We start from the raw sequence: 57,671 nt of genomic DNA, 5'->3' as shown, positions 1-57,671 counted from the left end.
AAGAGGCTGAGCTGGATGAGGCCATCAACCGCCTGGCCAGGCTGGAGGACAGCAACGGCAAGACCCGCCTGTGCCTGATGGATACCCAGCGCAATATTTCGTTCCTGTTGCGCCACCTGCGCAACGAAGGGGAAGTACGGGAGACCCTCCGGGAGATTAACCGCGACATCGAAACCCTGATGTCCCACACCACGTTCCTGTTCGACAAGATCAACTTCCTGATGGACTCCACCCAGGGTTTCATCAACATCGAACAGAACCAGATCATCAAGATTTTCTCGATTGCGGCGGTGGTGTTCCTGCCGCCCACCCTGGTCGCCAGTATCTATGGCATGAACTTCAAGTATATGCCGGAACTGGAGTGGCTACTGGGTTATCCGGGAGCCCTGGGGCTGATGGTGGCGGCCGGGATTGCGCCTTACTGGTACTTCAAGCGTAAAGGCTGGCTCTGATCAGGTTTGGGGGGAAGGCGGCCATCCGGGAGGGCTTTCCAGAACACGCTCCTTCCGGCACGTCCATGTGACGCTCGAGCTCCGCCATCCCTGGCTCCGCACGGTTCTGGAAAGCCCTCCCGGACACCCGCCGCGATCACCGTGCCAACCTCAGGAAGCTTCTCCAAGTCTCACACCAATTAACATGCCTCCAACGGAGCATAAGCCAACACCAGCCACTTGGCCCCGTCATCAAAGTTCACCTGAACCCGGGTATGGTGACCACTCCCTTCGCTGTTCATCACAATGCCCTCCCCAAATTTGGGATGGCGAACCCGCTGACCCAGGGAAAACCCGGCCTGCTCCATGGGCGCGGAATCAAACAGCCCTTCATTGGGTCGAGAGACCATGGCCGGACGGGTCACCGTGTTGCGAAGGCGCACTTCCTGAATGCAGTCCGCCGGGATTTCCCGCACGAACCGGGACAGGGCGTGGAACTTTTCCTGACCATACAGGCGACGTGATTCGGCGTAGGTAAGGATGAGCCGCTTCATGGCACGGGTGATGCCCACATAGGCCAGCCGGCGCTCTTCCTCCATGCGTCCGGGTTCTTCCAGGGACATGCTGTGGGGGAATAGGCCCTCTTCCACACCCGCCAGGAACACCAGCGGGAACTCCAAGCCCTTGGCGGAATGCAGGGTCATAAGCTGGACACTGTCCTCGTGGGTATCCGCCTGGGCCTCACCGGCATCGAGGGCTGCCTGGGCGATGAATTCCGCCAGCGCGTCCTCACCGTCTTCCACCTCGAAGTCCGACAGGGCACTGACCAGCTCTTCCAGGTTCTCCGCCCGGGCCTGGCCCTTCTCGCCTTTTTCGTTGGCGTGGTAGTCCTTCAGTCCGCTGAGCCTGAGGGTTTCTTCCATCAGGCCCTGCAGGGACGACTGGTCTACCTTCTCCGACACGGTCTGGATGATCTCCAGGAATTGCTGCAGGCCGGATCGGGCCTTGCCCTTGACGGCGCCGGCGTCCAGCATGCGTTCCGAGGCCTCCCACAGGGAGATGCCCTGCTCGGTTGCGTAGGCCCGCAGGTCTGCCAGGCTCTTGGCGCCGATGCCGCGGGTGGGCACATTCACCACCCGTTCGAAAGCTGCGTCGTCCCGGCGGTAGTGGACCAGCCGTAGGTAGGCAATGGCGTTGCGGATTTCCTGCCGGTCATAGAATCTCAGGCCACCGTAGACCCGGTAAGGGATGCCCTGACGCATCAGGGATTCTTCCAGCACCCGCGACTGGGCATTGGAGCGATAGAGTATGGCCGCTTCGCTGCGCAGGTTGCCCTCGTCCACCCAGGCGCTGATGGTGTCGGCGATGTAGTTGGCCTCGTCCATTTCGTTGAAGGCGGCATACAGGCTGATGGGCTCGCCCTCGGGGCCGTCGGTCCACAGCTCCTTGCCGAGGCGGCCCTGGTTGTTGGCAATGACCGCGTTGGCCGCCTTCAGGATCAGTTGGGTGGAGCGGTAATTCTGTTCCAGACGCACCAGGCGGGCGTTGGGAAAGTCCCGCTGGAACTGCTGGATATTCTCGATCTTGGCGCCCCGCCAGCCGTAGATGGACTGGTCGTCGTCCCCCACCACGGTGATGGGCACCCGGTTGCTGGCGAGGATCTGCAGCCAGGCGTACTGGATGGTGTTGGTGTCCTGGAACTCGTCCACCAGGATATGCTGGAAGCGACGCTGGTAATGAGCCAGCAATTCCGGTCGGTGCAGCCACAGTTCATGGGAGCGCAGCAGCAGCTCACCAAAGTCCACCAGGCCGCCCTGGTTGCAGAGCTTCTCGTACTGGCGGTAGATCTGCAGCATGGTGTTGGTGAAGTGGTCCCCCGGGTTGTCCTGGATGTGGTCCGCCCGTAGCCCTTCGTCCTTCTGGCTGTTGATGAACCACTGGGCCTGCTTCGGTGGCCAGCGGCTTTCGTCGATCTGGGCTTCCCGCATGACCCGCTTGATCAGCCGCAGCTGGTCGTCGCTGTCCAGTACCTGGAAGTTTTCCGGCAGGCCGGCGTCGGCATAGTGGGCCCGCAGCAGGCGGTGGGCAATGCCATGGAAGGTACCGAACCACATGCCCCGGGCGGGGATGTTCATCATCTGCTCGATGCGGTAGCGCATCTCCTTCGCCGCCTTGTTGGTAAAGGTAACAGCGAGAATGCCGGTAGGCGGCACGCCATCGACTTGCATCAGCCAGGCCATGCGGTGGACCAGCACCCGGGTCTTGCCACTGCCAGCACCGGCGAGCACCAGCAGGTGGTCGTTCTGGGCGGTGACCGCTTCGCGCTGGGCGTCGTTCAGGGGGTCGATGATGGGGGAGACATCCATGGGTTCTGCCGTTCATTGCCTGGTGGAAAATGAGGCAAGAGTATATCACCCATGGGTGGGGGATTGGGTTATGGGTGGAGAGGTTGAAAGAGCGCCTCGTACCCGAGGCGCTCTTTCAACGCCTGATCAGAATCCGCGCGGAACCGACTGGGGCTCGACGAACTCAAACAGACCTTCGATACCGCCTTCGCGGCCGATGCCGGAGGCTTTCATGCCGCCGAAGGGAGCTTCCGGTGTGGGGCCGGTGCCGGTATTCCAGCCGACGTGGCCGAAGCGCAGGCCGCCGGCCACGCGCTGGGCGCGGTCTTCGTCAGCGGTGAAGACGTAGGAGGCCAGGCCGAATTCGGTGTCGTTGCCCATTTCGATGGCTTCGTCTTCGGTGCTGAAGGAGACCATGGGCACCAGTGGGCCGAAGGTTTCCTCGCGGAAGCAGGCCATGTCGCGCTTGACGCCGGAGACGACGGTGGGCGGGAAGAACAGCTTGTCTTTCGGGAGGTCTTCCGGCTTCGCACCGGCTACGAGACTGGCGCCGTTCTGAAGGGCGTCTTCCAGGTGATGTTTGACCTTGTTGAAGCCGGCCTTGTTGATCAGGGGACCGATATCTACGTCGCCGTTAATGCCGTCGCCTACGGTCATCTTGTTGACCCGCTCAGACAGTTTGCTCGCAAACTGTTCCATGACGCTCTCATGGACAAAGACCCGGTTGGAACAGACACAGGTCTGGCCGCCGCCGCGGAATTTGTTGGCGATGAGGTTATCGGCAGCCTTGTCGAGGTCGGCGTCGTCAAAGATGATGTACGGCGCGTTGCCGCCCAGCTCAAGGGCGAGCTTCTTGACGTGCTCCACGGTGTCCTTGATCAGCGTACGACCTACTTCGGTGGAGCCGGTGAAGCTGAGCATGGGTACGTCCGGGTTTTCGCACAGCTCCTTGCCAATAACGCTGGCCTTGCCCATCACCAGGTTGATCATGCCTTCGGGCAGGTCGACGTTTTCTTCAATAACGGTAAACATCGCAATCATGGTCAGCGGGGTTTCACTCGCCGGCTTGATCACCGACGGGCAGCCGGCGGCCATGGCAGCAGAAAGCTTCTTGGCGATCATGCCGATGGGGAAGTTCCACGGAGTGATCAGGCCCACCACACCAATCGGACGGTAGTGGATGGTCCAGGTGCAGTCCCGGGGTTTTTCTTCCAGGGTGTGGGAGTTGAGCTCGCCAATGGTCTTGGAGAAGTAGTCGAAGAACCCCGCAGCATAGTCCACCTCACCCTGGGCCTCGTTCAGGGGCTTGCCGTGTTCCAGGCACAGGATACGACCAATTTCTTCCTTGTTGGCCTTGAGGGCATCGCGGATCGCTTCCAGCCACTGGCGGCGGGTTTCGATGGCGTAGGGTTCGGTCAGGCGCAGGGCAGACTTGCCGGCTTCGATGGCGGCCTTGACGTCTTCGGCCGGCATGGACGGTACGCTGGCGAGTACTTCACCGGTGGCCGGGTTATAGACATCGAAGGTGTTGTCGCCGGTCGCCTTCCATTGGCCACCGATATAGCCTTTGAGGTTTTTCAGCAGGGGTGATTCGATCATTATGGCTCCTCGTTCTGATAGACAGTCATTTTTAGTTGTTGGAAGCTGTCCGGGTATTGACGTGAACGTCCTGGAGTGAGACTACTGATCAAGTCTCCGGACACCCAGAAGTCCGGGCAGGGTTGATAATTTCTTCAACCATATTGGCTGCCTTTGTCACGTCTGTAAAGGCAATCGGCCAGCGCGGGCAACACCGTGAGCGCCGACTATACTGGTCGAAAACGATGACTCATCAGGAGGCCGTAACATGAAAGCGTATTTCCACCCGTCACAGGACCTGCACGCCCCCAAGACGTATTTTACCCGCGGGCAGATGCGCCAGCCCCAGGAGGTGGCTGACCGGACCGGTCAGATGCTGGAAGGCCTGAAGGAACTGGGCGTGGAAGTACTGCAGCCTGCCGACCAGGGCGCCGGGCCGATCTCGGATATCCATGACCTGGGCTATCTTCGCTTCCTGGAATCCGCCCACCGTCGCTGGATGGAACAGGACGACTGGGGCGACGAGGTCATCTCAAACATCTTTGTGCGCGAGCCCAACCACCTGCAGGGTATCCTGGCGGAAGCGGCCCGCTACCAGGCCGACGGCAGCTCGCCCATTGGCCCCAAGACCTGGGAGGCCGCCTACTGGTCAGCCCAGACAGCCCTTGGCGCCGCCGATGCGATCAAGGCCGGCGAGCGGGTGTCCTACGCCGTGTGCCGTCCGCCCGGCCACCATGCCCGTCGTGATGCGGCCGGTGGTTTCTGTTACCTGAACAACGCGGCCATTGCCGCCCAGCACCTGCAGGACCGGTTTGCCCGCATCGCCATCCTCGATACCGATATGCACCACGGCCAGGGCATCCAGGAGATCTTCTACGACCGCAGTGACATGCTTTACGTATCGATCCATGGCGACCCCACCAACTTCTATCCGGTGGTCACCGGGTTCGAGAACGAGCGTGGCGAGGGGGATGGCTACGGCTATAACATCAACTACCCGATGCCCCACGGCTCCAGTGAGCAGTACTTCTTCGATACCCTGGACAAGGCCATCCGCGACATCCGCCTGTACGACCCGGATGTACTGGTGCTCTGTCTGGGCTTCGATATCTACAAGAACGATCCACAGGCCAAGGTCTCGGTCAGTTCTGAAGGGTTCTCAAAGCTGGGCAAGCACCTGAGCCAGTTGCACCTGCCCACCCTGGTAGTGCAGGAAGGGGGCTATGACCTGGAATCCCTCAGCGAGAACGTGCAGCAGTTCTTCAAGGGTATCGGCGGTCTCTGAGCCGGAAGGCCCGGTTTACTCGGTCAGCCAGTAGTAGAGACGCCCGATGTGCTCGTAAACGAGCCGGGTATTCTGCTCCAGGTAGGTCGCCCGCGGCAGCAGGCTGAGCTCGCCGCCGGACCCCGAACTGGCAAAGCCCATCGGCGCCGGGATGACGTCAAACCCCCGCTTCTCGAACTCGGGGATTGCCCGGGTGAGATGGGCAGCGTGGGTTACCAGTAAAATGGTTTCCATGCTGCCCGCATCCAGGATGCGGGCGCTGAACTCAGCGTTTTCCCGCGTATCCCGGCTCTCGTGTTCCAGCCAGCGGGCCTGGATACCGAAAGCTTCTTCCAGCATCCGCGCCATCAGCTGGGCTTCCGATTCTGCATCGTCCATGCCGTTGCGCCCGCCGGTCAGCAGCAACGGCAGGCCCGTACGCCGGTGCCAACGCGCTGCCTCCGCCAGCCGTGCCAGTGGCGCCTCTGCAACCGTGTCCCTTCCTTTCCATTGGGGCGCATCCGTCTCCCGCCCTCCCCCAAGCACAACGATGACCTCGGCCCGGGATGCTTCCTCCATGGTGGGAACCCCATGATCCTCCAGGCCAATGCTGAGCAATGGCATGGTTGACGGGATCGATAGCAGGTAGAGACACAGTGTACTGAACGCGATCAGCGACCACCCGGTGCGGGGCCAGCGCCGGATCATCACCAGCCCTGCCAGCGCCACAAGGATATTGGCGAACGGCGGGAGTACGGCGAATTTGATAAAGGTCAGCATGGCTGGGATCCGTTCAGGCGCGAGAGGTCACAATCAGGGACCCGGGCGTTCAGCCCGGTGCATAGACCTTGATATTGTCATGGCCCTCAGCCTTCAGGTGCCCGGCATGGACCCGGCTCATGGTGCCCTTGTCGCAGTAAAGCAGGTACTGACGGTGGCTGTCGAGCTGTTCAACCTGCTGGTTCAGCTCATAGAACGGGATATTGATCACCTGGTTGTTGGTCAGGGTCAGCGGTGCGCGCTGTTCCTCGTCCGGATGGCGCACGTCGATGATGACATCGTCCACCGCCGGGATGTTCACCAGTTCAACATCGTCCAGGGTGGTTTCCGGAATCATCATACGCCCCATCGCAGTCTCGGTACGGTCGGCGACCGCCTGCTCCAGGACCGCCGGGTCCATCCGGGATTCGTCGTATTCCACCCTGTCCAGTTTCGCCCGGGTGGCGGGCTTCTGGGAGATCACGCCACAGTATTCGGGCATGTTCCGGGCGTAGGAGTCGGTACCGATCTCATGGGCAATGCGGATAATCTGCTGCTTGTCCATGGCGATCAGCGGGCGAAGCACCACCATGTTGCTGGCCCGATCCACCACGTTCAGGTTGGTCAGGGTCTGGCTGGATACCTGGGCTACGGCATCGCCCATTACCAGGCCTTCTACCTTGATTTCCTCAGCCACTTTATCGGCGGCCTTGAGCATCTGCCGCTTGAGCACCACGCCCCAGTGACGGTGGTTCACCGAGCGCATGATCTCTGCCACTACGCCTTCAAAGGGTACGGAGATGAACTTGACGGAGTGGCTTGAGGCGTAACGGTTCCACAGGTAGCTGGCCACCTGCTTAACGCCCACCTCATGGGCCTGGCCGCCAAGGTTGAAAAACAGGAAATGGCTGCGAAGGCCCCGCCGCATCATCAGGTAAGCTGCCACGGAGGAGTCATAACCGCCGGACACCAGCGTCATTACATTCTCAACAGTCCCCATGGGATAGCCGCCCAGGCCTTCGTGCTTGCGGTGGGAGATATGGAAACTGTCATCCCGCACATCAATCCGGACCTCCACATCCGGCGCCTTGAGCTTTACGCCGGCCGCCTCGGTGCTGGCCAGCAGGAAGCCACCGACCTGACGCTCCAGTTCGCTGGAGGTGAAGTCGTGCTGTCCGGAGCGCCGGGCCCTTACCGCAAAGGTTTTCCCCGCCAGGCGTTTCCCGTAGGCGGCCAGGGCTTTCTCCCCCACATCCTCAAGGCTGACCAGCGGGTAGACCGAGATTTCCTGGATGGTGGAGATTCCGGGAATGCGGCTCAGCTCGTCCAGTACCGGACTGAGCAGGCCCTGGCCTTCGGGTACCTCCACGTCAACCCGGTCCCAGGAACCTTCGACCACGATTTCCGGGTCCAGGCGGACCAGCAGCTTGCGGATATTCTGGCGGAGCTGGCGCATCTGCTGGCGACGAACCGGCTTACTCTTGATGGCTACTTCAGCAGCCGGGCGAATCAGTAACATCATGGGGGACAAATCGACTATCGGGTGACTGGCGTAAAGGAAGTAAAGGCGTTAGTTTACCCGGTTCCCGGAGTGCCTCAAAATCCGGCCTTGCCGAAACCCGCCGGAAACGCGCACAACGAATCATCAGGAGCCAGGTAATCCATGCAGAAACAGCCCACGGTGAACGCCCTCATCTCCCCCGAAGGCAGCCTTGAAATACTGTCGAACCACGAAGTCAGCCGCCTCAAGGACCGCAGCGAGGGCGGCCTGTACCAGTTGTTCCGGCAATGTGCCCTGGCCGTACTCAATACCGGCGCGGAAACCGACGACACCAAGGACCTGATGGAGGCCTACTCGGATTTCGACATCCGCCTGGTGCCCCAGCCCCGGGGACTGAAGCTGGAGGTGGTCAACGCCCCGGCCAGCGCCTTCGTGGACGGGGAAATGCTCCGTGCCATCCGCGAGCACCTGTTTGCGGTGTTGCGGGATATTGTCTATTCCAACTCCATCCCCACGTCGGTGGCGGGCTTCCGGAAAGACAACCCCGAGGATCTCACCAACCTGATTTTCCACATCCTGCGTAACGCCAGGGCGCTGCAGGCCGGTCGTTCCCCGGACCTGGTGGTGTGCTGGGGCGGGCATTCCATCAGCCGCGAGGAGTACACCTACAGCAAGGAGGTGGGTCATCAGCTGGGTCTGCGTGGCCTGAGCATCTGTACCGGTTGCGGGCCCGGTGCCATGAAGGGCCCCATGAAAGGCGCCACCATCGGCCACGCCAAGCAGCGGGTCAGGAACGGCCGTTACATCGGTATTACCGAACCGGGCATCATTGGCGCCGAAGCCCCCAACCCCATCGTAAACGAACTGGTGATCATGCCGGATATCGAGAAGCGCCTGGAAGCCTTCGTGCGCGCCGGCCACGGCATCATCGTGTTCCCGGGCGGCGTCGGCACCGCCGAGGAGATCCTCTATCTGCTGGGGCTGCTGTTACATCCGGACAACGCCGACATCCCCTTCCCGGTGGTGTTCACTGGCCTGCAGGAGAATGCCGAGTATTTCGAGATGATCGACAAGTTCATCTGCAACGCCCTGGGCGAAAAGGCAGCGGAGAAATACGAAATCATCATTGATGACCCGGTTCGCGTGGCGCAGACCATGAAGAAGGGCATATCGGAGGTAGAGACTTTCCGGCGGGCCATGCAGGACGCCTACCATTTCAACTGGATGCTGAAGATCGATCCGGTGTTTCAGCTACCCTTTGAACCCACCCATGAAAGCATGCGCGCACTGGAGCTGCACCGTGACCAGCCGGTACACCTGGTTGCGGCCAATCTGCGCAAGGCCTTCAGTGGCATTGTGGCAGGTAACGTGAAACAGGACGGGATAAAGCAGGTGGAAGCGAAGGGGCCGTTCGAGATTGCCGGCGACCCGGTTCTCCTGGATCCCCTGGAAGATATGCTGGCAGCCTTCGTTGCCCAGAACCGGATGAAACTGCCAGGCAGCTCTGCGTATATTCCCAGCTACCGCATCGTCAGTGGTGGTTACTGAGAAACCTTACAGCCACCAGAAAGACACGCAAACAAAACGGCCGGTGTAAAAACCGGCCGTTTTGTTCTGGACTGCGGGGCCAAAGAGGCCGACACAGTCATGCACTACTGCACACGCACTACTGCACCTTACTTGCCACCCGCAGGCAGGCTGGCGTAGTAGGCTGCCAGGTTGGCAATGTCTTCATCGCTCAGGCCAGTTGCCTGACCCTGCATGACAGGCGCCTGGCCACCGGAGCGCTGCTTGTTCTTGTACGCTTTCAGCGCGGATACGAGATAGGCCTCGTTCTGGCCTGCCAGGTTCGGATACCCGGGAATCTGGGCAATACCGTTCTGACCGTGACAGGCGGCACAGACCGCTGCCTTAGCCTTGCCGGCTTCAGCGTCACCCGCAGCGCTTGCCACGCCGGGTACCGCAAAAGTGGCAACTACAGCGCCTGCCATTACCAGTTTTTTCAAGCTCATAGGTCTCTCCATCAGTTATTTGGAACCTTTGGTCCGTTTTATAGCACAGCCTTCCTGACACCGCACATGAGTTAGATCAAGAGCCTGCCCCAGGCAGCGCGCCTCCGACCTTTGTACGCTTTATTTCTGATACAGTTAGCCGCACAGTAAGTACTTGTACCCAACCTAGACGAATTAACGGGAAGCGTCCAAATATTATGAGCATTGAGACCCGCGAACTCCCTTGCCGTGGTGGCAAGCTCGGCCTGATGACCCTGGACTCGCCGGATACCCTGAATGCTCTGTCGTCCGATATGTTCCACCAGATGCAGGCCTGCCTGGATACCTGGGCCGGAGATGAGAGCATCTGCCTGGTAATGATTACCGCCAACGGCGACCGGGGGTTTTCCGCCGGCGGTGATATCCGTGAGCTGTACCATGCCCTGGAAGCGAGTGCGGATGCGACTACCGTTACCAATGTATTCGCCCGGGAGTACCGGGTGGATTACACCCTGCACACTTTTCCCAAGCCGGTGGTCACCCTGGCCCACGGGATTACCATGGGCGGCGGCATGGGGCTGTTACAGGCCAGCCGCTACCGGCTGGTGACCCCGGACGCCGCCCTGGCCATGCCCGAGGTGACAATCGGACTGTTTCCGGATGTAGGCGCCAGCTGGTTCCTGAACCGGTTGCCCGGCAGTATTGGCCTGTTCATGGGGCTTACCGGGGCACGGATGAACGCCACCGATGCTATGCGCATTGGCCTGGCCGACCTGGTGATCCAGCGCAGCCAGCAGGACGAGCTGATCAACCGCATCGTCGATCAGTACTGGACCGGTGATATCGCTACCGACGACAACCGGCTTTTCCGGTTGCTCAACCAGCTGGAGGAGGCTCCGGCTGAGGCCTTGCCAACCAGCGAGCTGGCCACCCACGAGCAGGAAATCGCCCGCCAGTGCCGACGTGATGAACTGTCCCGTGTTGTCGAGCGATTGCTGAACAGCTCCACCAACGACCCCTGGTGGCGGGCATGCATTGATGGCTTGCGAAGTGCGTGCCCGGTGTCACTGTGCCTGCTGGAGCGCCAGCTGGCCCATGGCCTGCAGATGTCGCTGAAGGATATTTTCCGGATGGAGCTGGTCATGGTGACCCGCTGTGGCGAGAACCCCGACCTTCGGGAAGGCATCCGCGCCCGCCTGATCGACCGGGACAACCAGCCCGCCTGGCGTTACCGGTCGTTAGCCGAGGTACCGGAAGACTATGTGGAGGACCACTTCACGCCTCCCTGGCCTGAAACGGAAGATCCCCTCGCCGATCTCTAGGGGGGGCCTCTGGGGGCCAGGTTATCCAGTTGTTCTGCGTTAACCGTTACACTACTGAAAACAGGGAAGAACAGGCTCCTCCACCTATGTTCACACGAACCGCCGTCCATTCAGCCCGGCACGCCCTGGCGATCGCCCTGGTCACCCTGCTTTGGCTGTCGCAGCCGACATCGGCTGCAGCGGCCGTGACCGACCTGTTGCCGGGCACGAAAGAGGAACAGGGAGCAGAATCCCCGGAAGCGCCCTCACAGCGCGGAGAATCAGGGACAACCGAAGAAACAGCCGCTAAAGAAACCGAGGAAGAGCCACCACCCGAGCCTTCAGCAACGCCGGTTCAACCCGTACTGGAAGAAGAGCCGGAACAACCGCTGCAAAGTGAGCTGCCAGCGGCGGAGCATGCCGATATCCGCCAGCAGATCGAAACCTTGCGAGAAGCCCTGGCAGAACGCCAGGCAGCCCTGGAGGCCAGCCAGCGCCGCCTGCTCCAGGCCCGGTCCCTGCTGGAACGACTGGACAACGAATACCGCAGCTTTGAACTGCGGCTGGAAACCGCCGGCCTCAACCTCACCAAGGACTACGCCCGGCTGCTTCGCCAACGCCTGGAGCGACTGCAGAGCCAGACCATCGCCGACGGCCTCACCGAAGGCATCAGCACCCAGCTGTCCGCCGCGCGGGAGGAACAGCTCCGGCTGGAGGAGTTTGAGGCACTCAGCGCTCCCGAAGACACCGACCGCGGCCGCCTGAGAGAGCTACGCACTGAGCTCATCGTCCAGCTGCACGGCGTGGTTACTGACCACATTGCTGTACTTAACGACTACTACAACACAGTGGTCGCGCTGCGTGACCGTTTTTCCGCCTACCAGGAACTGCTACAGCAGCGCCTGTTCTGGCTGCCCAGTGCAGAGCGGGTATCACCAGCCATGGCCGGCGAGCTTTACCAGGGTGTCAACTGGCTGCTGTCAGAGTTGCAGTGGTCAGAACTGAAGAGGGCCGTCAGTTTATCCTTCGATGAGCGGGGTATCCGGATACTGCTCATTCTGACCATCCTGGCGGTATTGTTCATGCGACGACGCCACCTCCGTAACGCCGTCATCAATACTGGCGAAAATGTCGGCAACGTAGGCAAGGACCGCATAGCCCTGACCCTGTCTGCTGCAAGCCTGAGTTTTTTGCTGGCGCTACCCTGGGTCCTGGCGCTGTCGGCCGTGGCACTTATCCTCAAGGAGGGAAACGCGCTGTTCGCCGCACTGTCCTCGGGATTTACCGGCGCCGCCTTCGTGACCCTGCTGCTTCGCATACTTCACTCGGTGGCCAGGCCGGAAGGATTGGGTGAACGTCATTTCCACTGGCAGACCGCTACCCTGGCAGCCATACGTCATCAAATGCCGCTTTTGCTGGCCGTGCTGACGCCCATCGTCATAATCCTGCCCACCATGGAGACGCCGGAAGGGGCAGGTTACAGCAACAGCCTGGGGCGTTTTCTGTTCCTGGTTGCTTCCGGGGCGCTGGCCTGGTTCGCCTACCGGGTCATGTCCGCTGTGTTAATCGCCAACCCATCCAATCGCTTTCTGCGCGGCGCCCGGGTTGTTACCGTGGCCATTCCACTGTTGCTGGCAATGGCGTCCCTGTGGGGTTATCACTATACCGCCGTCCAGTTGGAAGGCCTGTTGTTCCTCAGCGGTTGCTGGCTGGCAGCCGTAATGATGATGTATTACCTGGCGCTGAGAGCCCTGTCCGTCCGGGAGCGTCGGATGACGCTCAAGCGACTGAGGGAGCAGCGTGCCGCTGAGCGCAAACTGGCCGAAGCCCGGGAATCCGCCGAGAATTCCGGTGAAGGGATGCCCGTGGCGCTGGACATGCCGGAGATGGACCTCAAGGATATCAGCCACCAGAGCAAGGCGCTGGTGCGCATTGTCGCCTACGTACTCGCTGCCTCGGTACTCTGGGTATTCTGGTCCGATGTTATTCCTGCGCTGCAGGTCTTCGACAGCATCACCCTCTGGTCGATCTCTGGTGCGGAAGGCGAAGAAGCCCTGCCGATCACCCTGGGCGACCTGATGCTGGCGCTGCTGTTCGGCATTGGTACGGTGCTGGCGGCCCGCAACCTTCCGGGCACCCTGGAGGTCATGCTGCTCAGCCGGCTGAACCTGGAACCCGGCGCCGGCTATGCCATTACCACCCTGGCCACCTACATTATCGTCCTCGCCGGCATCGTAGCGGCCCTGGCGGTGATCGGGTTGCAGTGGTCAAAGCTGCAATGGCTGGTGGCAGCGCTGGGTGTAGGCCTCGGCTTCGGGCTGCAGGAAATCGTTGCCAATTTCGTGTCAGGTATCATTCTGTTATTCGAGCGCCCCATCCGCGTTGGGGACACGGTCACCATCAACGGCATTACCGGCACCGTCGCACGTATTCGCATCCGCGCCACGACGCTGGTGGACTGGGACCGGAAGGAGCAGATCATCCCCAACAAAACCTTCGTCACCCAGGACCTCACCAACTGGACCCTGACGGACCCCATAACCCGAGTGATCATCCGGGTGAGCGTGGCCTATGGCTCCGATGTGGACAAGGTTCGGGACCTGTTGCAGGCAGTGGCTGAAAACAACGAGCGCGTGGTGGACGACCCGGCACCGGCGGTTTTCTGCGTTGGTCTGGGCGAGAGCAGCGTCGACTTCGAAGTGCGCGTGTTCGTCCGTGACCTGCTGGACTTCATGCCCCTGTCCCACGAACTCCACTCCGCCATCACGCGCTCCCTGCGGGAAGCGGAAGTCGAAATCCCGTATCCGCAGCGCGACATCCATATCCGCACCGCACCCATGCCCCGGGGTGAACCGGTCGCAAAGACCGAGGGTTCATCCTGATGGCGCCGTCCACGTTGTGTAACACCGGGCGGCTATACTCCAATGGTTCCCAACCGAGGTAAGCCGATCCGATGTTTGAGATGTTCCTTTCCACCTACGTCAGCTCCACCATCCGCTTTCTGTTCCTGCTGGCGCCCTTCTTTGTGGTGTCCATGTTCCTGGCGCTCACCCGCGGACTGCCAGCGGCAGAGAAGGCATCCATCATCAAGCGGGCCTCCATCTCCGCACTGATTCTGGGCCTGGTCCTGTTCTTCGCCGGCCCGGTGCTGTTCAGTGCCATCGGAATCACACTGAACTCCTTCCGTATCGGCGCGGGAAGCCTGCTGTTTTTGACCGCCATCAGCCTGGTAACCAGCGGCACCCGGAACCACGCTACCGGCCTGCCTGAAGAGGAGCGGGACGATGTGGCCGTCGTGCCACTGGCCATCCCGGTAATGATCGGCCCGGCCACCATCGGCGCCATCCTGGTCTACGGCGCGGAACTGAAAGCCGTGCCGGAAGTGGCCGGCGGCCTGCTTGGCCTGCTCTCGGGTTTGTTGATCCTGGCGGTATTGCTGCACCTGTCGGGGCACCTGGAGAAACTGCTGGGTAAGACGGGACTGAATATCCTCTCCAAGATCAGTGGGCTGATACTGTCTGCTATGGCTGCGGAGATTGTGATGACTGGGGTTGCAGGGTTTGTAGGGTCACTTTGATCAGCCTTGCAGCTGAAACAGGGATGTTTACACGACCATCCCGCGCGACACTAAACAAAAGCGAACATTCGAGTCAGGTCTTTCCTCCTGAGCCCCACAAGCTAATCACACCAATTTCATCCAGTATGATTGAGAGAGCAAATTGCAGACGCTGAATGTTACATGGCAGAGTTAGTCATGATCAGCTAAGCTATTGTTTTACTGAATGATGTATAGCGCGGTTGATGGTTCAATGTCAGCAATCATGACGCAGTCAAATTTCTGCAATGATAAAGCGCGCTGCCTAATTGCTGTTAGATTTCATGGTGTCTAAATGAGAGTAAACGAGACCATCGTCCGTTCAGGATACTTTTGGACGCCGGATGCGCCTGACAATAAGCTCCCAGGGACCCTCACTATCAGTGATGGGGGAGAGATCGAACTTGAGGTCATAGGAAATTTTGATGGGAGCGCTGGCATCCCAAACCCTATGGACGAAATGGACGTCAAGAAGATTATCGGCCAGATAGAAAAATCTGGCTATGTGACCATCGACGATTGCCTCTATCGCCATAAGAACTTTGCCTTTGGAGGAATCGCGAAATCGACTTTGACTGGTCATAGGGCATTGTTTGGAGTACACCTACTTGACCCGGAACCCCAAATTGATACCTATAGGTGTTCATTTGAGGGTCTTGATGAGTGGGTCGCAATATCCGGTATCAAAGCGCAAACTGACTTCGAAGCCAAAACAGCAACAATCACCTTTGAGCCCCCTCCGAAAATCAGTTACGAACTTACTGATGGGTATACCTTTTCGGTTATATTTGGTTGGACGGCGCCATTTTCTGGTGGCTCTACGGAGGCCAAAATAACGCAACGGGCATATTTGGAAATACACTCCACAGAGCTCAGACCACTCGGTGATTTCATATACATCTCGTACCGGTTTGCAAACTTTCTGGCTTTAGCCCTAGATGAATCGACTAGCCTTAAGGATGTGACGATTTCTTCATATGCAATTGTTCAAGATTTCGGCGGCGGTGAAGATAAGAAAACAAAACCAATCCAGATCGAAACGTATTATCAAAGTTTGCCCTTTTCTGAGTCGGTGCCGCAGTTGAAACGGCCAAATATGCTCTTCGCCTATCCGCAGGTGCGGGAAAAACTTGGCTCAATGCTCTCATCTTGGATGAAGATGTATGAAGTAATTGGCCCGGCGTTAAGTCTGTACTTCGCTTCAAAGGCGGGAGAACATAAGTATCTAGATGGGAAGTTTCTTGCGCTCGCACAAGCACTGGAAACGTACCACCGCCGAACCACTGACGATGTTTTGATGGACGATAAAAAGTTTAAACAGCTGGTAAAATCTCTTGTGGAATCATGCCCAGAAGAACAGCAAGACTGGCTGAAAGGTAGGCTTTCCTTTGGCAACGAGTTGAGCTTGGCCAAAAGACTGAAAAAAGTATTTGATCCGTACAAAGCTCAGTTAGGGAACTCTTCAAAGCGCAGCACGCTAATTCGTAAAATAGTCGATACTCGAAATTATTTAACTCATTACAGTAAGGATATCGAAACAAAATCGGCGAAGGGCCGTGAGTTATGGGACATTTGCCTAAAAATGGAAGTGATCTTCCAGCTCTGTCTACTGCGGGACGTCGGACTAACAGAAGCCGAAGTGTCAAGTATCGCCAGCCAGTCATACAGCATTAAGCAGAAGTTGAATGAAACCTAACAATCGGCTGCACAGCGACCTGGACTTCCCCCAGTTTGGTGGCGGCGCCCCAAAGAGGTGGCTTATCCATGGGCAAGGCTCGTTCAAGTCAAAGCCACTTTTCGTCCTAGAAGTAAAGAATAGAAAGGGAAAATAAGTTCATGGGAAGTTACCATAATGATCAGCCGATTAGCGGCGAAGAGGAAAATCCTGACCTCTTGAGTAGAAAGGAGTTTTCTGAGCGTTTGGCAAAAATACTTCTCGTAGCACCCACTGATGACTGTATGACAGTATCTCTTGAAGGCGATTGGGGCTATGGAAAAACATCTGTAATTAATCTCGTTAAAAGAACTTTATCACAACAAGAAAATAGTCCTGTAATAGTGGAGTATAATCCATGGTTGGCGGGGAAAGCAGAGGCCTTAGTGCAAGATTTTTTGGTTCAGTTTTCCGCGCAACTCAATATACCAGATAGGCCAAAAGAAGGATTAAAGGCCTCTAGGGAGTTATTGGCGTACTCAAAGCTATTTAACGCCATGAAGTTCATTCCTGGAGTGGAACCATGGGCTTCAACTGTTCAAGGGGTTTTCAGTGCGGTTGGTGGCGCCACTCAAAAGATTAGTAAATTAAGAGAACTTGATCTGCTTGGGAGAAAGAAAAAGATAAACTCTATTCTAGAAAATCTGGGAGTGTCAATAGTCGTTGTTATTGACGACATTGACCGATTGACTCCGGATGAAGCATTCCAAGTGATTAGGCTGGTAAAGGCCGTAGCCGATTTTCCGGGTACATCCTTTTTATTGTCATTTGACCCGACTTATCTCGCAAAATCGCTTGAAAAGCAGGGTATTGACAAATCAAGTCAGTATATAGATAAAGTAGTTCAGCTAAGAATTCCTTTGCCTCTTATAGCCCATCGTGATCTTCAGAATCTAGCCAATATCGAGCTCCAAAATTTATCGGAAAAATCTTTAACAGATAGCTTTGAGCGTGACCAGGAAAGATTGAGTTATTTATATCATCGTTATGCAAAGCATCTTATAAGAAGCCCTCGGGAGCTAAAAAGGACTTTCAATCATTTACGTTTTGTACTTGCTCAGACCGAGGGTAAGGTTTGCTTCACAGACTTGTACTGCCTATCTATTCTGGCCATAAAGAGCCACGAAATATATCAATCAATAAAAGACTCCCCCGAATTGTATGTCGGCCGAAAATTTGATGACGATATTTCTTTTGAAAAGCGGGAAGATGTTATAGAAATAAATAAAGGAAAAAGAGACGCCATTCTCGCGAAGTGTTCTGAAAAAGATTCTATCTATATAGGAGGGATATTAAAAGAATTGTTTCCTCTTCTTGATGATGCCGCTTATTCAATGTACGGCTCTGATTACGATAAATGTGGACGGGTAGCGTCGGAGAAACGTTTGTATACAGCCCTTCATTATCAGGTTCCACCTGGTTCAGTGTCAGATACGGAGATAGTTTCGTTTCTAAGCGGAACTATTAATCGTGAAGAGTATTTGAAGAAAGCAATTGATGAAGATTTTGTCGAGAGGTTATTCGAGCTTCTGCAACAGAATATAGAAAAGGCAAGCCAGGAGGACGCGCTTCATTCTTTGAAGGCGATGTACTATGTCTTTTTTGACTCGGATTATATTAAAAGACACGAATATGAGTTTCATGGTTTCTTTAAGTTTGATCTTTATCGAAGCATTATGTGGTTGACGTTTTCAATTATTGAGAGTTCTGATCAAAAAGAAAGTTTTCTTTTCGAGCTTCTTGAAGAGCAAAAAGCACTTCCGATTACAGCAGATATAACGCGTCGCTTGTTGTTGCAGATAGGAAGGATAGAAACAGACGAGCCGCGATTTAAGCAAGAGCAGTGGTTACCAAAAGAGAAGAGCGAAGAATATATCGAGCTCTGGTCTGGCTTGGTGATGAGGGAATTGTTGGAAGGAGATCTTGTAGACTCTGTTCATGCTTCACATATTTATTTTATTTTTTATCGCGCGTCTAAAGAGAAAGCCAAGCAAGTTTTCAGCCGGTGGCTATGTGAAGAATCAGGCCTAGAAAAGGTCGCGAAGCTTATAGGCAGGTGTGGCAGTGATTCAACGAACGGTCCGTATGCGGAAATATCTGAAGAATCACTGTCTGAGCTATTGGATTATCAACTTCTTAAAAAGCTCGCTGACAATGAACTGAAAAGCTCGACAGATAATCTTTCGACATACCTGCAAGCTGTTTACAGAAGTATTTCGACAGGTGATAAGTATTACCTTAACGACGCCTCTAAGGGTGAAAAATTCTAATATTATTAGGAATCGAGCAGAAAATATTCGGCTGGTAGGGACTGCACTTCGCCTCAAGCAGTTCCTAGTCCGGTTCTTAATCGATTTGCTCGAATGTTCGCTTTGCGACCAAAGCGGCCGATCTAAGGCGCCTCGATTCGGCCGCTATATTGGCATCGTAGTTGGCTTATTCAGAAAGCATCGAAGCCGTCAGCTTGCGCACCCGGGATTCTCCGTCCCGTTGTCCGTGGCATAACCCTTGAATTCGTAAGTTTGACCAAGTGCGGCTCTGAAGCACACAGGCAATCCAGAGCGAAGCCTGTTCCGACGTTGAAAGGCGCATCGCTACCCCGACTTGCATTGTCAGGCGTCGAAGCACCGCCAAGCTCAGTTCAAACCCCCGATGCCCATGAGCAAAAGCCTCCAGCTCAATACGCTCCTGCTCTGTGAGTGGCGGCGCCGATGGCAAATCAGAGGTGATGGCCAGAACCAGCTCCGGCGACAGTGATGGCCACACCACCGGCAGCATGACTGGCCACTGCTCCGAAAAGCGCTTCGAAAGCCGCTGCTGTGCAGCCACGCCACTGTCCGTCAGCCCCAGAAGCATCTGCACCGCATATTCCCCAGAGCTTGCCTCACGGCTGATGCCAAGGCGCACGGTGTTGAACCCGGCGGAGCGCCAGAACCGCAGCAACTCAGTTGAGGCGCCATAGCTGGTGCCAACCGCATCCAGTTGCAACTCCCTCGCCGCCCTGGCGGCATGCTCGAGAAGCTCCCGGCCCAGGCCACGGCGGCGGCATTGGTCATGGACGGCGATACGGACGACTCTCAACATCCGTAGGGTGGCTGTCTCGGCATCACCACCATGATTTGCAAGCGACTGCGGTAACAGATGGCCCTTGAGCCGTCGCTCGCCCCGCATGACCTTTTGTGCCAGTTCGGTGTCCAACCCACCCTCCACCGTGGCCCAGAGCACACCGACAATATCGGCCCCTTGCCGGGCAACCAGGGTGACCGCTCCCGGATCGTCCATCCATTGGCGCAGGTCGCCGGGCGTGGTGCGATAGTGAGCGTCCACCAGCAGTCCGAAGGCGTTGGAGAGGTCCTGTTCGCTTGCCTCTGCCGGACGCCCTTTTTCGATCACGACCTCATCGTGGTGTACCGGGCCCACGGCGGAGGCATCCAGCAGGAAAAGCCGGTTCACCAGCGGCTCGAGGGGGTCGGACGATGACCAGCGAACCGGCTGCTCCATGGTCAGCCCCTGCCAGTGAGGTGTTTCCCGGTCCAGTACCGCCCGAAAGCGAAGATTGAAGCCCCGACCAGAGCCTTCATAGCCGTGGACGGTTGAAGCAAACACCACTCTCGGCCAGCCCAGCAGGATGTGCCGGAGTAGCGGCGCCGGGATGGCGGCGGCTTCATCCACCATGACCAGTTCTGCTTCCGGCCTACGAGCCAGCAGCTCATCCACCGGGAGCCATTGCAGGGTTTCGCCGGAACTCAATTCGAGCAATGTCTGGCCTGTATAGTCGTGGCCAGCCTCCGCTGCAGCGTGCCTGAACAGTGTGGAGACATTTTCCTTGCGGGGAGACACCACCAGGATCCGGTGGCGGCCGCCCTGCAAGAGTCGCACGGCGGCTATACCCAGGGCTGCGGACTTGCCCCGCCCACGGTCTGCGGTGATCACCAGGGGGCGCCGGCGGCGGCCCTGACCGGTGTGGAGGATGTGTTCGATGGCTCGCTCCTGGTCCGACGTGGCCGCCGGGCGAAATGGCTCGATAGCCACGTCATCAACTGGCAAGAGCGGGGGCGCGCCATCACCATTGGCCTCAAGGCGGATAACGGACGAATCCTCCGCCAATATCCTGGCCATCCGGGCCATGAAGGGATGCTGCCCTTCGGCAGGTAACCCCATCCGGGCATAGTCGGGGTCGGCGAAGGTATCCCACTCGGCAAGTTCCGGCATCAGCCAGAACCACAAACCGCCTGCCTGCAGGGTGCCGCTGAGTGCCGCCAGCGAATCCGGCGGATTCCCCTGCCAGCCATCCCATACCAGCACCGGGTTTTCCGTACCCAGGTGCTGCCTGGCCTGGTTGGCCGAGATGGTGGTCAGCGCGGGGTATGGCAAAGCGTCAGACTCGCCAACCCACAAACCGCCTGCCGGCGACAGCTCTGACAAAACCCTGCTTACCAGGGCGAGGGCCTGCTCGCGGGTGCCTTCCACCAGCACCAGGCGCCGCTCACCCCGGGCCGCCAGCCGCTGCGACAGGTCCTGCCAGCTGCCTTCGTTCACTAGTTCAGATCCACCGAATGCCGCTTCAGGTCCGCCAGGTCACAAATATCCAGCGCCGCCCGGTGGGTGGCCTTCAACCGGACCCGGGGCGCACAACCGGCCTCCAGGGCTTCCCGCCAGCGGGCGGCGCACAGGCACCAGCCATCACCAGGGCGCAGCCCCGGAAAACCGAATTCCGGTCGCGGTGTACTCAGGTCGTTGCCCCGGCTGCGGGAGAATGCCAGGAACTCATCGGTGACCACCGTGCAAACCGTGTGGCTGCCGAAGTCTTCGGGACTGGTATTACAGCAGCCATCCCGGAAAAAACCGGTCACCGGGTCGGTGCCGCAGTTCTCCAGCGGTTCGCCCAGTACGTTGATGGACTCATCCTGCGCCTGTGCCATGGAATCGCTCCTTGTCTGAAGGTTGCGGTCATTATGAAGTACCACTGACACTGTGTCAGGGCCCCGGCACTGTCGAGAACCATTCGGGATTTCCTTTGCGCTCCTTTACAATGGCGCCATGACCAGCCCACTCCCCGATTTCCTCACCAGCGAACAGCGCGAGATCATCACTGCCGGCCACGAGCATGCATTGATCACCGCGGTGGCCGGCAGTGGCAAGACCACCACACTTGCCTGGCGGCTGCGCTGGCTGCTGCAGCAGGGCCACGATCCCCGCCGTATGCTGGTGCTGATGTTCAACCGTAGTGCCCGGGTGGACTTCGAACGCAAGCTGCGGGACGTCACCCGTGACCTGGGCCTGGCGCTGCCGGAGGTGCGCACCTACCACGCCATGGGGCTTCGCCTGTACCGGCGCTTCGTGCAGGAAGGTTACCTGCCGGCCTTCTCCGAGAAAATCCTCACCGAACAGGAAGTCAGCTACCAGGCCTGGCTGCTGACCCGGCAGCTGGCTCCGGAAGAGCTGGCAGACGAGATTCGCCGTAACAAGAAGGACTATGTGGAAACCGCCACCGGTTTCATTGACCTGGTGAAAACCACCCTGACCCCGGTGGACGTAGTGTTCGAGGAACTCGGTTACAGCGATCGCCACCGGTACCTGATCGACCTGTTCCACGCTTTCGAACAGTGGCGCAAGGCCCGCAGCCAGATCACCTACGCTGACATGCTCTATGAACCGGTGATGGCCATTCACCAGAACACGGCCCTGCAACGACTGGTGGGTAACAAGATGGACCTGGTGCTGGTGGACGAATACCAGGACACCAATGAAATCCAGCACCTGCTGCTGCGCTACGTAGCCGGTGACCGGGCGAAGGTGACCGTGGTCGGGGACCCGGACCAGACCATCTACGAGTTCCGGGGTGCCCGGCCGGAATTTATCCTGACCCGGTTCCGGGAGGAATTCGACGACCCCCTGCAGCAAACCCTCAGCTACAGTTTCCGCTACGGCCACCGGGTCGCGCTGCTGGCTAACCACCTGATTACCAATAATCAGGGGCGTAATGACGTGCTTTGCCATTCCCACCCGTCAACCCCGGCCACCCGGGTCCACCTGCACGAGAACGAGCAGGACAGCAGCATTGTCGTGAAGTTGCTGGAGTCACTCCCGGAACCGGAACAGCAGCAGACCGCGATCCTGTTCCGGGTCTGGAGTCAGAGCGTCCCCATCGAGCTGCGCCTGCTGGCCCGGCAGATTCCCTATCGCATCGACGCGGGCAAGGGCGCCCTGTTCAGCCGGGAGGTGGAGGCCATTACCAGCCTGCTGCAGGTGGTCACTGGCCAACTCCCCAATATGACCGCCGAGGACCGGCTCGACGTCGCAAGGCAGCTACTGCGGTTTCCCCATGTTGGCCTGAAGGAGCAGGAGTTGACCAACATGGCCCGGATGCTGGCCGGCTTCGAGTCCGATTGGGGCCAATGCCTGCTCAGCCTGGATGAATCGGCCCTCGGCCCCATGCCGGCCCGCAAGCTCCGCCGCCTCGGTGAAGCACTCACGACGCTGGCAGGCTACACCGGCCCGGTGGCAACCTTGCTGAAACGGTATGCTGAGCAAACCGACCTGTTCGAAGGCATCCGCAGCCTGGCCCTCACCCACGAGACGGCCAACGAACGCATCGATACGGTGCTCGGATTCCGGGATTACCTGGCAACACTGGATGTGCCCCCGGCGGATGCCCTCGCCCACCTGCACAACCTCCGCCGCCAGGCACTGGAAAAACAGGACAGCACCGACAAGGCAGCAGGTGGCGTGCTGCTTTCAACCATCCATCGGACCAAGGGCCTGGAATGGTCACGGGTGATCATCCCCGGCCTGCAGGAAAAGTATCTTCCCTACAGTCCCCGTCAGCAGGAAAACCTGCAGGCATTTATGGAAAGTGAGCGCCGTTTGCTCTACGTAGCCGTCACCCGCACCCGGAGGGAACTGCACCTCATCACCCGCCCCGGAGGGCCCAGACCAGCCATCGACGCCGACCAGGCCCCAAGCCGGTTCGTCGCCGAGCTGTGCGTTCCGCTGAGTGAGCAATTCGGGCGCTGGCTGGATCAAAGGGAGGTTTCGACAGCCGAGGCTACCGGCAACTATCAGGCAGACCAGGTTCTGACCGGTGTCGCTCAGCGCTATGCGGAGCGGGCCGGCGTCACCCTGCTCGGGGCGTCCGCTGACAGCATAGCCACCGATTCACCCGTCTGGACCAGTGAACGGCTCAGCCATGCCATTTTCGGCCCGGGTTCCGTACTGGCGGAGACCGGGACCTCCTTCGATGTGCGCTTTGACGAGGGGCAAACGCGGACGTTCAGCAAGAAGAGCGCGCACCTGTATTTCCGTCCCCTCACCGAGGCGCAAGCCGCAAGGAAAGGTAAATGACCTGTAGCCGAAGGCACCTGTCCACGCCTGGGCTGTCAGTACTGGTGATTACCCTGGTATTGGTTCTGTACTCCGGGCGTAGCTTTCCGGAGTCAACCATTTACCGATGCGACAGTCGCGGAGGTGTCCAGTTTTCCGACCAGCCATGCGGCCCCAACCCGGAGCGGGTGAAAATCCGGGATAACAGGGTTGGTGGCAGCCTCGCTGACAACCTGCCCGACTATAAGGACGAGCCCGACCCGGATCCAACGGAGGAGGAAAAGGCTCGCCCCACCAGGGACGATACCTGTCGCTTTATTAACTCTACCGACCTGCGTACCTACCTGGCGCGCAACCAGGTCGTCGCAGGCATGACCCGCGAACAGGTGGAGCGAGCCTTTGGACGTACATCTGAAGTCTACCCAACCCCCCAGGAGACCTGGGTCTACCAGACCAAGTATTACGGTGCCCTCTACGAACTGACTTACGTTTATTTCAGAAACGGTTGCGTCGAACGGGTGGAATACCGCAAACCCTGACCAATTAGCACTTTTATATCAATTAGTTGAGATCCAAAGTGCATTACCCGGCGTAAGCTAATAAGTAGGCTGAAATGTTCGTATATTCCGAAACTTCGGTAATTTTCCCTTGAATTCGGATGCTTACAAAACTTAACTAGTGATTACAGCGCCAGGATGTCGGCGTAGAAATTGCCACGGAAAGAGGAAAACCAATGAAAAATATCCATCCTTTCGGGGTGGCCTTGCTGGCCGCTGCGATCAGTGCTCCGGCTATGGCCGAAGAAGAGATTCAAACCATTTACCTCAATCCGTTCGTTGGTTACCAGAATTTCGGTGACAAGCGCGACCTGGATGAGGAAATGACTTACGGTTTTGGCCTCGAATACCGATTCCTGCCGCAATGGGCCGTTGAAGCCGTATATTCACGCTCGGAACCAGACCGCAAATACACCAGCGGTGATGTCGACTTTGATGAGGTTCGGGTCGATGGCCTGTATTACTTCGGGAGCCAGAGTGACAAACTCAACCCCTACCTGGCTGCCGGTGTCGGCTATGCTGACTTCGATGGCGGCGGTGTTCGTACTCCGGGTACCGAGCATGACGAAACCCGCGTCAACCTCGGCGGTGGTCTGCGTTACAACGTGACCGACCTGGTGTCCTTGCGCGGTGACGTTCGCGCCTTTCACGGCGTCGACGAAAGCACCTTTGACGCACAGGTCAGCGCCGGACTCAGCCTGGCCTTCAGCCGCAACACCAGTGAGCCTGCGCCGGCACCCGCGCCTGCGCCTGCCCCGGATGCGGACGGCGATGGCGTGCCCGATAACCGCGACCAGTGCCCGAATACTGTCCCAGGCGCCCCGGTCGACAGCACCGGTTGCGAGCTGGACAGCGACGGTGACGGCGTAGTCGATCGCCTGGACGAGTGCCCGGGCACGGCCCGCGGTACTGAAGTTGATGAAACAGGCTGTGAAGTCGTGACCATCGACACCATCACCCTTTACATCACCTTCCCGTTCGACAGCGCTGAAGTTGCGTCCGAATATGACGACGACATCCGCGAAGTCGCTGACGCCATGAAGGCCGATCAGGAAGTGTCTGTTGAAGTTGCAGGCCATACCGACAGCGTTGGTGCAGCCGAATACAACAAGGATCTGTCCCAGCGTCGCGCCGAAGCGGTAGCCGATCGCCTGGTGGAAATGTACGGCATCGACCGTAACCGGGTCACCCCGGTGGGCTATGGTGAAGCCGAGCCGGTCGCCACCAACGAAACCGCCGGTGGCCGTGCCCGCAACCGTCGGGTAGAAGCCCGTCTGCAGGTTCGTCGCTAAGCGACCATAGCCTCGGATGCAAATCGAAAAGGCGCCTTCGGGCGCCTTTTCACGTTTCAGGCCCTGACCGCATCCACCAGCAGGTTCCGGGGCGTTAGCGAGCGATCACAGAACGTCCCTACACGCACCTGGTAGCCTGCGTCCTCCAGGGCCATCGCGTAATCCAGTACCAGCCAGAGTTCCAGCGGACGGCGAAACAGGTGGCGCACCAGTTCGTATCGCCTGACCTGCCGGGAGCGCGCTCGTCCAACCTGCTCCCAGTGACCCCAGTCCACCTGGCCTGGCAATTCGAGGCCCTTCTTGTCCGCCGCCCAGCGCACAAACGCTTCGAATCCCTCCTTTGGCAGGGTTGATGGGTGGGGCGGCAGCGGCAGGTAGGTGTCCTGCCCTCGCAATACCCGCTGCAAGCCATCGAACCCCAGCCGCAACTGGCGCACCAGCTCGGCTTGCCGGCGAACGCCCTGGGGAGCGGTCACGGTTTCCTTTACCGCCAACCGGAGTTCATCCCGGGACAGGCCAAGCCCGGGCTGGCAGGCCCTGGCCCGGTGGGACAGGGGCTGATAGGTCCCCCTGCCCCCCAGGTGGTAACAACAGGGTGAGAAGCTCAAACGGGGTTGGCGAAGACGGATAACGTCCCGGATCAGTTTTCGGTGGAGGTCCCCGCAAGCATGCAAGGCAGTAGCATGCACCTCATCCGGCCACGACAGGTCGGGCGCCATGACGTCCTGGCGCTGCAGCACAACAGGGTCACTGAAACGATGCACCAGATCATTGCCATCTTCCACCAGCGTCGGATTCCACTCAAAACCGATAACCGGCAACCCACTGTGGCGGCTCAGGGTACGGGCCAGGTGCCCCTTGCCGCAGCACCAGTCAACAGCCGGATGGGACATGGGAGACAGGGCGTCACAAAAGGCCCCGGCCTGCAACCGCTTGCGGCCGGGCATATCGGTAGCCTCGCGCTCGGCCAGGGTCGCAGACGCTATGGCTTCATGTCCCGGCTGCAGGTCGGACACCATGGTCAGGGCCGGGTAATCGACCAGCCGGGGCATCCATCGTTGGACTTCGCCGGCCAGCAGCCCGGGGTCATCCTCGAATCGTTTGCAGTCTGCATCATCCATCTGCTCAAGCCATCGAGCCAGCCCCGGGTTGTCGACCACCCAGCCCGGCTGGGGTACCGTAAACGGCGCCGGGTGCCAGAAGGCACGATGCCCGGCCAGCCAGCTATTGAGCCGGTCCCAGTGTCGGTAAACCATCGAGTCTGGGTCGTTCAAACTCCGCTGCAGGGGTAACGTCATATCACTGGCCTTTGTCCTGGGGCCCGAGGTGCCCGAAAACTGTGGTAACTAATGCGCGCATTTTCCCTGATCTTGGTTCAGCCCGAAACTCCCCGTTGCCGGCATCGTTCATACCCTGTTCAACTGCATGGCCCGCAAGATCGACCAACCTTCCTGAAACCAGACCTGACAGCATCGAGCGCTTGTTCTATTTTTAATTGACAGTCTGAACTACGACTGACTAAGGTGGATATACTGAAACAGAATCATGTTTCGCTTTGCGGAACAATTAACCACAAACACAACAAAGACAAGAGGACAACGCGATGTTCAACCTGAAAAGGTCTGTCATGGCCCTTGCACTCGCCTCCGCACCTGCCCTGGCGCTCTCCGCCGAAGGCGTCGACCTTCCCAACACCCTGGGTATGACCGCCTATGGCACCAGCTCGGCGGGTTACGCGCAGATGGTTTCGATCGGTAACCTGCTGCAGAATGAATACGGCGTATCCCTGCGCATCCTGCCCGGAGAGAACGACGTATCCCGCATGACCCCCCTGAAAACAGACAGGGTACCGGTATGTGCCTGTGGCATTGCCGCCTACTACGGTGCCGAGGGTGTGCTGATGTTTGCCGGCGAAAACTGGGGACCTCAGCCGATCCGGGTGATTACCACCTCCATCGCCAGCTTCGGCCTGAGCATTGCCGTAGCCGGGGACATCGATGTGGAAGACCCCTACGACCTCAAGGGCAAACGCATCTCCTGGATTCGCGGCGACGATGCCCTCAACCTGGGTACCGAAGCCATGCTGGCCTTTGGCGACCTGACCTGGGACGACGTGGAGCGGGTTGAGTTCCCGGGCTACGGCCGCGCCTTTGAGGGCATCATTGCCAACCAGAGTGACACCGCCTTTACCGTCTCTGTGGCAGGTGGGCCTCAACAGCTGGCAGCAAGCCCCCGCGGCATTACCTGGCTGACCCTGGACCCGGAAGACAAGGAAGGCTGGCAGCGCCTGAACGACGTAGCGCCCTACTTCCAGCCCCACAAGGTCACCTCCGGTGCCGGCATCAGCAAGGATGATCCCTGGATTGGTTCCAGCTACCCGTATCCCATCGTGGTCGCCAACGCCGATGCGGATGACACGCTGGTCAACAGCCTGGTGAAGGTCTTTACCGAGGACTATGACAAGTACAAGGATGCTGCCCCGGGCAACGCCGGCTATGCCCTGGAGAACCAGAACATGCAGTGGGTGGTTCCGTTCCACGATGCCGTTGTGGAGTACTACAAGGAAATCGGGCACTGGACCGACGAAATGCAGGCGCACCAGGACATGCTGGTCAAGCGTCAGCAGATCCTGCTGGATACCTGGGATGAGTACACCGCCGGCGATACGCCATCGGATGAGGACGCCTTCAAGGCAGGCTGGATGGAAGCCCGGGCCGCCGCCCTGGAAGAAGCCGGCATGAACCCGGTATTCCGTTAAGCCGAACCCCGAACCCGCGGCGGTGATCGCAATCACCGCCGCGTTCATTCGTAATACCGGGTTTACAGCACCATGACTCAATCGCCCACCGATGAGAAAAAACCGGAGAACATTTCCGGTGTTCGTGACCTGCCGGGGCTGTGGCCCTGGCTACCACGCCTGGCCACCCTGGCCCTGACCCTGTTTACCATCGATTACCTGTTCAACCTCCAGCTCATCAACCTGGTCACCCAGGTGGAGAGCCAGTTTTTCTATATGGTGGTGGCGCTGATGCTGCCCCTGGTGTTCGTGCTCTGGCCCATGAACCGGTTTGCCAGCCGCCACAAGGTGCCCTGGTACGATATCCTGCTGTTCCTCGCCGCCGCTGGTATTTGCGGATTCTTTGTCTATAACGCCGAGCAGATCCTTGACCGGGGCTGGGAGTATGCGGCCCCGGACTACGCGGTCACCATGAGCTTCCTATTCTGGGCGGTTGTGGTGGAGGCCATCCGCCGCGCCGGCGGGTTGCCCATTGCGGTGATCGTCGGGCTGGCGAGCATCTATCCCATCTTTGCCGACAAGGTACCCGGGCCAATCCAGGGTTTCCCCTCAACACCGGACCAGACCGCTATCTACCTGGCCATGAGCCGTGAAGGCATCATGGGTATCCCCCTGCAGGCCTTTGCCAACCTGGTGATCGGCTTTCTGCTGTTTGGCGTCGCCCTGCAGAAAACCGGTGGCGGCAAGTTCTTTATCAACCTCGCCTTTGCCCTGCTGGGCCATGTACGGGGCGGCCCGGCCAAGGTGGCGGTCTTCTCCAGCGGGCTGATGGGCTCCATGAGTGGCAGTGTGATCACCAACGTGATGACCACCGGCGTGCTGTCCATCCCCGCCATGCGCCGGGTGGGGTTCGGCAAATCCTACGCCGCCGGTGTGGAGGCCTGCGCGTCCACCGGGGGCGTACTGATGCCACCGGTCATGGGTGCCACGGCCTTTATCATGGCCGCCTTCCTGAACATTCCCTACGGCACCATTGCCCTGGCGGCGGTGGTGCCTTCGGTGCTCTACTTCCTGGGCCTGTTTATCCAGATCGACGCCTACGCGGCACGCCATGACCTGAAAGGGCTGCCGGCCGCGGAACTGCCGTCACTGCGGCAGACACTGAAGGAAGGCTGGTACTTCATCTTCGTGTTCGTGCTGCTGATCTGGATGCTGTTCTTCCTGCGCCGTGAGGCGACAGCGCCCTTCTTCGCCACCGCCCTGCTACTGATCATCAACCAGGTTCTCCCCTACCAGCGTTGGGGTTGGCAGGACGTGAAGGAGTTCTTCGGCGGGGCCGGCAAGCTGTTTGCCGAACTGATTGCCATCCTGGCCGGCGTGGGCCTGCTGGTGGGCGCCTTGTCTGTTACGGGGCTGTCCGGCACCATTGCCAATGACCTGATCTACCTGGCGGGGGGCAACACCCTGGTGCTGTTGATGATGGGCGCGGTGACGAGTTTCATCCTGGGTATCGGTATGACCGTAACCGCGGCGTATATCTTCCTCGCGGTGGCTCTGGCACCGGCCCTGATCAACGGTGGCGGCATGGATCCCCTGGCGGTGCACCTGTTCATCCTGTACTGGGGCATGCTCAGTTTCATTACACCACCGGTGGCCCTGGGGGCCTTCGCGGCGGCAACTGTAGCGGGCTCCAGGGCCATGGAAACCGGCTTTCAGGCCATGCGACTGGGCAGCGTGATCTACTTTATACCGTTCCTGTTCGTGCTGAACCCGGCGCTGATCTTCCAGGGCAGCTGGAATGAGATCCTGGTGGTCATACTGCAGGCGCTGGCCGGCGTTATATTGATAGCCGGTTCCATGCAGGGCTGGATACTTGGGGTAGGTAGCCTGGCCGCCAGCCGCGTGATGCAATGGCCCATTCGTGGAGCGCTGATCATTGGCGGGCTGCTGCTGGCGATCCCGGGGGGTGGCCCTGTGCCACTGACCAACCTGCAGCTGTCCCTGATCAGTGGCCTGTTGATCATACCGGCGCTGGTACTGGCCTGGACGGCCCAGCGCCGGCAACCGGTCACCGCTGGCCGATAGTGAGCCTTCGCCAGGGCATGGACGCCCCGGCCATCAACCCGGCCGAGAGCAACAGGCGCAATCAACCCCAGCCTAGCGATCCTTGCTCAGCAGTTCCCGGTACTGTTCGAGTACCTCCTCATCCTCCTTCGGGTAGTCCGGCGCCAGGGCTTCCAGCTGCTCTGCCAGGATACTGGCCATCAGTGCGCGGGCTACCGGCTTGCGGTCGCCCGGCAGGATAAGCCAGGGCGCCTCCGGCGTATGGGTAGCGGCAATAGCCTCCTCCACCGCAGCAAGGTACTCATCCCGCCGATTCCAGGCCTCGATATCGGAGTGGTCAAACTTCCACCGTTTGCGGGGCTTGTCCAGGCGCTTGACCAGCCTTTGCCGGTGCTCCTCTTCGGAAAGGTGCAGCCAGACTTTCAGCACCGTGGTGCCTTCCTGCACCAGGTGCTGCTCGAAGGCGCGAATGGCACTGTAACGCGCTTGCCAGTTGTAATGGCTTTCATCCCGCACTGGCCAGAGCCGCTCGGCCATGACAGCCTCATGGTGACTGCGGTTAAAGGCCACCAGTTCGCCCAGGGCCGGCAGGTAAGGCACCACCCGCCAGAGAAAGTCATGCTTTGCCTCGGTACCATTGGGGCGGCCGAACGACCAGGCGTGGAACCCCGCCGGATCCATATAAGTGGCCAGGGTGCGCACCAGGCTATCCTTGCCACTGGCATCCAGCCCGTGAAACACCATCAGGCAGGCATCTTCGCCGTTCGCCCAGAGCCGTCGCTGGTGTTCACCGATCAGTTCAAGGCTCGGCTCAAGGGCCGGAACAGACTTGTCGTCGATATCGGAGGGATAGTCATGGAGTGAGGGCTTGCGTGGATCGTACAGCCAGGTTTCATTGAAGCGTGTGGATAGCATTCAGGGCAGAATCTCTAAACAGCGGGGCGCTTGGTTACCCCTGTACACGTGATTACCCGGACCGACATATAAGCCGCACGCGGGTTGATGATAGACTTCTCTTATTTACGATCAGGTTAGCAGTTATGAGTCGCAAGAAACGAGAAATTCCGGTTTTTGATCAGCCATTGATCGAGACCCACTGCCACCTCGATTACCTCAAGGACCGCCCCCTGGAGGAAACCCTTGAGAAGTTGCGCAGTGTCAACATCGAACGGGTCATTACCATTGCGGTATCCCCGGACAACCTGGCCCAGGTGCGTTCACTCAGCCAGCAACAGCCCTGGCTGTACGGCACCCAGGGCATTCACCCCCATGAGGCGGAAGCCTACTCGGACGCCTGCGAAGCGGAAATCCGGGAGCACGCCACCGACGACAAGATCGTGGCCGTGGGCGAGATCGGTCTCGACTATTTCTACGACAACGCCGACCGGGATGTACAGCGCCAGGTGTTTCGGCGCCAGCTGCAGATTGCGTCAGACCTGGACAAGCCGGTGGTTATTCATAGTCGTGAGGCAGACGACGACACCATCGCCATCCTGTCAGAGTTCGAGGGCACGCTGAAACGCCGGGGCGTGATTCACAGCTTCACATCCGGGCCGGGGCTGGCCCGATACGCCCTGGATCAGGGCTGGTGCCTGGGTTTCAACGGTATCACCACCTTCAACAAGGCGGAGAATGTGCGGGACATCGTGCGCATGACGCCCATCGACCAGATTCTGCTGGAAACCGATTCGCCCTTCCTGACACCGGTGCCCTACCGGGGACGGGAAAACGCGCCCTTCTACCTGCCCTTCGTGGCGGAGAAGGTTGCCGAGGTCAAGGAGTTGCCGCTGGAACAGGTACTGGACGCGACCTGGAAGGCCAGCATGCGCACGTTTTTCCCGGTAGAGGCGAGCCACTGATATCCGGGCATACCGCAAGGATCAGGCTGGCGCCCGGGCGCTGGCCGCGTCCAGCCCCAGCCGGCCCAACAGGCGGTCACACTCCTCACTCTCTTCCATGTCATTGCACATCAACCAGGCTGCGCGCATGAGAGCCTTGTCCCGCTCCCCCGTGCCCCGGGGCAACATGTAGCAGGCGCCAATCAGGTTGCGTAGCGGCAACGGCAGTCGCCAGGCCACCTTGAGTACATTTCCCAGGGGACCACTCCATTCATGGAGGGCCCGCTCGATTTCATCATCGTCAAGCGCACCGTCCGCCGCAATGAACTGCTGTGCCGTACTGATCACGGCCAGCTCACCGATCCTGTGCAGCAGCCCGGCGGTGTAGCACAGGGGGGTATCCACGCCCACCTTGCGGGCCATACGGCTGGCCAGCTCCGCCAGCTCAGCACTCTTTGACACCTGATCGTTTGCGAGGTCTTTCAGCACCGGGTCCGACAGGCGATGGGAGATATCCAGGGCCAGCGCCAGGGCGTGGTTGAGGCTCATGCGGATACCCAACAACCGAATCGCCTCCCGCAGACTGCTGCAGGGTTCCCCGGAACGGCGCAGGGCACTGGTATTTGCCACGTCGAGCAACCTCGCTGTAACCGCAGGCTGGCTCTTCCAGGCCTCCGCCAGGTCGCCCACCGACAGCTCCCCTGCCCGTTCCACCATGGCCATCACACTGGCCGGATCCAGCTCGGCCGGCAGATAGGTCTGGGTGTCCCGGGCCCGACGCAACATGAGTTCGAAGCTCATTTCCGGACCATCCGGGTGTCCCGCTGGAATCAGGGTTTTCAGGCGCTCCTGCATGGCGGTCGCGGTAAATGGTTTCGGTACAAACCCCTGGATATGCAGGCGCCCGGCCGCCAGCACCCGCTCCCGGTCAACCTTTTCGGAAACCATCAGCACCGGCACGTCCCGGTCCAGCCGGCGAACGGCCCGCACCAGGTCGAGGCCCCGACCGTCAGGCAGGTCCCAGTCACACACCACCAGCTCCGGGCGCAACGTTTCCAGGTCCGCCCGGGCCTCGGCCAGGGAGCGATAACTGTGGACCCGGGCCCGGGAGAAAAGCCCGGAGACCAGGGTTTCCATCAGTTCCGCCAGGGGAACATCCGCATCCAGGATCATTACGTTCATGGGTCAGGTTACCACTATCGTGTATACGGCCGTTGAGTATCGTCTTTATCAGGAAACTACCATATTAACCACAGGTCGCCTATTCAATCCGTGCGTTCTCCGGCATTCCCGCTCTCAGGCCCGGCAGCCTTCGATCAGCCGGTTCATCCCCGTCACCAGCTGCTCCAGCTCTGCGGCCAGCCTGCGCACATCCTGTGCCTGTCCGACCACATCCTCGTTCTGGCTTGCCACGCCCTGGACGCTCTCGTTGATGTGCACCGACGCAGCCGCCTGCTGCTCGGTGGCGGAGGCAATCTGCAGGCTCAGGTCGGTAACCTGGGTGATCGCCTGGCGGATGGTGTCGATGGCCGCCCCTGTGTCCCTGATGGCAACGGTGGTTTCCCGGGACCGGGTCTGCCCCATCTCCAGTGCGGCCAGGGCGGCCTCAGCCCCTGTGGACAGGGTGTCGATGGTGGCACCAATCTCCCGCGTGAATTCCTGGGTGCGGCGGGAAAGGTTGCGTACTTCATCGGCGACCACGGCAAAGCCCCGCCCCTGCTCTCCGGCCCGGGCAGCTTCAATGGCGGCATTCAGGGCCAGCAGGTTGGTCTGTTCGGAAATATCGTTGATGGCACCGACCACCTGGCCAATACTGCCCACGTTGGACACCAGCGTATTGACGGCCTCGGCGGAGGACTGCAGGGCCTGGTCGGTGGCCTCGGTGAGCGCTACCGCTTCACCAACCCGCTGACTGCCGGAATCCGCTGACCGGGAAGCCTCCGCAGAGGCCTCCGAGGCCTGCTGGGTATTACGGGCCACATCATGTACCGTCGCCGTCATCTGTTCCGTGGCGCTGGCGGCCTGGCCAAGCCGGTCATTCTGTTCACCGAGGATGCTGGTTGTACGGTCACTCATGGTGTCCAGGGCTCCGGCGGTACTGCGTAGCCGGGCAGACAGCGAGCCTACTTCGCGGATCAGCCCGGAAAACTGGTCAAGCATGCTGTTGAAGGCCCGCGCGGTGTCGTCAGAGCTGCCGTCCAGGCGACCACTCAGGTCGCCGTCCGTACGGAATCGCTCCACCAGCTCCATGATATTGTGGGTCACCTGCCGCTCGCGCCCCAGGCGGATGGCAAAGAAAATCAGGATACCGGCCTCGAAAACAACGAACGCCGCATGCAGGAAGGCGATGGACCAGCTGCAGCCATAGTTGAAGATCATCAGGGGCATGTCACCTATACTGATTGCGGACAGTTGCAAGGCCGTCAGCAACAGGTGGTGAACGGCAATCACCCCGGCCGCCACCAGGATCGGCAGCCAGTCCCGATACACCATCACCAGGGCCAGGGCACTGAAAATATGGAAGTGCATTTCGATGCGCCCCATCTGGGCCTGGATCATGATGGCGGAGAACACCATCAGGGCCGCAGCGGCGACCACCGAGAATCCCCGGGAACCACGCAGCGTCCCATAAGCCCCGGCAACGACCAGGCCGAGCAGCACCGATGCCAAGATGGCGAAGGCATGCGTTCCATAACCGATGGGAACCAGCAACCCGACCACCGGCACATGGGCCAGCAGGATCCAGAGCATTTGCCGGTCACTGCTGAGGGCGTCCCGGCGGGAAAAATCGGTATCAGACATCATTGGCTTGCCAACTCCGGTGCTGGATTCGGGTGCTCAGCGAGCGACGTCGCAGGCTGTTCAGAGAGTAATCGATTCAGGTCTTCCGTGACCCGATCCATATCAAGGTCGGGAGTGGTGTAGAGCAACTCGCGACGCCCCCGGCTGGACACCACATGCAGGTGGGCAGAATGGCCCAGCTCGTAGGCCTCGCCACCACCCACCCGGTGAGCGTAGTCGTTGTAAGCACTGGCCAGGTTCCGGGCAGCCGCGCCCGACTCAGGACGAACCGCAACAAACTTCGGCCCCAACGACGCCATCACCTGGTCCAGCCGCGACCGGCTGTCACGCTCCGGGTCCAGGGTCACAAACACGAAGTTAACCGGGGCACCAGCCAGTCGCTGCTGCAGGGTAAGGAGGTTGGTCAGCTGGACCGGACACACGGTGCCGCAGCTCTGATACCCGAAGAAAACCACGGACAGGCCGTCTTGCGGAGGTACTTGAAGTGACCGGCCAGGCTCGACCAGGGGCGCGGCAGGCAGATCCATCCGCAAACCGTAATACCCTGTACCGGACAACAGCGAAGGCAGTACCGGCAACAGGGCCAGCACCGTAAGCAGTACCACGATGAAGAGGATAGCAGGCAGCCATCGCCGCCCGCCGGAGCGTATTCCTGTAGCCAAAGCCCTTACCTGCCTGTAAACCACGCCAAGCCGCTATATTGATATGACGGCCTTTTAATAATCTGTACGGGTTGTACGCAGAATCGGGAAATCCGGATGCCTGGCAGGTATATTCGCTTATACGGGGCCGTGAAGCTCACGGATAAGCCGCTGCACCCGGCTGGCAGCATGGTCATAGATCCTGAGCAGGCGTGTGTCACACTTATCCAGGCCAGTCCCCATAGCCACAGCCTGCTCCAGGGTGATGGCCAGGCGTAGCACCCGCCCCAGGGGGCCCTTTCGATACAGAATGGCCTTGCGGATGTTGTTATGGAGCTCCAGCGTGTCGATAAACTCATCGGCGGGCACTCCCAGCATAATCTCCGCGCCAGACAGCAGCCCTGTGAGGAAGGCCTCCTCCCGGTCAGGGGCATTGACCCGCACCCGCCCTGCAAGGGCCTCACAGACATGGGCCCGGGTCAGTACCAGGCGAGCCTGCTCCCGGTTAACCGTTTGCATGGCGCTTAGCATGGCAACCCAATGGCGCAGGTTGGTCAGCCCAAGTCGCATAACCACTTCCCGCACCGAGGCAATCTTGCCCGAGCCACGGTACAGCGGACTGTTCACAATACGGACAAGGTTCAGGGAGAGGTCAGGGTCCTCGGACAGCACCCGGGTGAGTTCACCAATATCCGGGTCCGGCTGATACAGTAATGCCAATAGCCGGGTCAGCTGGATACCGGAGGGGGACATTTTCTGACCTGAAATCAGCTTCGGGCGGGCAAGGAAGTACCCCTGGAACAGGTCGAATCCCATGGCCAGGTACTGGTCACGGGTCTCCTGGTCCTCAACCTTTTCTGCCAGCCACCGAACCGGCAGATGGGCCAGGCGGCTTTTATACTCCGCCACTATTTCCGGAGTGAACTGGGACACGTCCACTTTGATGACTTCCGCCATCTCCAGCAGGGGTGCCCAGGTGTCGTCAAAGGCAAAGTCGTCCAGCGCAAAGCGGAAACCGGCCTCATGCCAGTGGCGCACCGCTGCAACCAGTTCCGGGGTCGGATCAATACGCTCCACCAGTTCAACCAGGACCATGTCCGGATCCACCGGCAGCACGATGCCGGAAAGCAAAAGATCAGCGGACACATTGATATAGGCCCGGGTACCATAATGGGCACTATGGTCCGTGATGCCGGTGCAAAAATTGAATAGCAGCTCACTGGTCGCCTGCTGCTCGCCAACGGCAAGGGCACTCTGGCCAAGGTCATTCCGGTAGAGCAGCTCCACCGCTTCCATCTGGCTGTCCCGGTTGTAAATGGGCTGCGCAGCCAGCAATGTCTGTGATGCCATTACGCCGTTTCCATAGTCCCTGAATAAATCCCCCTTTCCGGCTTGTACGCAGGCTACGCACAGACGGACCAGCGAATCATGCGCCCGACGCTTACAAAAAGGCAACAACCCCTGACCGGTCAGACCATCGACAGGAAAAGTCCCATCAGCACCGGGGATATAAACGACAGGATAAAACCGGAAGCAATCGCCACCGGCACACAGTCCAGTCCGCCACTACTACGAATCACCGGCAGGGTGAAGTCCATGGCGGTGGCCCCGCCATAGCCGATGGCCATGGCGGGGCGACGGCCGATTATCAACGGGATCAGTGCCAGGGCTATGATTTCCCGGATCACATCATTGAGAAAGGCTACCCCGCCCCAGGCAGGCCCCAGGGCGTCACCAATCACAATACCGGAGAGGGAGTACCAGCCAAAACCGGCGGTCAGTGCCAGTGACTGGAACAACGGCACCTGTAATACCGGGGCGAGCATCACGCCTGCCAGCAGGGAGCTGAGTGCGAGGCATACCGCGATGCCCAGCCCCTGCCGATTCAGCAACAGCCGCCGCAGCGACAGCCCGGCATTACGAAGCTGTAGGCCGATCAGGAACAGGAGTAACATCAACGCCCACGTCGCCAGGTCTTCCACCCAGCCAAGGGCCGGGAGCAGGAACCAGCCGGCCAGCAGCCCTGCCAGCACCGCCGCCAGCGGTTTTGCGGCCGCCAGGAAGAGACGCCGATAACTGGTGCTACCGGCCACCGTGCCGGCGTCCACCTGCATGGGCTGCCAGCGGTGCCATAGCCAAAGTCCCGCCAGGTTCAGCACCAGCAGACCCGCCACCAGCAAACCGACCTGTACCGCCATGGCAGTCAGCTGCTGGCCCAGGCCTTCCATCTGTCCCAGACCCACGCCCAGCAGCGCCAGGATGAAATACACCAGGCCATCCACGCTGTGGTGGATCACGGTCATCAAGGTCCGGTTGTTCAGCGCAATGGCAAAGCCAAGAAACAATGGCAACAGAATCAGCAGGGCACCGGCCAGCATGGCAGTCTCTTTTCAGATGAAGGGTCAGGGTCGGGGTCAGAACGTAGGTTCAGGCTGCTCGGGGTCGAAACGGTACTGGCCTTCGTTGGCTTCCGCTTGCTGCCGGAGATCCCGGGCCAGGCGCTGGGCGCAAACGGTCCATTGCACGGGTTCGTCACGGTTGGGGTTGTAGCCTTGCTCCAGCAGGTTGCCGGCAAGTTGGCGCAACGCCGCCTCGGCTTTCTCCCGGTCCCGGTAAGGCCCCCGGCAGCGGGTTATTTCCGGCTGGCCATCCGGTCCGCCGGCCAGTATCACCACGGACCAGACATCACCGGCGACCTTTTTGATATGCAATTCCAGGCGACGCCTGCCCTGCCAGAGCACCAGCGTATGCAGGGGTGTGCGGCCATGGAAGTAGTGCAGTTTCATGGCGGGCTCAGTGCAGCTTCTGGTCGTGTCGGTCCTGGACCAGTACCCAGGGTGCCACCACCACGGCCCAGAGTTCTGCTTCCCGGTCATACCAGGCGCGGGCCAGGTCCGGGCTGACATCGCCCACCTGGTCCTGGCTCATCCAGTGCTGGAATTGCGCCTTGTTGTCCGCCGTCAGCTCGGCGGCCACGTCCAGCAGGTCCAGTTCCGGCGCCACCCGCACCACATGCCCACGGGCGTAGTAGGTCTGCAGCTCACGCCAGCCGATACGGGAGGTTTCCAGGTTCAGGGAAGCCCTGATTTCGTCGCGGGATCGGGGGGATGTCATGCTCGTCCTCGAAAACAACAGCGTGTTCAGCGAAGAGCGTCGCATGAAAGGCGGCCGGCGGCAAGTACGCCGCCGGCCGGGCGGGTTTCAACCCGGCTGGGGTGAAAGCCTACGAGGCCTGGCGAATCATTTCCCGCACCACATAATGCAGTATACCGCCGTGGCGGAAGTAAACCGCCTCGTTAGCCGTATCAATGCGGGACTTCAGGTCGCAGGTTTCCGTGGAGCCGTCCTTGTAGGTGACCGTCATTTTCAGGGTCTGGCCCGGCTGGATATCGCCGGACAGGCCTTCAATGCTGATGGTCTCCTCACCGGTGAGTTTCAGGCTCTTGCGATCCACACCCTCCGGGAACTGCAGGGGCATCACGCCCATGCCGATCAGGTTGGAGCGGTGGATGCGCTCGTAGGACTCCGCCACCACGGCCTTGACCCCCAGCAGGCGGGTGCCCTTGGCCGCCCAGTCACGACTGGAACCGGTGCCGTACTCCTTGCCGGCGATAACCACCAACGGCGTGCCCTGCTCCTGGTACTTCATGGCGGCATCGTAGATGGCCATCTGCTCGCCGGTGGGCACGAACTTCGTGTAGCCCCCTTCCACGCCATCGAGCATCTCGTTGCGAATGCGGACGTTGGCAAAGGTACCCCGCATCATCACTTCGTGGTTACCACGACGGGAACCGTAGGAGTTGAAGTCTTTCGGCTCCACCCCGTGCTCCTGCAGGTATTTCCCGGCAGGCGTGTCGGCCTTGAAGGAACCGGCGGGCGAAATATGGTCGGTGGTCACCGAGTCCCCCAGCAATGCCAGGATGTTGGCATCGCGGATATCCTCGATGGCATCCGGCTCAGGCCCGAGACCTTCGAAGAACGGCGGGTGCTGGATGTAGGTGGACTTGTCCGACCACTCATACACCTTGCTCTCCGGCACCTTGATGGACTGCCAGGTTTCATCACCGTCGAAGACTTCCGCGTATTCCTTGCGGAACATGTCGGTTTTCACCTTCTCTACCGCCTCGGCGATTTCCTGCTGGCTGGGCCAGAGGTCCTTCAGGTAAACCGGGTTACCGTCCTTGTCAGTGCCCAGGGGATCCTTGCTCAGGTCCACGCGAACGTTGCCTGCCAGGGCATAGGCGACCACCAGCGGCGGTGACGCCAGCCAGTTGGTGCGCACCAGCGGGTGCACCCTGCCTTCAAAGTTCCGGTTGCCCGAGAGCACAGACGCGACTGTCAGGTCGCCGTCGGTAATGGCCTTTTCCACCGCCTCCGGCAGCGGGCCGGAGTTGCCGATGCAGGTGGTGCAGCCGTAACCCACCAGGTTGAAGCCAAGCTTGTCCAGGTCATCCTGGAAGCCGCCCACCTTGAGGTAATCGGTGACCACCTTGGAGCCCGGCGCCAGTGAGGTCTTCACCCAGGGCTTGGTACTCAGGCCCTTTTCCACGGCCTTCTGGGCAATCAGGCCGGCCGCCATCATCACGCTGGGGTTGGAGGTATTGGTACAGGAGGTAATGGCGGCAATGACCACCGCGCCCGGGTCCAGACGGGATTCCTCGCCGTCCAGGTTCAGGGGCTGGCTGGCATGGTGCTCGTAGCTGTTATCAACGCCCACGGCAGTCTGGCCACCCTCGGACTCCAGCTTCTCCTCACGGAGCTGGTTGGGGCCCTCCGCGGTTTCCATCACCAGCTCGAAAGCGGACTTCATCTGGGTCAGGGGCACCCGGTCCTGGGGCCGTTTGGGACCGGCCAGGCTGGCCACGACATCACCCATGTCCAGCTCCAGGGTGTCACTGTATAGCGGCTCATGACCCGGCTCCCGCCACAGGCCCTGGGCCTTGGCGTAGGCCTTGACCAGCTCCAGCTGGTGATCGTCGCGACCGGTCAGCTTCATGTAGGTCAGGGTCTGGTCATCCACCGGGAAGAAACCACAGGTGGCACCGTATTCCGGGGCCATGTTGGCGATGGTGGCGCGGTCGGCAACCGGCATATCCTTGAGGCCGTCGCCGTAGAATTCCACGAACTTGCCTACCACGCCTTTCTTGCGCAGCATTTCCGTCACTGTGAGGACCAGGTCAGTGGCAGTGATGCCTTCACGGAGCTTGCCGGTGATCTTGAAGCCGATCACTTCCGGAATCAGCATGGATACCGGCTGGCCCAGCATGGCGGCTTCCGCCTCGATACCACCCACACCCCAGCCGAGGATACCCAGGCCGTTGATCATGGTGGTATGGGAGTCGGTACCCACCAGGGTGTCCGGGTAGGCGAACGTCTTGCCACCCTGCTCTTTCTGCCACACGGTCTTGCCCAGGTATTCCAGGTTAACCTGGTGGCAGATACCGGTGCCCGGCGGGACCACCCGGAAATTGTCAAAGGCCTGCTGGCCCCAGCGCAGGAACTCATAGCGCTCCTGATTGCGCTCCATCTCGATAGTGACGTTGTCCTTGAAGGCCGACGCGTCACCAAACTTGTCCACCATCACCGAGTGGTCGATGACCAGGTCCACCGGCGACAGGGGATTGATCAGCGCCGGGTCCTTGCCGGCCTGTTTCACTGCCGCACGCATGGCCGCCAGATCCACTACCCCGGGCACACCAGTGAAGTCCTGCATCAGCACCCGTGCCGGACGGAACTGGATTTCGGTGTCTGAGCGGCGATCCTTCAGCCACTGGACCATGGCTTCCAGGTGCTTCTCCTCGACGGTCACACCGTCTTCAAAACGCAGCAGGTTCTCCGTCAGAACCTTGAGAGAGAAGGGCATCCGTTCCAGGTCACCCAGCGTTTCCTGGGCCTTGGGCAGGCTGTAATAGTGGTAGGTCTTGCCGTCCACATCGAGGGTGGAAAGGGTGTTGTAACTGTCGTTGCTGATACCGTCATTCGACATGTGTTGCCTCCTGTTCTGATCGTCAAATGCGTGAAGGCGTCATCTGGCCGGGCCCCGGCCACCGATTTTTTTCTATGCTCTACGGTAGCCTGCCCTGAAAGATAGCTTCGGGGAAATCTCTCTTAACTATTGCAGCAATTAACGGGACTTCAACCCCGATCACCCGAAATGCCATTTCTGTGCATGAGTAGACAGTAGCAACACTCACTATTCGATTACTTTCCCTTACATGTTTTGCCTGCCAGTTCCGTCATAATAGTAAAAAAAATAGCGGAGGAGCCCCACACCATGACTGCCAGCACCCGGGTTGCCCGCCAGGCTATCGATGCGCCTGCCGGTTACCGCTTTACGGAGGAAATTGCCGAAGGGGGGAACACCCGGATTTACCGGGCAGTGCGGGAATCCGATGGCGGAAACGTGGTCATCAAAACCCTCAGGCCGGAAGATGTCACCCGGGAAAGCATCGCCCTGCTGCAGCACGAATACGAGATCCTGCGGGCTGCAAAAGGCAGCTACCTGATCCAGGCCCATGAACTGACCCGGATTGGCGAACTGCCGGCACTGGTGCTCGAGGATATCGGCGGCCAGTCCCTTGACCGGATCACCGCCCATCGACGGATCAACCTGAAAGCCTGCGTCGGCATTGCCACCGCCATGGCCACGGCCCTCAAACACCTGCACGGGGCAGGCATCGTCCACAAGGACATCAATCCGGCCAACATCCTGGTCAACAGCAAGTCCAAGGCCATCCGCCTGATCGACTTCGGTATCTCCACCCGCCAACAGAGCGAGCAGTCCGGCCTGAGCCACCCCACTACCGTTCCCGGCACCCCGGGCTATATGTCCCCCGAGCAAACGGGTCGGATGAACCGGGCGGTGGATTACCGCTCAGACTTCTACTCTCTCGGCGCCACCCTCTATGAGCTGGTCACCGGACGGCCACTGTTCTCAGCCGACGAGCCCATCGAATGGTTCCACTGTCATATCGCCCGCACGCCGGTTGCGCCAGCGGACCTCAACAACAGCATCCCCCGGGTGCTGTCCGACCTGATCATGAAATTGCTGGCAAAGACCGCCGAACAGCGGTATCAGAGTGCTGCCGGCCTGCTGCATGATCTGCAACAGTGTTATCGACAAATCAACGCCAAAGCCTCGATAGAGCCATTCCCCCTGGGCAGGCATGACGTACCGGACCACTTCCGCATCCCCCAACGACTTTATGGGCGCGAGAAGGAAGTGCAACAACTGCTCACCGCCTTCGAGCAGGCTTACGATCGTATGTCGCTGGCCCTGGTGGCCGGGCGCTCCGGCATCGGCAAGAGCCGCCTGATCAACGAACTGCACAAACCGGTGACCGCCCGCCGTGGCTATTTCACCGTGGGCAAGTTCGACCTGGTACATCGGGATGTTCCCTACAGCGGCCTGACCGTCGCCCTCCGGGACCTGGTACAGCAGGTGCTGACGGAGAGCGATGAGCGGCTGGCCTACTGGCGCAGGCGCATCACCGACGCCCTGGGGCCCAACGGCGTTCTGATGACCGAGATGATCCCGGAGCTGGAACTGATCATCGGTCCCCAGCCAAGGCTTGCGGCCGTGGGGGCGTCCGAGTCGGAACAGCGTTTTCGCCTGACCCTGTTCAACTTTATCCGCGTCTTCAGCCATGCCGATCACCCACTCGTACTGGTGCTGGACGACCTCCAGTGGGCGGATACCAGCACCCTGCAACTGGCGGACCTGCTGGTTGACCAGGTGGAAGGTGACCGCCTGCTGGTCGTGGGCGCCTACCGGGACAACGAGGTCACCCCGGACCACCCCCTGATGGCAACCCTGCAACAGATGCAGGGCACCGACGTTTACCTCACCCATATCTCGCTGCAACCGCTCTCGGTGCCGGATATCTGCCGGCTGCTGTCCGACACCCTCATGACCACGACGGGCGAGGTGGAACCCCTGGCCCGGGTGGTACACCAGAAAACCGAGGGCAACCCTTTCTTCGTAGAAGAATTCCTCAAGGATCAGCATGAGTTGGGCCACATCACCTATGACCCCGCCGCGAGTCGCTGGGTATGGGATATCACCCGGCTGAGCCAGCAGCAAATCACCGACAACGTCGCCGGGCTGATGACCCGCAAGCTAAAGAGCCTGCCAGACAAAAGCCTGGAGCTGCTGCGACTGGCCTCCTGTGCCGGCAGCCGTTTCTCTGTCACCATGCTTGCCCTGATCACAGGGCAGCCACCAGGTGACATTGCCGCTGCCCTGGAGGCTCCGACCCATGCCGGGCTGGTCACACCGGTGCGTGACAGCTACCAGCTGACCGAACTGTCCCGGGCCAACGACGCCGGCCGGGTTACCGTTGAATTCGCTTTTACCCACGACCGCATCCAGGAATCCGCCTATCAGCTGGTAGACGCCGACACACGCCAGGCCACCCACCTGGAAATCGGCCGCCAGTTGCTGCACAACCTGGACCCCATGGAGCGCAAGGACCGGCTGTTTGCCATCGTCACCCACATGAACATGGCCGCCGGCCTGATAGAGAACCCGGAGGAGAGGCGGGAACTTTCCCGGCTGAACCTGGAAGCCGGTTACCGCGCCCGCCAGGCTGCGTCCTACCCCATCGCCTACAACCACTTTCAGAAAGCGATATTGCTGCTCGGGGAGCAAGGCTGGGAGCAGGATTACGCGCTAGCCCTGAGCGCATACAGTGCCGCCGCCGAAGCCGCAGCCCATGTGGGTGACGGTACCGGTCTCAAGGTCCTGGTGGATACGGGATTGAGCCAATCCAGGGACTTGCTGGGCCGCGTTGCTTTCCATGAAACCTGGATCGCTCACCTGATCACCCTGGGTGAATTGCCCAAGGCTATCGACACCGCCCTGCCCCTGTTGGCTGAACTCGGGCACAGATATCCCCGCCACCCGCGCCGCAGCCATGTGATCTATCGCTTCCTGAAACTCAAGAGCCGCCTGAAAACGGTCAATCTTGAGGCGCTGATGGACAAGCCCGATATGAGTTCCGCTGAACAACGGGCCGCAGGGCGTATCGGCGGCGTCATCGGCAGTGCCAGCATGTTTGCCGAACCGATGTTGCTACCCCTGCTTTGTATCCGGGGCGCCGAACTGGCACTGGAGTACGGCCACAGTCCGGAAACCACAACCAGCTTCTCGATACTGGGCATGATGTACGCAAGGGACCTGCATGACGCCGAAACCGGCATCAGGCTGGGCAAGCTGGCCGTAGACCTGAGTGAACGCTTCAACAGCCGCCGGGGCCGGGTGCTGCACCTCTATGCATCCCTGATCCAGCACTGGAAAGAGCCGCTCCACAAGACATTTGACTTGCTGCGCCAGGCCAGCCGCATGTGCATGGAGAACGGCGACTTCGAATACGCGGTACACGCGGCAACCGTACAGGGTGATTACCTGAGTTATGGTGGTTATGACCTGGAAAAGCTGGAGCAACAGACCGCGCAGGAACTGGCGCAATTCCGGGCCCTGCACCTCGGCTCTGTACTGCATCACCACGAAGCCAGGCTGCAGTTCATCCGCAACCTGAGAGGGTTGAGCAAACGCCCTGGCGAGCTCTCGGGCGATGCATACGATATCCACGAAATGCTGCCACGGCACCGTGCATCTTCAGACAATGCCGTCATTGAGCAGGTGCTGTCCCGGGCCCTGTACCTGCACTATTTGTTCGACAGTGACGTCTACCATGAACACAGTGCCAACATTGCCGAACAGTTGACCAGCTCCAGGTATGGTACGGAAGGTTTCTTCGGCAGTCGCTGGGCCCGGTTCATCCGCGCCATGGCCCTGGTACAGAACGCCCGTACAGTAACCTCTGCCCGCCTGCGCCGGCGCTACCTCAGCCTGGCCCGCAAAGACCTGAAAGTGCTGCGAGCCGAAGCCAGAAACTGTCCGGACAATATGGCCAACAAGTACCAACTCTTACAGGCAGAGCTCCTGCACTACAAACGCCGTGACTTCGAGGCCCACCATGCCTATGACGAGGCCATTGCCCTCGCCGGGAAGCAGGGCTTTATCGATGAGCAGGCCCTGGCCTGTCGGCTCTGCGGTACGATGCATGTCAATGCCGGCAGGGCAACCATCGGCATGCCCTACCTCAGCCGTGCCCGTGACCTGTACCGGCGCTGGGGCGCCCATGCGGTAGTGCAACACCTGGAGCGACGCTACCCGGAACTGGCAGAGACTCGCCCGACCGCTGCCCACACAGGCACCCGGGCCATGCCCATGGCAGAAGTGGATATGATGTCCCTGATGAAAGCGCTCAAGGCCATCGCGGACGAACAGATCCACAGCCGTATGGTTGAGGCCGTCATCAATATCGCCATCGAGTTTGCCGGTGCCCAGCGGGCCATCCTGGCCCTGAGGGATGGCGACGGCAAGTTGCGTATCGAGGCGGAGGCCTCCGTGGATTCCGACGAAACCGTGATTCTGCAGTCGTCGCCACTGGAACAGTGCGAGTCGGTGTCCCGGGCTACGGTGAACTATGTGAGCCGCACACAGGAGAGCGTCGTAGTGGCCGATGCCCTGGCGGTGAACAGCCCGGTGCCGGGACTGGACCGGGAGGAGTACATCCTGCGGGAGCGGGTACGCTCAATCCTGTGCCTGCCCATTGCCATTGGTCAGGGAGAGCAGCGGACGCTGATCGGGTTGCTGTACCTGGAGAATAACCACATCAGCAACTGTTTCACGGAGGCACGGATTGGTGCCCTGGAGATAATCTCGGTCGCGGCTGCCGGTCGCCTGGAACTTTCCCGCAAGGCAGCGGTGGACGGCCTGACCAACCTGTTCAACCACGATTATTTCCAGAACATGCTGCGCCAGGAGCTGGCCGGTGTAGCCCGGTTCAACCGGGAGATGTCGCTGGTGCTGATCGATATCGACCATTTCAAGCGGTTCAACGATACCTGGGGTCACCAGCTGGGTGACCAGGTGTTGCGGGAGGTGGCAGATCTGATCAGGGCGAGTTCCCGCGAGAACGATACGGCGGCTCGCTACGGTGGTGAGGAAATGGTGGTAATTCTGCCCGGCGCCGGGAAGGAGGAAGCCACGGTGGTGGCAGAGCGAATTCGTAAAGCGATAGAGTGGCACCAGGTGAAGGTGGATGATGAGGTGCTTGGGGTGACGGTCAGTCTGGGGCTGGCGACGGCGGATGCCATGCACCCGGACCCGGAGCAGTTGATCAAGAAAGCGGATACAGCACTGTACAAGTCCAAGGCCAATGGGCGAAACCAGCTTACCGTGGCTGATTAAGGAACCGACCCTGGCAACACGCCGGCCAGGCGCTGACCGGCCCCGGCTTTCGGTGTAGCATATCGGCACCCATGCCGCGGGCTTCGGTAGTCCGTGGCAAACCCGATTCCAGGAGGCTTCCGATGCGTTACTCGCCCGACCGGAAGGAGAAAACCCGTCAACGTATACTTGACGAAGCTGCCCGGCAGTTCCGGGAACAGGGCATCAGCAACACCGGCCTGCAGCCGCTTATGAAGACCCTGGGGCTCACCCATGGCGGCTTCTATGCGCACTTCCGGTCAAAGGACGACCTGGTTGAGTCCGCCCTCCAGGAGGCGGCCCGTCAAATGGACGAAGAGACCGCCCGGGTCCATGAGACCGCTACACCGGTGGCAACGTTGATCAGCCGGTATCTTTCCCGCACCCACCGGGATTCCCCGGGGCAGGGTTGTGCATTGCCTACCGTATCAGCAGAACTGGGCCAGCTTGGTCGGCCCAGTGAATCCACCGACCGGATTGTGCAGGACCGACTGACACTGATTCAGGAGGGGCTGGGAAAGGACAGGCGGGAAGAACGCAGCTTTCTGATCCTGTCAGCCATGGTCGGCGGCCTTGTGCTGGCACGGAGTGTCAGCGATAAGACCCTGTCAGAGCGCATCCTCCAGTCCACCCGCGATCAGCTACTGACGCTTATTGACGAGGAGCGCAGCTGACATCAGCTGCGTAGGCATGGCCATAGCCGGATAGCGGGCGCTATACTTCCGTGACAGACTGCTATCGGATCTCTTTACAAAAGATCAGGGAAACGGCCATGAGCGATCTTGAAACCCGCTTTAACGAAGCGGTGGATTACATACAGGGCGGGCGCGGCGACCAGAGCCCATCCAACGCACAGAAACTGGAATTCTATGCCCTCTACAAGCAGGCCACCGAGGGAGATGTCACCGGCAAGCGCCCGGGTATGATGGACTTTGTGGGCAGGGCCAAGTTCGATGCCCGGCAGCAGCTCAGGGGCATGTCCCGGGAAGACGCGATGCAGCGATATATCGATCGACTGGCAGAATTTCGCAACTGAAAGGTGCCCCGGATTCATGCCGAGGGGAGGCCTGAACAAGCCGTAACCTCAGCGACCCCGATTTCCCAATGATGGTTTTTGCGGTATTAAAGCGTTTGTCATATGATGCCGCCACTATAAGAACAACAGGGCCGGTAAGCGGCCCGCGAACCATCAGCAGGAATTACCATGCATCTGACCGAAGCGCTTGAACAGAGCGAACCCGGCCTGTTTCAGCGAGTGCAGGACGCCATTCGCCACCAGCAACTGAACCAGCGCACCCAGCAGACCTATCTTCACTGGATTGCCCGGTTCGTCCTTTTCCACCAGCCGAAGACCCCGGAGGCCCTGGAAAGTGCCGACCAGCAGCTCTTCCTGCTCTATCTCCAGGATCGCATACAGGTCTCCCGTGCCCGGCTCAACCAGGCCCGGCAGGCACTGTTTTTTTTCTATGCCGACGTACTTCACAAACACGAAGCGGTGGCTGAAACTGCCTGATCTCCCATGCGCGCCCGTCTGATCACCCGCGCCGGATTCGAGGCGCTGAAAGCGGAGATGGAACACCTGTGGCGTGTGGAGCGCCCCGAGGTGACCCGCAAGGTAACCTGGGCCGCCAGCCTTGGCGATCGCTCCGAGAACGCTGACTACCAGTACAACAAGAAGCGATTGCGTGAAATTGACCGCCGCTTCCGCTACCTGGAGCGGCGATCACGGGAACTCCAGGTGGTGGACTACGCTCCGGAACAGGAGGGGCGCGTGTTTTTCGGGGCCTGGGTGGAAGTCGAGAACGAGGAAGGCCAGGTCCGCCGTTTTCGTATTGTCGGCTACGACGAACTGGATCTGGACAAGCGTTTCATCTCCATTGACTCCCCTATGGCCAGGGCGCTGCTGAAAAAACAGGTGGATGACGAAGCCCTGGTACAGACACCGGAAGGGCCGGCTACCTGGTACGTCACCGAGATCCAGTACGAAAAGCCCGGCTGAGCAACCAGCCCGCCGCCACTTTCCTGCACCCGAAAAAAACCCCGCAAAGGCGGGGTCAAGGCTAGCGCTGTGCTGGAGGGAGAAGCAGGCGGAACCTTCGTTGCCTGCTTCATGACTGCCCTGACTATTATCCACAAGGGCTGTTAACCGGAAATGGCCGCGTAATGACATTTATTTCAGGCGCAACCAAGGCCACAAACGAGTGCCTGTCGTCGACGCTGGCTGCTTGTATAGTCGCCGTCCCGGCCCCATGATGAGAGTACTCGTGGACAGTTACCTCGCCGTTGAGGAAGCAACGTTATGAATACAGAGAAGCTCACACAGGCGGCCCTGAAAGGCGTCGACACCGTCGGTCACCAGCTCGATCGCCTTGGCATCACCGACAAGGTCAACCGCCATAACATCGCCGCCTTTCTGATGGCTGAACAACATCACCTGGAAGGAGAGTGGGAGAGCCTGCAAACCCGGCTGGAGCGCTATCGCCGCCAGGCAGGTGGGTTACTGGATAGCCTGGAGCGGGACGGCTCACCGGTGTTAAGGCCTGTCGCCGAGCGTATTAACCGGTTTCGTCGTAGTGATGACAAGTCTCAGGCAGAGTGATCTTCTGGCTGCCCTGAATTGGCGGCCACAGATTTGACGCGACGCTTCCGGGGAGTGTATTGGGGCACCGTAACCCGCACCCGCAAGCCCGGGAACTCAGCCCCGCGATGGTGATCGAACACACCGATGGTGCCCTGGTGTATCTCGGTCACCGCACTGACCAGACTGAGACCAAGGCCGTTCCCGGGCAGTGACCGGCTCTTGCCCACCCGGTAGAAGCGCTGGAAAATCTGGTCCTTCTCGTCATCGGGAACACCGATACCACTGTCGGCCACCTCGAAGATCGCCGAGTCGTTCTCCTTCAGGACCTTCACCACGATCTCCCCTTCCTCCGGGGTGTACTTGATCGCATTGTCGATCAGGTTGCTGACCATCTGGAACAGCAGGTCCCGGTCGCCCTCCACCGTCACCTCGTCGTCGATGTCCTGGGTAAAGGTCTGGAACTTGTCCTCCGAGAGCGCCTCGTAGAGCTCACAGGCGTCCTGCACCAGCGAACCGAGGGATACCGGCCGCAGGTCGGCGGTGGTATTGCCCCGGGTTTCCAGCCGGGCAATCCGTAACAGCGCGTTGAAGGTGGCCAGCAACTGGTCCGCCTCGGCCACCGCCTTCGCGGCCTGGTCCCGGGCTTCGTCGTTGTCCACCATCATAAGGGTGGTTTCCAGCTGGTTACGGAGGCGGGTCAGGGGGGTGCGCAGGTCGTGGGCAATACTGTCAGACACATGCCGTATACCCTCCATCAGGTACACGATCCGGTCCAGCATCTGGTTGAGGTTTTCCGCCAGCTGGTCGAAGTCATCCTGGGTGCCCCGGGTGGGGATGCGCTGGGACAGGTGACCATTCATGATCTTGCGGGAGGTGTTGTTGATCACCTCGATGCGCCGGGTGGTACTGCGGCTCATCATGAAGCCGCCGAGCAACGCCAGCGCCAGGGTAATACCCATACCCCAGTTGATGGCCGTTTCGATAAGGGCCTTGAGGGTATTGAGGTCGTCCACGTCGCGCCCCACCAGCAGCCGCAGGCCGCCCTGCACCTCGAAGATGCGGGCCCTTGCCTGGCGTGGCGGACCGGTCCAGCCGAGGCTCTCATCCAGCGTGAAATTGATCCAGCTGCCCTGGGACTGGGATTCCACCGGCCAGCCGTTCAGGTTACCGGCCAGTTTGAGGTATTCGTCGGTGGTGAGCAGGTAGAGGGATTTGGCATTGGGGTCGCGGGCCACCCGCTCACGGATGATCGTGATCAGGCCATTTACGCCCCGACCCCGGTATTGCTCCGCCAGCCCTGCAATTTCCGCCTCGATGGTTTCATCGGTCTGGGCGGTCATGAAGCCGGCCGTTCGCCAGTAAATGAACGCCAGCAACAGGAACACCGAGGTGGCAAACACCACCATGTAAAGCAGGGCCAGCTGGAATGTAGAGGTTCTTAGCTGACTAAGCAGTTTCACGCAGCATGTATCCCGCACCCCGGACTGTCTGGAGCAGAGGGGTATCAAACTCCTTGTCGATCTTGGCCCGTAGACGGCTGATGTGCACGTCGATCACGTTGGTCTGGGGATCGAAATGGTAGTCCCACACTTTCTCCAGCAACATGGTACGGGTGACGACCTGGCCGGCGTTGCGCATCAGGTACTCCAGTAGCCGGAACTCCCGGGGCTGGACGTCGATGTTCTGTCCGGCGCGCTTGACGGTGCGGGCCAGCAGGTCCATCTCCAGGTCGGCGACTTTCAGTACGGTTTCCGTTTCGGCCGACTGGCGGTTGCGACGAACCAGCGACTCGATGCGGGCCAGCAACTCGGTAAACGAGAAGGGCTTGGTCAGGTAATCATCGCCGCCGCCACGAAGGCCTTCAACCCGGTCGTCCACGTCCCCCAGGGCGCTGAGGATAAGCACCGGGACCTGGTTGCCGGTAGCCCGTACCGTCTTGATGATGGACAGGCCGTCCATACCCGGTAACATCCGGTCCACAATCATGATGTCGTAGTCTTCGCTGGCGGCCATCATCATCCCTTCCTTGCCGTCAGCTGCGTGATCCACCACGAAATCGGACTCCTTGAGCCCTTTTACCAGGTAGCTTGCTACGTCCTGATCGTCTTCGATTACCAGTGCTTTCACCGGTCTTCCTCCCGCCTGACTGAGTAACCACTGTACCGCAAGAAGAGGCCTGGATCTCGGGGGTGGTACCCCGCTGCGGGCCGGTCAAACAGGCGCCAGGCCCGGGCTCCCCTTGTTAATGTTTGCCCAGAGTAAGGGCTGTCATGATTGGCTGCCAGTTACGATCCTGTAAGAGGGTGTCGCCAATGACGACGGTCACACTATGGTCCCGGAAGCCGCTTGCAGCCAGCCCAGCCCCCCTTCGGTACGCCCTTTTGGCCGATATTCCGCGCTTACCCAGCCAGTGTAGCCGGCATCGTCCAGGGCCTGAAAGATGGAGCGGAAGTTAATCTCACCGGTGCCTGGCTCATGGCGACCCGGATTGTCTGCAAACTGGATATGGCCGATGCGTGGCATCAGTCGCTGCAGGGACCGGATCAGGTCACCCTCCATAATCTGCATATGGTAGAGATCGTACTGCAGCCGTACGTTGTCTGCCCCTGCTTCGTCCATCAGCCGCAACACCTTGTCAGAGGTGTCCAGCAGGAAGCCCGGCATATCTACCCGGGAGTTGATCGCCTCCAGGCAAAGGGTAATACCCTCTTGCGCCAGCCGCTCTGCCGCCCAGCCGACATTTTCCCGCAGGGTGGACCAGAGCTGTTCAGGATCGGCACCGGCGGGTGCGAGGCCGGCAAGGCAATTGAGCTGTTTGCAATCCAGGGCCCGGGCGTAGCGGATAGCCTGGTCTACACCCTGGCGGAATTCCTCTTCCCGCCCCGGCAGTCCGGCGATGCCCCGCTCACCCGCATCCCAGTCACCGGGGGGCAGGTTGAACAGCACCTGGGTGAGGCCGTTTTCCCGCAGCTTACCGGCCAGCAGGGTTTCGGGCCACGCATAGGGGAACAGGTACTCCACCCCGGTGAAGCCGGCAGCCCGGGCGGCGGCAAACCGGTCTTCGAAGGGGACTTCATTGAACAGCAACGTCAGGTTGGCGGCGAAACGAGGCATGGTCAGCCCTCCCCTTTCACACCAGGAGCGAAACCACCCATGCGAGCGCCATTGACGTGTTCCAGTTCCAGCAGCAAACCACTGTGGTCCACATCCGCATGGCCATTGGCCACCAGGGACAGGTAGCCATTGTGGGCCTGTTGGGCCAGGGGCAGGGTCAACCCTTCCGAGCGGGCTTCATCCAGGATCATGCGCAGGTCCTTGAGCTGAATCCGCGCGGGAGCCCCGGGAGCAAAGTCCCGGTCGATCATTCGCTGGCCATGCTGCTCCAGGATCTTGCTGCCGGCAAACCCACCCATCAGGGCCTCCCGCACGGCTGCCGGATCGGCGCCGCCCCTGGCTGCCAGCAGCAAGGCCTCTGACACCGCACCAATGGTCACCCCGACAATGGCCTGGTTCGCCAGCTTGGCCAGCTGGCCGGCACCCACCGGCCCGATGTGGGTCACTTTGCCCAGGGCTTCGAGAACCGGCCTTGCCTGCTCCAGGGTTTCACTGTCACCCCCGGCCATGATGCTCAGGCTGCCAGCCTCGGCGCCGCGGGTACCACCGGAAACCGGGGCATCCAGGTAGCCGGCACCCTGTTCAGCCGCCAGCGCGGCATGGCGCCGCGCCAGGGAGGGCTGGACCGAGCTCATGTCCACCAGTACTGCGCCTGCCTTCAGGGCCGTCATGGCGCCCTGTTCCACCAGCACCGATTCCACGACATCACCGTTCTCCAGCATGGTGATCACCACGTCTGCCCCGGCAACGGCTTCGGACGCGGTGGCGGCTATGGTCGCACGGGTTGCAAACGGTTCGCACTTGCTTGCGGTGCGGTTCCACAGGGTCAAGGGAAAGCCGGCGGCCAGCAGGTTATGCACCATGGGTGCACCCATCAGGCCAATACCCAGGAAGGCAATATGGGGGGATGCCATCGGAATTTTCTCCCTGCAAACAAAAACGCCACCAGCAGGCAGGCCGGTGGCGTTTTCAGGTCACGATCCGTGGACGATCAGGCCGCCTCGGCCATTTGCACCCGGATCTTCTTCATCGCGTTCTTTTCCAGCTGGCGGATACGCTCGGCGGAAACACCGTATTTATCCGCAAGCTCGTGCAGCGTGGACTTGCTGTCGGTCAGCCAGCGCTCCCGCAGGATATCCTGGCTGCGTTCGTCCAGGCTCTGCAGCGCCTCCATCAGGCGACCGTTGGAATCCTCGGTCCAGTCGGACTGCTCAAGCTGAACCGCTGGATCACTGCGACGGTCTTCCAGGTAGTAGGCCGGCGCCTGGTAAGCGTTGTCGTCGTCATCGTCCTGGGGACCATCGAAGGCGGTATCCTGGGAGGCCAGGCGGCCTTCCATCTCACGGACCACACGGGGTTCAACACCCAGGTCATGGGCAACGGCGTTCAGCTCTTCCTGGTTCAGCCAGGCCAGACGTTTTTTCTGGCTGCGCAGGTTAAAGAAAAGTTTGCGCTGGGCCTTGGTGGTTGCCACCTTCACGATGCGCCAGTTGCGCAGGATAAATTCGTGAATCTCCGCCTTGATCCAGTGTACCGCAAAGGACACCAGGCGCACCCCGTACTCGGGGTTGAAGCGCTTGACGGCCTTCATCAGTCCGACGTTGCCTTCCTGGATCAGGTCTGCCTGCGCCAGGCCGTAGCCTGAATAGCTGCGGGCAATGTGGATGACAAAACGCAGGTGTGAAAGCACCAGCGTACGCGCCGCATCAACGTCTCCTTCATAGTGGAGGCGTTCGGCAAGCTTACGTTCTTCGTCCGCGGTGAGTACCGGTATGCGACTGGCAGCCTGGATGTAGGCTTCCAGGTTGGCACCCGGGACGAGACGATCCGCTAACTGTAAACCTGTACCCATTCGTTTCCTCCGTACTCGGCAACCCACAAATATAACAACTATATCTGTGACAGCCAAGTGGCAAATTAGTTCCCGGCCAGAGTGCTTTTTAAAGTAAAATCAGAGAGCTGCACTCAAACCATTGTGTGTTGACCCTGGTCGCCTCCTACCCGTCGAACACTGACGGCGACCCATACTTACGGCCATGTCCGGGTAACATCGATAACGTGCACCTAAAATAGGATCTATTCCCCGAAACTAGCCATACGGTCTTTCCCCTACAGCGGATTGAACCTGGCCGGCATTCACCCCACGGGTGCCAACAGGTCTCAGATTTTCCCAGCCTAACACAGCGCGGCCCGCGCCGTATGAACAACCGGTAACAAGTCCGTTTTAACCTGCCCCGGCTATCTCGCCCGGCTCGATGGCGTCCAGGTGCCGCCGCACCGCCAGCCAGGCCCCCACCCAACCCAGGGCCACGGCGACCAGCAGCAATCCCAGCACGCCGTCCAGCGGCAACCCCCTGAGGGAGAACTCGCTGTTGTAGAGCACCGCCAGTTCGCGCACCGGGCCATTGAGCCACCAGATAGCAAGCTGCAGTATGGCCACGGCGACCAGTCCGCCACCCAGGCCGTACCATGCACCGGTATAGAGGAATGGCCGGCGCACGAAGGCATCGGTACCGCCCACCAGTTTGGCTACCAGGATCTCGTCCCGACGGTTCTCGATGGCCAGGCGAATGGTATTACCAATCACCAGTATCACTGCCGCCGCCAGCAATACGGTGAGTACCCAGACTGCCCGGGCAATCAGGTCAGTCATGGCGGCAAGCCGCTGCAACCAGCCGAGATCGACCTGCACCCGGGCTACCGCTTCGAGGGACCCCAGCTGCCCGGCCAGCCGGTCGACACCGGCGGCATTGCGGGCACTGTCCACCGGGGTCACCAACAGGGTATGGGGCAAGGGGTTTTCGTCGAGGTAATCCAGCGCTTCATCCAGCCCCGAGTTGGCCCGGAACTCAGCCAACGCCTGGTCACGGTGAATCAGCACCACCTCTGCCACATCGTCACGGCCGGTGAGCTGACTGCGGAGCTGGCCGGCACCTTCATCCGACACCTGGCCTCCCAGGTAGACGGTAACCCGCGCTGCGCTTTCCCAGCCGGCACTGATCCCCTGAAGGCTCGTCAGCAGAAGGAGCAGACCCACAGGCAAGGCCAGCGCGATACCCATCACCGCCCAGGTCATGGCACTGGCCACCGGGGCCGCCAACAGGCGATGGGCACTGTCCCGGGCCACCTTCAGGTGGTGGGAGCGGTAACTGGCCAACACCCCGGACAGGGAGGAACGATTTGGTCCGGCCCCCCGCGCGCGGGACTCTGACGGCTTGCGAGGCGTACGGCTCATGCCCTGGCCCCCGCCCTGCGAGCCTGTCCGGCCAATAGCTCGCCCTGCGACAGGGTCAACCGACGCCGCCCCATGGATTCAATCAGGGCGATGTCGTGGGTCGCGATCAGAACCGTGACACCGACCTGACTGAACTGCTCGAACAGATGCATGATGTCCGCCGAGAGCTCCGGATCCAGGTTACCGGTGGGCTCATCCGCCAGCAGCACCGGTGGCTTGTTGACCACCGCCCTGGCAATGCCCACCCGCTGCTGCTCACCGCCGGAGAGCTGTACCGGGTTCATCTTCTCCTTGCTGAGCAAGCCCACCTTGTCCAGGGCAGCCCTGACACGACGACCAATGTCACCGTGAGAGACACCCATCACCTCCAGCGGCATGGCCACGTTGTCGAACACCGTCCGGTCGAACAGCAACTGGTGGTTCTGGAAAACCGCGCCAATATGACGCCGGACATAGGGAATCTGACGCCGGGGCATGGTGTTCAGGAGCTGCCCCCCAACCCGTACCTCACCGGCGGTGGGGCGCTCCATCAACAGGATCAGTTTAAGCAGGGTGCTCTTACCGGCTCCGGAATGGCCGGTGAGGAACGCCAGCTCGCCCCGGCCAAGCTCGAAGGAAACATGGCGCAAGGCCGTATGATCACTGTCATAGCGTTTGGTAACCTGACGGAATTCGATCATTACAGCCTGGGTCCTGTTCCGGTTTTCGCCGGCACACTCGTGGTGCGGTCATTCAGTCGTCAAAGAGCGCATCCACAAAGCTTTCCGGCTCAAAGGGTCGCAGGTCTTCCACCTGCTCACCGACACCGATATAGCGGATCGGCAGCCCCAGCTGACGGGCAATAGCGAACACGATGCCACCCTTGGCGGTACCATCCAGCTTGGTGAGGGTAATACCGCTGACACCCACTGCCTGCTGGAACACCTGGGCCTGGCTCAGGGCATTCTGGCCGGTGCCGGCGTCCAGCACCAGCATGACTTCGTGGGGCGCTGACTCATCCAGCTTCTTCATGACCCGGACAACCTTCTCCAGCTCAGCCATGAGATTGTCCTTGTTCTGGAGCCGGCCCGCCGTGTCGGCAATCACGACATCAATGCCCCGGGCCTGGGCGGACTGGACCGCATCGTAGATGACCGAAGCACTGTCTGCCCCGGTATGCTGGGCAATCACCGGGACATCATTACGCTCACCCCACACCTGCAACTGTTCTACCGCGGCGGCACGGAAGGTATCCCCTGCCGCCAGCATGACACTGCGACCTTCGCCCTGGAACTGGCGGGTCAGCTTGCCAATGGTCGTGGTCTTGCCAACACCGTTAACACCAACCATCAACATGACCCAGGGCTTGTTGTCGTTACTGATCGCCAGGGGTTCACAACTGCCGGCCAGCAGGGTGCGCAGCTCGGCTTTCAGTGCTTCCTTGAGGGCGGCCCCATCTTTCAGCTGGCTGCGATTGAGCTTTTCAGTCAGCGAGTCGATGATTTCGGTGGTGGCCGTGACGCCGACATCGGCCATCAACAAGGTAGTCTCGATCTCTTCCAGCAGGTCCTCATCCACCTTGCCACCGGGAGAGAACAGCCCGGACAGGCCTGAACCCAGGCTGGCCCGGGTCTTGCCAAGACCAGATTTGATCCGCTGGAAGACACTGACCTTTGGCTCTGGCTCTGGCTCTGGCTCTGGCTCTGGCTCTGGCTCTGGCTCTGGCTCTGGCTCTGGCTCTGGCTCTGGCT

45 protein-coding genes (1 of these 45 running past the window's edge) are annotated in these 57,671 nt (G+C 60.0%); 20 read left to right on the top strand and 25 right to left on the bottom strand.

The features are described 5' to 3' along the window. Positions 1-452, top strand: partial view of a magnesium/cobalt transporter CorA gene (gene corA, locus MLC59_RS00225; RefSeq protein WP_248229975.1) — the 3' end only. The gene continues 502 nt to the left of window position 1, outside the view; 452 of the gene's 954 nt are visible here — the last part of the coding sequence; its start codon lies beyond the left edge, outside the window; the stop codon is at positions 450-452. Between the two features lie 179 nt (positions 453-631). On the opposite strand, the gene uvrD is transcribed toward corA, so the two are convergent. Both uvrD and MLC59_RS00215 read right to left on the bottom strand, forming a co-directional pair. Further along, positions 632-2,797, bottom strand: coding sequence for a DNA helicase II (gene uvrD, locus MLC59_RS00220; protein WP_248229974.1), 2,166 nt, complete (start codon positions 2,795-2,797; stop codon positions 632-634). Between the two features lie 126 nt (positions 2,798-2,923). Then, complete coding sequence (locus tag MLC59_RS00215) at positions 2,924-4,375, bottom strand: NAD-dependent succinate-semialdehyde dehydrogenase (protein WP_248229973.1); 1,452 nt, start codon at positions 4,373-4,375, stop codon at positions 2,924-2,926. Positions 4,376-4,622: 247 nt separating this feature from the next. Between MLC59_RS00215 and MLC59_RS00210 the strand changes: the two genes are divergently transcribed. Continuing rightward, positions 4,623-5,639, top strand: coding sequence for a histone deacetylase family protein (locus MLC59_RS00210; protein ID WP_248229971.1), 1,017 nt, complete (start codon positions 4,623-4,625; stop codon positions 5,637-5,639). A gap of 15 nt (positions 5,640-5,654) precedes the next feature. Here the strand turns inward: MLC59_RS00210 and MLC59_RS00205 are convergent, their stop codons facing one another. Both MLC59_RS00205 and thiI read right to left on the bottom strand, forming a co-directional pair. Beyond that, positions 5,655-6,398 (bottom strand): YdcF family protein, encoded by a 744-nt coding sequence (locus MLC59_RS00205; RefSeq protein WP_248229970.1) that lies wholly within the window; start codon positions 6,396-6,398, stop codon positions 5,655-5,657. A 49-nt stretch (positions 6,399-6,447) separates the two neighbouring features. Beyond that, on the bottom strand, positions 6,448-7,899 hold the full coding sequence (gene thiI, locus MLC59_RS00200) for a tRNA uracil 4-sulfurtransferase ThiI (RefSeq protein WP_248229969.1): 1,452 nt from the start codon (positions 7,897-7,899) through the stop codon (positions 6,448-6,450). A gap of 141 nt (positions 7,900-8,040) precedes the next feature. Between thiI and ppnN the strand changes: the two genes are divergently transcribed. Next, positions 8,041-9,426, top strand: a complete 1,386-nt coding sequence (gene ppnN / locus MLC59_RS00195) for a nucleotide 5'-monophosphate nucleosidase PpnN (RefSeq protein ID WP_282450785.1) — start codon at positions 8,041-8,043, stop codon at positions 9,424-9,426. A 128-nt stretch (positions 9,427-9,554) separates the two neighbouring features. Here the strand turns inward: ppnN and MLC59_RS00190 are convergent, their stop codons facing one another. After that, complete coding sequence (locus MLC59_RS00190; RefSeq protein ID WP_248229968.1) at positions 9,555-9,890, bottom strand: c-type cytochrome; 336 nt, start codon at positions 9,888-9,890, stop codon at positions 9,555-9,557. Between the two features lie 197 nt (positions 9,891-10,087). Between MLC59_RS00190 and MLC59_RS00185 the strand changes: the two genes are divergently transcribed. The 5 genes from MLC59_RS00185 to MLC59_RS00165 all read left to right on the top strand — a co-directional run bounded on the left by MLC59_RS00185 (position 10,088) and on the right by MLC59_RS00165 (position 18,749). After that, entirely contained in the window at positions 10,088-11,191 is a 1,104-nt protein-coding gene (locus tag MLC59_RS00185) for an enoyl-CoA hydratase/isomerase family protein (protein WP_248229967.1), read from the top strand. Positions 11,192-11,277: 86 nt separating this feature from the next. Then, positions 11,278-14,052: a mechanosensitive ion channel domain-containing protein gene (locus tag MLC59_RS00180; protein WP_248229966.1), complete on the top strand. Its 2,775-nt coding sequence runs from the start codon at positions 11,278-11,280 to the stop codon at positions 14,050-14,052. Positions 14,053-14,123: 71 nt separating this feature from the next. Beyond that, positions 14,124-14,747, top strand: a complete 624-nt coding sequence (locus MLC59_RS00175) for a MarC family protein (protein ID WP_248229965.1) — start codon at positions 14,124-14,126, stop codon at positions 14,745-14,747. Between the two features lie 313 nt (positions 14,748-15,060). Then, on the top strand, positions 15,061-16,461 hold the full coding sequence (locus tag MLC59_RS00170; protein ID WP_248229964.1) for an ApeA N-terminal domain 1-containing protein: 1,401 nt from the start codon (positions 15,061-15,063) through the stop codon (positions 16,459-16,461). Positions 16,462-16,601: 140 nt separating this feature from the next. Next, positions 16,602-18,749 carry a KAP family P-loop NTPase fold protein gene (locus MLC59_RS00165; RefSeq protein ID WP_248229963.1) on the top strand — a complete coding sequence of 716 codons (2,148 nt, stop codon included), beginning with the start codon at positions 16,602-16,604 and terminating at the stop codon, positions 18,747-18,749. A gap of 166 nt (positions 18,750-18,915) precedes the next feature. Here the strand turns inward: MLC59_RS00165 and MLC59_RS00160 are convergent, their stop codons facing one another. After that, on the bottom strand, positions 18,916-21,018 hold the full coding sequence (locus MLC59_RS00160) for a tRNA(Met) cytidine acetyltransferase TmcA (protein ID WP_248229962.1): 2,103 nt from the start codon (positions 21,016-21,018) through the stop codon (positions 18,916-18,918). Then, complete coding sequence (locus MLC59_RS00155; protein ID WP_248229961.1) at positions 21,018-21,401, bottom strand: DUF2237 family protein; 384 nt, start codon at positions 21,399-21,401, stop codon at positions 21,018-21,020. Before MLC59_RS00155 ends, MLC59_RS00160 begins: the two co-directional genes overlap by 1 nt. A 118-nt stretch (positions 21,402-21,519) precedes the next feature. On the opposite strand from MLC59_RS00155, the gene MLC59_RS00150 reads away from it, so the two are divergent. The 3 genes from MLC59_RS00150 to MLC59_RS00140 all read left to right on the top strand — a co-directional run bounded on the left by MLC59_RS00150 (position 21,520) and on the right by MLC59_RS00140 (position 25,651). Continuing rightward, the gene (locus MLC59_RS00150) at positions 21,520-23,823 is read left to right on the top strand and encodes an ATP-dependent helicase (RefSeq protein WP_248229959.1); all 2,304 of its coding nucleotides are present in this window, start codon (positions 21,520-21,522) and stop codon (positions 23,821-23,823) included. Then, on the top strand, positions 23,820-24,341 hold the full coding sequence (locus MLC59_RS00145; RefSeq protein WP_248229958.1) for a hypothetical protein: 522 nt from the start codon (positions 23,820-23,822) through the stop codon (positions 24,339-24,341). The genes MLC59_RS00150 and MLC59_RS00145 overlap by 4 nt, the downstream gene beginning before the upstream one ends. Before the next feature lie 194 nt (positions 24,342-24,535). Beyond that, positions 24,536-25,651: an OmpA family protein gene (locus tag MLC59_RS00140; protein WP_248229957.1), complete on the top strand. Its 1,116-nt coding sequence runs from the start codon at positions 24,536-24,538 to the stop codon at positions 25,649-25,651. Positions 25,652-25,707: 56 nt separating this feature from the next. On the opposite strand, the gene MLC59_RS00135 is transcribed toward MLC59_RS00140, so the two are convergent. After that, on the bottom strand, positions 25,708-26,949 hold the full coding sequence (locus tag MLC59_RS00135; RefSeq protein WP_248229956.1) for a methyltransferase: 1,242 nt from the start codon (positions 26,947-26,949) through the stop codon (positions 25,708-25,710). Positions 26,950-27,254: 305 nt separating this feature from the next. Here MLC59_RS00135 and MLC59_RS00130 point away from each other — a divergent pair, with 305 nt between their 5' ends. Beyond that, positions 27,255-28,409, top strand: coding sequence for a TAXI family TRAP transporter solute-binding subunit (locus MLC59_RS00130; RefSeq protein ID WP_248229955.1), 1,155 nt, complete (start codon positions 27,255-27,257; stop codon positions 28,407-28,409). A gap of 72 nt (positions 28,410-28,481) precedes the next feature. Continuing rightward, positions 28,482-30,473 (top strand): TRAP transporter permease, encoded by a 1,992-nt coding sequence (locus tag MLC59_RS00125; RefSeq protein WP_248229954.1) that lies wholly within the window; start codon positions 28,482-28,484, stop codon positions 30,471-30,473. A 72-nt stretch (positions 30,474-30,545) separates the two neighbouring features. On the opposite strand, the gene MLC59_RS00120 is transcribed toward MLC59_RS00125, so the two are convergent. Beyond that, positions 30,546-31,367, bottom strand: coding sequence for a polyphosphate kinase 2 family protein (locus tag MLC59_RS00120; protein WP_248229953.1), 822 nt, complete (start codon positions 31,365-31,367; stop codon positions 30,546-30,548). A 125-nt stretch (positions 31,368-31,492) separates the two neighbouring features. On the opposite strand from MLC59_RS00120, the gene MLC59_RS00115 reads away from it, so the two are divergent. Then, positions 31,493-32,311, top strand: a complete 819-nt coding sequence (locus MLC59_RS00115) for a TatD family hydrolase (RefSeq protein ID WP_248229952.1) — start codon at positions 31,493-31,495, stop codon at positions 32,309-32,311. A 21-nt stretch (positions 32,312-32,332) separates the two neighbouring features. Here MLC59_RS00115 and MLC59_RS00110 read toward each other — a convergent pair whose 3' ends face one another. The 8 genes from MLC59_RS00110 to acnA all read right to left on the bottom strand — a co-directional run bounded on the left by MLC59_RS00110 (position 32,333) and on the right by acnA (position 41,719). After that, the gene (locus tag MLC59_RS00110; RefSeq protein WP_248229950.1) at positions 32,333-33,472 is read right to left on the bottom strand and encodes an HDOD domain-containing protein; all 1,140 of its coding nucleotides are present in this window, start codon (positions 33,470-33,472) and stop codon (positions 32,333-32,335) included. A 114-nt stretch (positions 33,473-33,586) separates the two neighbouring features. After that, positions 33,587-35,095 (bottom strand): methyl-accepting chemotaxis protein, encoded by a 1,509-nt coding sequence (locus MLC59_RS00105; RefSeq protein WP_248229948.1) that lies wholly within the window; start codon positions 35,093-35,095, stop codon positions 33,587-33,589. After that, positions 35,092-35,754, bottom strand: a complete 663-nt coding sequence (locus MLC59_RS00100; RefSeq protein ID WP_248229947.1) for an SCO family protein — start codon at positions 35,752-35,754, stop codon at positions 35,092-35,094. The genes MLC59_RS00105 and MLC59_RS00100 overlap by 4 nt, the downstream gene beginning before the upstream one ends. Before the next feature lie 117 nt (positions 35,755-35,871). Continuing rightward, positions 35,872-37,083, bottom strand: coding sequence for an EAL and HDOD domain-containing protein (locus MLC59_RS00095; RefSeq protein WP_248229945.1), 1,212 nt, complete (start codon positions 37,081-37,083; stop codon positions 35,872-35,874). Positions 37,084-37,202: 119 nt separating this feature from the next. Continuing rightward, positions 37,203-38,111: a LysO family transporter gene (locus MLC59_RS00090; RefSeq protein WP_248229943.1), complete on the bottom strand. Its 909-nt coding sequence runs from the start codon at positions 38,109-38,111 to the stop codon at positions 37,203-37,205. Between the two features lie 36 nt (positions 38,112-38,147). Further along, positions 38,148-38,519 (bottom strand): PA4575 family protein, encoded by a 372-nt coding sequence (locus MLC59_RS00085; RefSeq protein ID WP_248229941.1) that lies wholly within the window; start codon positions 38,517-38,519, stop codon positions 38,148-38,150. 7 nt (positions 38,520-38,526) lie between these two features. Next, positions 38,527-38,847: a DUF2288 domain-containing protein gene (locus MLC59_RS00080; protein ID WP_248229939.1), complete on the bottom strand. Its 321-nt coding sequence runs from the start codon at positions 38,845-38,847 to the stop codon at positions 38,527-38,529. Between the two features lie 109 nt (positions 38,848-38,956). Then, positions 38,957-41,719, bottom strand: a complete 2,763-nt coding sequence (gene acnA, locus MLC59_RS00075; protein ID WP_248229937.1) for an aconitate hydratase AcnA — start codon at positions 41,717-41,719, stop codon at positions 38,957-38,959. Between the two features lie 288 nt (positions 41,720-42,007). Here acnA and MLC59_RS00070 point away from each other — a divergent pair, with 288 nt between their 5' ends. From MLC59_RS00070 to MLC59_RS00045, 6 genes are all read left to right on the top strand, one after another. Further along, a complete protein-coding gene (locus MLC59_RS00070) occupies positions 42,008-46,993 on the top strand; it encodes a diguanylate cyclase (protein ID WP_248229935.1) in 4,986 nt (1,661 codons plus the stop codon). Between the two features lie 122 nt (positions 46,994-47,115). After that, the gene (locus tag MLC59_RS00065; protein WP_248229932.1) at positions 47,116-47,685 is read left to right on the top strand and encodes a TetR/AcrR family transcriptional regulator; all 570 of its coding nucleotides are present in this window, start codon (positions 47,116-47,118) and stop codon (positions 47,683-47,685) included. Between the two features lie 98 nt (positions 47,686-47,783). Then, positions 47,784-48,047, top strand: a complete 264-nt coding sequence (locus MLC59_RS00060) for an acyl-CoA-binding protein (protein WP_248229930.1) — start codon at positions 47,784-47,786, stop codon at positions 48,045-48,047. A 168-nt stretch (positions 48,048-48,215) separates the two neighbouring features. Further along, on the top strand, positions 48,216-48,524 hold the full coding sequence (locus MLC59_RS00055) for a site-specific integrase (RefSeq protein WP_248229928.1): 309 nt from the start codon (positions 48,216-48,218) through the stop codon (positions 48,522-48,524). A gap of 6 nt (positions 48,525-48,530) precedes the next feature. After that, entirely contained in the window at positions 48,531-49,010 is a 480-nt protein-coding gene (gene greB / locus MLC59_RS00050) for a transcription elongation factor GreB (protein ID WP_248229927.1), read from the top strand. Between the two features lie 300 nt (positions 49,011-49,310). Then, positions 49,311-49,610: a hypothetical protein gene (locus tag MLC59_RS00045; RefSeq protein ID WP_248229925.1), complete on the top strand. Its 300-nt coding sequence runs from the start codon at positions 49,311-49,313 to the stop codon at positions 49,608-49,610. Here MLC59_RS00045 and MLC59_RS00040 read toward each other — a convergent pair. From MLC59_RS00040 to ftsY, 8 genes are all read right to left on the bottom strand, one after another. Next, positions 49,598-51,052, bottom strand: a complete 1,455-nt coding sequence (locus MLC59_RS00040; protein ID WP_248229923.1) for a HAMP domain-containing sensor histidine kinase — start codon at positions 51,050-51,052, stop codon at positions 49,598-49,600. The two genes, MLC59_RS00045 and MLC59_RS00040, sit on opposite strands and share 13 nt — an antisense overlap. Continuing rightward, entirely contained in the window at positions 51,039-51,719 is a 681-nt protein-coding gene (locus MLC59_RS00035) for a winged helix-turn-helix domain-containing protein (RefSeq protein ID WP_091851950.1), read from the bottom strand. The genes MLC59_RS00040 and MLC59_RS00035 overlap by 14 nt, the downstream gene beginning before the upstream one ends. A 195-nt stretch (positions 51,720-51,914) precedes the next feature. Further along, entirely contained in the window at positions 51,915-52,706 is a 792-nt protein-coding gene (gene hyi / locus MLC59_RS00030) for a hydroxypyruvate isomerase (protein ID WP_248229920.1), read from the bottom strand. Positions 52,707-52,708: 2 nt separating this feature from the next. Then, positions 52,709-53,620: an NAD(P)-dependent oxidoreductase gene (locus tag MLC59_RS00025; RefSeq protein ID WP_248229918.1), complete on the bottom strand. Its 912-nt coding sequence runs from the start codon at positions 53,618-53,620 to the stop codon at positions 52,709-52,711. Between the two features lie 77 nt (positions 53,621-53,697). Beyond that, the gene (gene rpoH, locus MLC59_RS00020) at positions 53,698-54,558 is read right to left on the bottom strand and encodes an RNA polymerase sigma factor RpoH (protein ID WP_248229916.1); all 861 of its coding nucleotides are present in this window, start codon (positions 54,556-54,558) and stop codon (positions 53,698-53,700) included. Between the two features lie 372 nt (positions 54,559-54,930). Then, entirely contained in the window at positions 54,931-55,941 is a 1,011-nt protein-coding gene (gene ftsX, locus MLC59_RS00015) for a permease-like cell division protein FtsX (RefSeq protein ID WP_248229914.1), read from the bottom strand. Continuing rightward, positions 55,938-56,621, bottom strand: coding sequence for a cell division ATP-binding protein FtsE (ftsE, locus tag MLC59_RS00010; RefSeq protein ID WP_248229913.1), 684 nt, complete (start codon positions 56,619-56,621; stop codon positions 55,938-55,940). Before ftsE ends, ftsX begins: the two co-directional genes overlap by 4 nt. 52 nt (positions 56,622-56,673) lie before the next feature. Beyond that, on the bottom strand, positions 56,674-57,671 hold a 998-nt coding region (ftsY, locus tag MLC59_RS00005; RefSeq protein WP_248229912.1), incomplete at its 5' end, for a signal recognition particle-docking protein FtsY.

The sequence above is a fragment of the Marinobacter bryozoorum genome (genome assembly GCF_023156245.1).
GTDB lineage: Bacteria > Pseudomonadota > Gammaproteobacteria > Pseudomonadales > Oleiphilaceae > Marinobacter > Marinobacter bryozoorum.
The sequence above is the reverse complement of the archived record's forward strand: the minus strand, read 5'-3'. Positions and strand labels throughout refer to the sequence as shown.

Bases quoted from the DNA above. Each gene is read 5' to 3' on its own strand.
- uvrD (WP_248229974.1), bottom strand. From the start codon at position 2,797: ATGGATGTCTCCCCCATCATCGACCCCCTGAACGACGCCCAGCGCGAA.
- MLC59_RS00215 (WP_248229973.1), bottom strand. From the start codon at position 4,375: ATGATCGAATCACCCCTGCTGAAAAACCTCAAAGGCTATATCGGTGGC.
- MLC59_RS00210 (WP_248229971.1), top strand. From the start codon at position 4,623: ATGAAAGCGTATTTCCACCCGTCACAGGACCTGCACGCCCCCAAGACG.
- MLC59_RS00205 (WP_248229970.1), bottom strand. From the start codon at position 6,398: ATGCTGACCTTTATCAAATTCGCCGTACTCCCGCCGTTCGCCAATATC.
- thiI (WP_248229969.1), bottom strand. From the start codon at position 7,899: ATGATGTTACTGATTCGCCCGGCTGCTGAAGTAGCCATCAAGAGTAAG.
- ppnN (WP_282450785.1), top strand. From the start codon at position 8,041: ATGCAGAAACAGCCCACGGTGAACGCCCTCATCTCCCCCGAAGGCAGC.
- MLC59_RS00190 (WP_248229968.1), bottom strand. From the start codon at position 9,890: ATGAGCTTGAAAAAACTGGTAATGGCAGGCGCTGTAGTTGCCACTTTT.
- MLC59_RS00185 (WP_248229967.1), top strand. From the start codon at position 10,088: ATGAGCATTGAGACCCGCGAACTCCCTTGCCGTGGTGGCAAGCTCGGC.
- MLC59_RS00180 (WP_248229966.1), top strand. From the start codon at position 11,278: ATGTTCACACGAACCGCCGTCCATTCAGCCCGGCACGCCCTGGCGATC.
- MLC59_RS00175 (WP_248229965.1), top strand. From the start codon at position 14,124: ATGTTTGAGATGTTCCTTTCCACCTACGTCAGCTCCACCATCCGCTTT.
- MLC59_RS00170 (WP_248229964.1), top strand. From the start codon at position 15,061: ATGAGAGTAAACGAGACCATCGTCCGTTCAGGATACTTTTGGACGCCG.
- MLC59_RS00165 (WP_248229963.1), top strand. From the start codon at position 16,602: ATGGGAAGTTACCATAATGATCAGCCGATTAGCGGCGAAGAGGAAAAT.
- MLC59_RS00155 (WP_248229961.1), bottom strand. From the start codon at position 21,401: ATGGCACAGGCGCAGGATGAGTCCATCAACGTACTGGGCGAACCGCTG.
- MLC59_RS00150 (WP_248229959.1), top strand. From the start codon at position 21,520: ATGACCAGCCCACTCCCCGATTTCCTCACCAGCGAACAGCGCGAGATC.
- MLC59_RS00145 (WP_248229958.1), top strand. From the start codon at position 23,820: ATGACCTGTAGCCGAAGGCACCTGTCCACGCCTGGGCTGTCAGTACTG.
- MLC59_RS00140 (WP_248229957.1), top strand. From the start codon at position 24,536: ATGAAAAATATCCATCCTTTCGGGGTGGCCTTGCTGGCCGCTGCGATC.
- MLC59_RS00135 (WP_248229956.1), bottom strand. From the start codon at position 26,949: ATGACGTTACCCCTGCAGCGGAGTTTGAACGACCCAGACTCGATGGTT.
- MLC59_RS00130 (WP_248229955.1), top strand. From the start codon at position 27,255: ATGTTCAACCTGAAAAGGTCTGTCATGGCCCTTGCACTCGCCTCCGCA.
- MLC59_RS00125 (WP_248229954.1), top strand. From the start codon at position 28,482: ATGACTCAATCGCCCACCGATGAGAAAAAACCGGAGAACATTTCCGGT.
- MLC59_RS00120 (WP_248229953.1), bottom strand. From the start codon at position 31,367: ATGCTATCCACACGCTTCAATGAAACCTGGCTGTACGATCCACGCAAG.
- MLC59_RS00115 (WP_248229952.1), top strand. From the start codon at position 31,493: ATGAGTCGCAAGAAACGAGAAATTCCGGTTTTTGATCAGCCATTGATC.
- MLC59_RS00110 (WP_248229950.1), bottom strand. From the start codon at position 33,472: ATGAACGTAATGATCCTGGATGCGGATGTTCCCCTGGCGGAACTGATG.
- MLC59_RS00105 (WP_248229948.1), bottom strand. From the start codon at position 35,095: ATGATGTCTGATACCGATTTTTCCCGCCGGGACGCCCTCAGCAGTGAC.
- MLC59_RS00095 (WP_248229945.1), bottom strand. From the start codon at position 37,083: ATGGCATCACAGACATTGCTGGCTGCGCAGCCCATTTACAACCGGGAC.
- MLC59_RS00090 (WP_248229943.1), bottom strand. From the start codon at position 38,111: ATGCTGGCCGGTGCCCTGCTGATTCTGTTGCCATTGTTTCTTGGCTTT.
- MLC59_RS00085 (WP_248229941.1), bottom strand. From the start codon at position 38,519: ATGAAACTGCACTACTTCCATGGCCGCACACCCCTGCATACGCTGGTG.
- MLC59_RS00080 (WP_248229939.1), bottom strand. From the start codon at position 38,847: ATGACATCCCCCCGATCCCGCGACGAAATCAGGGCTTCCCTGAACCTG.
- acnA (WP_248229937.1), bottom strand. From the start codon at position 41,719: ATGTCGAATGACGGTATCAGCAACGACAGTTACAACACCCTTTCCACC.
- MLC59_RS00070 (WP_248229935.1), top strand. From the start codon at position 42,008: ATGACTGCCAGCACCCGGGTTGCCCGCCAGGCTATCGATGCGCCTGCC.
- MLC59_RS00065 (WP_248229932.1), top strand. From the start codon at position 47,116: ATGCGTTACTCGCCCGACCGGAAGGAGAAAACCCGTCAACGTATACTT.
- MLC59_RS00060 (WP_248229930.1), top strand. From the start codon at position 47,784: ATGAGCGATCTTGAAACCCGCTTTAACGAAGCGGTGGATTACATACAG.
- MLC59_RS00055 (WP_248229928.1), top strand. From the start codon at position 48,216: ATGCATCTGACCGAAGCGCTTGAACAGAGCGAACCCGGCCTGTTTCAG.
- greB (WP_248229927.1), top strand. From the start codon at position 48,531: ATGCGCGCCCGTCTGATCACCCGCGCCGGATTCGAGGCGCTGAAAGCG.
- MLC59_RS00045 (WP_248229925.1), top strand. From the start codon at position 49,311: ATGAATACAGAGAAGCTCACACAGGCGGCCCTGAAAGGCGTCGACACC.
- hyi (WP_248229920.1), bottom strand. From the start codon at position 52,706: ATGCCTCGTTTCGCCGCCAACCTGACGTTGCTGTTCAATGAAGTCCCC.
- MLC59_RS00025 (WP_248229918.1), bottom strand. From the start codon at position 53,620: ATGGCATCCCCCCATATTGCCTTCCTGGGTATTGGCCTGATGGGTGCA.
- rpoH (WP_248229916.1), bottom strand. From the start codon at position 54,558: ATGGGTACAGGTTTACAGTTAGCGGATCGTCTCGTCCCGGGTGCCAAC.
- ftsX (WP_248229914.1), bottom strand. From the start codon at position 55,941: ATGAGCCGTACGCCTCGCAAGCCGTCAGAGTCCCGCGCGCGGGGGGCC.
- ftsE (WP_248229913.1), bottom strand. From the start codon at position 56,621: ATGATCGAATTCCGTCAGGTTACCAAACGCTATGACAGTGATCATACG.